57 protein-coding genes and 2 pseudogenes (1 of these 59 only partly in view) are annotated in these 57,671 nt (G+C 25.2%); 47 read left to right on the top strand and 12 right to left on the bottom strand.

What is annotated here, in order from left to right:
- The 4 genes from ACYUET_RS09865 to ACYUET_RS09880 form a co-directional block, all read left to right on the top strand.
- Positions 1 to 1,106, top strand: the 3' portion of a protein-coding gene (locus ACYUET_RS09865) for a sensor histidine kinase (RefSeq protein ID WP_460279197.1). Its footprint begins 814 nt before the window's first position; only the last 1,106 of its 1,920 coding nucleotides appear in the window; its start codon lies off the left edge, out of view; it ends in the stop codon at positions 1,104 to 1,106.
- Complete coding sequence (locus ACYUET_RS09870) at positions 1,099 to 3,135, top strand: sensor histidine kinase (protein WP_460279198.1); 2,037 nt, start codon at positions 1,099 to 1,101, stop codon at positions 3,133 to 3,135. Before ACYUET_RS09865 ends, ACYUET_RS09870 begins: the two co-directional genes overlap by 8 nt.
- Before the next feature lie 371 nt (positions 3,136 to 3,506).
- Positions 3,507 to 4,007 carry a TspO/MBR family protein gene (locus ACYUET_RS09875; RefSeq protein WP_460279200.1) on the top strand — a complete coding sequence of 167 codons (501 nt, stop codon included), beginning with the start codon at positions 3,507 to 3,509 and terminating at the stop codon, positions 4,005 to 4,007.
- Between the two features lie 371 nt (positions 4,008 to 4,378).
- On the top strand, positions 4,379 to 6,535 hold the full coding sequence (locus tag ACYUET_RS09880; protein ID WP_460279201.1) for a type IA DNA topoisomerase: 2,157 nt from the start codon (positions 4,379 to 4,381) through the stop codon (positions 6,533 to 6,535).
- 326 nt (positions 6,536 to 6,861) lie between these two features.
- Here the strand turns inward: ACYUET_RS09880 and ACYUET_RS09885 are convergent, their stop codons facing one another.
- From ACYUET_RS09885 to ACYUET_RS09905, 5 genes are all read right to left on the bottom strand, one after another.
- Positions 6,862 to 7,575, bottom strand: coding sequence for an LrgB family protein (locus ACYUET_RS09885; protein ID WP_460279202.1), 714 nt, complete (start codon positions 7,573 to 7,575; stop codon positions 6,862 to 6,864).
- Positions 7,559 to 7,951: a CidA/LrgA family protein gene (locus ACYUET_RS09890; RefSeq protein ID WP_460279203.1), complete on the bottom strand. Its 393-nt coding sequence runs from the start codon at positions 7,949 to 7,951 to the stop codon at positions 7,559 to 7,561. Before ACYUET_RS09890 ends, ACYUET_RS09885 begins: the two co-directional genes overlap by 17 nt.
- 539 nt (positions 7,952 to 8,490) lie before the next feature.
- Positions 8,491 to 9,291, bottom strand: coding sequence for an ABC transporter permease (locus tag ACYUET_RS09895; protein ID WP_460279204.1), 801 nt, complete (start codon positions 9,289 to 9,291; stop codon positions 8,491 to 8,493).
- Positions 9,284 to 10,051: an ABC transporter ATP-binding protein gene (locus ACYUET_RS09900; RefSeq protein ID WP_460279205.1), complete on the bottom strand. Its 768-nt coding sequence runs from the start codon at positions 10,049 to 10,051 to the stop codon at positions 9,284 to 9,286. Before ACYUET_RS09900 ends, ACYUET_RS09895 begins: the two co-directional genes overlap by 8 nt.
- Before the next feature lie 321 nt (positions 10,052 to 10,372).
- Entirely contained in the window at positions 10,373 to 11,401 is a 1,029-nt protein-coding gene (locus ACYUET_RS09905) for an ABC transporter substrate-binding protein (RefSeq protein ID WP_460279207.1), read from the bottom strand.
- Between the two features lie 632 nt (positions 11,402 to 12,033).
- Here ACYUET_RS09905 and ACYUET_RS09910 point away from each other — a divergent pair.
- The 4 genes and pseudogenes from ACYUET_RS09910 to ACYUET_RS09925 all read left to right on the top strand — a co-directional run bounded on the left by ACYUET_RS09910 (position 12,034) and on the right by ACYUET_RS09925 (position 15,813).
- Positions 12,034 to 13,269 carry an Ig-like domain-containing protein gene (locus ACYUET_RS09910; protein WP_460279209.1) on the top strand — a complete coding sequence of 412 codons (1,236 nt, stop codon included), beginning with the start codon at positions 12,034 to 12,036 and terminating at the stop codon, positions 13,267 to 13,269.
- A gap of 132 nt (positions 13,270 to 13,401) precedes the next feature.
- A pseudogene (locus ACYUET_RS09915) lies at positions 13,402 to 13,767 on the top strand (lysozyme); the annotation flags it as partial.
- Between the two features lie 95 nt (positions 13,768 to 13,862).
- Positions 13,863 to 14,054 carry a hypothetical protein gene (locus tag ACYUET_RS09920; protein WP_460279210.1) on the top strand — a complete coding sequence of 64 codons (192 nt, stop codon included), beginning with the start codon at positions 13,863 to 13,865 and terminating at the stop codon, positions 14,052 to 14,054.
- Positions 14,055 to 14,625: 571 nt separating this feature from the next.
- Positions 14,626 to 15,813: an Ig-like domain-containing protein gene (locus ACYUET_RS09925; protein ID WP_460279212.1), complete on the top strand. Its 1,188-nt coding sequence runs from the start codon at positions 14,626 to 14,628 to the stop codon at positions 15,811 to 15,813.
- Between the two features lie 356 nt (positions 15,814 to 16,169).
- On the opposite strand, the gene ACYUET_RS09930 is transcribed toward ACYUET_RS09925, so the two are convergent.
- The gene (locus ACYUET_RS09930; protein ID WP_460279214.1) at positions 16,170 to 17,330 is read right to left on the bottom strand and encodes an Ig-like domain-containing protein; all 1,161 of its coding nucleotides are present in this window, start codon (positions 17,328 to 17,330) and stop codon (positions 16,170 to 16,172) included.
- A gap of 1,252 nt (positions 17,331 to 18,582) precedes the next feature.
- Between ACYUET_RS09930 and ACYUET_RS09935 the strand changes: the two genes are divergently transcribed.
- The 11 genes from ACYUET_RS09935 to ACYUET_RS09985 all read left to right on the top strand — a co-directional run bounded on the left by ACYUET_RS09935 (position 18,583) and on the right by ACYUET_RS09985 (position 28,054).
- Positions 18,583 to 19,899 (top strand): hemolysin family protein, encoded by a 1,317-nt coding sequence (locus ACYUET_RS09935; protein ID WP_460279216.1) that lies wholly within the window; start codon positions 18,583 to 18,585, stop codon positions 19,897 to 19,899.
- Positions 19,900 to 19,903: 4 nt separating this feature from the next.
- Positions 19,904 to 21,193, top strand: a complete 1,290-nt coding sequence (locus ACYUET_RS09940; protein ID WP_460279218.1) for a hemolysin family protein — start codon at positions 19,904 to 19,906, stop codon at positions 21,191 to 21,193.
- Between the two features lie 278 nt (positions 21,194 to 21,471).
- A complete protein-coding gene (locus ACYUET_RS09945; protein WP_460279219.1) occupies positions 21,472 to 21,693 on the top strand; it encodes a hypothetical protein in 222 nt (73 codons plus the stop codon).
- Between the two features lie 195 nt (positions 21,694 to 21,888).
- Complete coding sequence (locus tag ACYUET_RS09950; RefSeq protein WP_460279221.1) at positions 21,889 to 22,452, top strand: class I SAM-dependent methyltransferase; 564 nt, start codon at positions 21,889 to 21,891, stop codon at positions 22,450 to 22,452.
- A 211-nt stretch (positions 22,453 to 22,663) separates the two neighbouring features.
- A complete protein-coding gene (locus ACYUET_RS09955) occupies positions 22,664 to 23,158 on the top strand; it encodes a hypothetical protein (protein WP_460279223.1) in 495 nt (164 codons plus the stop codon).
- A 52-nt stretch (positions 23,159 to 23,210) separates the two neighbouring features.
- Complete coding sequence (locus ACYUET_RS09960; protein ID WP_460279225.1) at positions 23,211 to 23,747, top strand: GNAT family N-acetyltransferase; 537 nt, start codon at positions 23,211 to 23,213, stop codon at positions 23,745 to 23,747.
- Positions 23,748 to 24,267: 520 nt separating this feature from the next.
- Entirely contained in the window at positions 24,268 to 24,819 is a 552-nt protein-coding gene (locus ACYUET_RS09965) for a GNAT family N-acetyltransferase (protein ID WP_460279226.1), read from the top strand.
- 45 nt (positions 24,820 to 24,864) lie between these two features.
- Positions 24,865 to 25,356 (top strand): NUDIX hydrolase, encoded by a 492-nt coding sequence (locus tag ACYUET_RS09970; protein WP_460279228.1) that lies wholly within the window; start codon positions 24,865 to 24,867, stop codon positions 25,354 to 25,356.
- 160 nt (positions 25,357 to 25,516) lie between these two features.
- A complete protein-coding gene (locus tag ACYUET_RS09975; protein ID WP_460279230.1) occupies positions 25,517 to 26,275 on the top strand; it encodes a peptidase MA family metallohydrolase in 759 nt (252 codons plus the stop codon).
- Positions 26,276 to 26,493: 218 nt separating this feature from the next.
- Positions 26,494 to 26,892: an SRPBCC family protein gene (locus tag ACYUET_RS09980; protein WP_460279232.1), complete on the top strand. Its 399-nt coding sequence runs from the start codon at positions 26,494 to 26,496 to the stop codon at positions 26,890 to 26,892.
- 403 nt (positions 26,893 to 27,295) lie between these two features.
- A complete protein-coding gene (locus ACYUET_RS09985) occupies positions 27,296 to 28,054 on the top strand; it encodes a class I SAM-dependent methyltransferase (RefSeq protein ID WP_460279234.1) in 759 nt (252 codons plus the stop codon).
- Positions 28,055 to 28,463: 409 nt separating this feature from the next.
- On the opposite strand, the gene ACYUET_RS09990 is transcribed toward ACYUET_RS09985, so the two are convergent.
- On the bottom strand, positions 28,464 to 29,024 hold the full coding sequence (locus ACYUET_RS09990) for a GNAT family N-acetyltransferase (RefSeq protein WP_460279480.1): 561 nt from the start codon (positions 29,022 to 29,024) through the stop codon (positions 28,464 to 28,466).
- Positions 29,025 to 29,132: 108 nt separating this feature from the next.
- Positions 29,133 to 30,149: pseudogene (locus tag ACYUET_RS09995) on the bottom strand (IS1595 family transposase); the annotation flags it as partial.
- 343 nt (positions 30,150 to 30,492) lie between these two features.
- On the opposite strand from ACYUET_RS09995, the gene ACYUET_RS10000 reads away from it, so the two are divergent.
- The 13 genes from ACYUET_RS10000 to ACYUET_RS10060 all read left to right on the top strand — a co-directional run bounded on the left by ACYUET_RS10000 (position 30,493) and on the right by ACYUET_RS10060 (position 38,770).
- On the top strand, positions 30,493 to 31,254 hold the full coding sequence (locus tag ACYUET_RS10000) for an EFR1 family ferrodoxin (RefSeq protein WP_460279236.1): 762 nt from the start codon (positions 30,493 to 30,495) through the stop codon (positions 31,252 to 31,254).
- A gap of 61 nt (positions 31,255 to 31,315) precedes the next feature.
- Positions 31,316 to 31,636 (top strand): TfoX/Sxy family protein, encoded by a 321-nt coding sequence (locus tag ACYUET_RS10005; RefSeq protein ID WP_460279238.1) that lies wholly within the window; start codon positions 31,316 to 31,318, stop codon positions 31,634 to 31,636.
- A 133-nt stretch (positions 31,637 to 31,769) separates the two neighbouring features.
- Entirely contained in the window at positions 31,770 to 32,390 is a 621-nt protein-coding gene (locus tag ACYUET_RS10010; protein WP_460279239.1) for an SMI1/KNR4 family protein, read from the top strand.
- A 62-nt stretch (positions 32,391 to 32,452) separates the two neighbouring features.
- Positions 32,453 to 32,713 (top strand): TfoX/Sxy family protein, encoded by a 261-nt coding sequence (locus ACYUET_RS10015; RefSeq protein ID WP_460279240.1) that lies wholly within the window; start codon positions 32,453 to 32,455, stop codon positions 32,711 to 32,713.
- A gap of 186 nt (positions 32,714 to 32,899) precedes the next feature.
- The gene (locus ACYUET_RS10020; protein WP_460279242.1) at positions 32,900 to 33,346 is read left to right on the top strand and encodes a GNAT family N-acetyltransferase; all 447 of its coding nucleotides are present in this window, start codon (positions 32,900 to 32,902) and stop codon (positions 33,344 to 33,346) included.
- Between the two features lie 62 nt (positions 33,347 to 33,408).
- A complete protein-coding gene (locus ACYUET_RS10025; protein WP_460279244.1) occupies positions 33,409 to 33,969 on the top strand; it encodes a hypothetical protein in 561 nt (186 codons plus the stop codon).
- Positions 33,970 to 34,180: 211 nt separating this feature from the next.
- Positions 34,181 to 34,612: an HAD family hydrolase gene (locus ACYUET_RS10030; RefSeq protein ID WP_460279246.1), complete on the top strand. Its 432-nt coding sequence runs from the start codon at positions 34,181 to 34,183 to the stop codon at positions 34,610 to 34,612.
- Positions 34,613 to 34,891: 279 nt separating this feature from the next.
- Entirely contained in the window at positions 34,892 to 35,338 is a 447-nt protein-coding gene (locus ACYUET_RS10035) for a DUF6678 family protein (protein ID WP_460279247.1), read from the top strand.
- A 52-nt stretch (positions 35,339 to 35,390) separates the two neighbouring features.
- Positions 35,391 to 35,990 (top strand): DUF2625 family protein, encoded by a 600-nt coding sequence (locus ACYUET_RS10040; protein WP_460279248.1) that lies wholly within the window; start codon positions 35,391 to 35,393, stop codon positions 35,988 to 35,990.
- Between the two features lie 59 nt (positions 35,991 to 36,049).
- Positions 36,050 to 36,565, top strand: coding sequence for a GNAT family N-acetyltransferase (locus ACYUET_RS10045; RefSeq protein ID WP_460279249.1), 516 nt, complete (start codon positions 36,050 to 36,052; stop codon positions 36,563 to 36,565).
- A gap of 54 nt (positions 36,566 to 36,619) precedes the next feature.
- Positions 36,620 to 37,408, top strand: coding sequence for a YdcF family protein (locus tag ACYUET_RS10050; protein ID WP_460279250.1), 789 nt, complete (start codon positions 36,620 to 36,622; stop codon positions 37,406 to 37,408).
- A gap of 253 nt (positions 37,409 to 37,661) precedes the next feature.
- Entirely contained in the window at positions 37,662 to 38,207 is a 546-nt protein-coding gene (locus ACYUET_RS10055) for a hypothetical protein (protein ID WP_460279252.1), read from the top strand.
- A 68-nt stretch (positions 38,208 to 38,275) separates the two neighbouring features.
- Positions 38,276 to 38,770 (top strand): GNAT family N-acetyltransferase, encoded by a 495-nt coding sequence (locus tag ACYUET_RS10060; RefSeq protein ID WP_460279253.1) that lies wholly within the window; start codon positions 38,276 to 38,278, stop codon positions 38,768 to 38,770.
- 728 nt (positions 38,771 to 39,498) lie between these two features.
- Here ACYUET_RS10060 and ACYUET_RS10065 read toward each other — a convergent pair.
- The gene (locus tag ACYUET_RS10065; RefSeq protein WP_460279254.1) at positions 39,499 to 40,134 is read right to left on the bottom strand and encodes a hypothetical protein; all 636 of its coding nucleotides are present in this window, start codon (positions 40,132 to 40,134) and stop codon (positions 39,499 to 39,501) included.
- 203 nt (positions 40,135 to 40,337) lie between these two features.
- On the opposite strand from ACYUET_RS10065, the gene ACYUET_RS10070 reads away from it, so the two are divergent.
- The 7 genes from ACYUET_RS10070 to ACYUET_RS10100 all read left to right on the top strand — a co-directional run bounded on the left by ACYUET_RS10070 (position 40,338) and on the right by ACYUET_RS10100 (position 46,327).
- Positions 40,338 to 40,958: a DUF2238 domain-containing protein gene (locus ACYUET_RS10070; protein ID WP_460279256.1), complete on the top strand. Its 621-nt coding sequence runs from the start codon at positions 40,338 to 40,340 to the stop codon at positions 40,956 to 40,958.
- A 193-nt stretch (positions 40,959 to 41,151) separates the two neighbouring features.
- Positions 41,152 to 41,691, top strand: a complete 540-nt coding sequence (locus tag ACYUET_RS10075; protein WP_460279258.1) for a transglutaminase domain-containing protein — start codon at positions 41,152 to 41,154, stop codon at positions 41,689 to 41,691.
- Positions 41,692 to 41,859: 168 nt separating this feature from the next.
- Positions 41,860 to 42,243 carry a BlaI/MecI/CopY family transcriptional regulator gene (locus ACYUET_RS10080; RefSeq protein WP_460279259.1) on the top strand — a complete coding sequence of 128 codons (384 nt, stop codon included), beginning with the start codon at positions 41,860 to 41,862 and terminating at the stop codon, positions 42,241 to 42,243.
- A gap of 5 nt (positions 42,244 to 42,248) precedes the next feature.
- Entirely contained in the window at positions 42,249 to 43,994 is a 1,746-nt protein-coding gene (locus tag ACYUET_RS10085) for a M56 family metallopeptidase (protein WP_460279261.1), read from the top strand.
- A 472-nt stretch (positions 43,995 to 44,466) separates the two neighbouring features.
- Complete coding sequence (locus ACYUET_RS10090) at positions 44,467 to 45,012, top strand: RNA polymerase sigma factor (protein ID WP_460279263.1); 546 nt, start codon at positions 44,467 to 44,469, stop codon at positions 45,010 to 45,012.
- Positions 45,005 to 45,226, top strand: coding sequence for a BhlA/UviB family holin-like peptide (locus tag ACYUET_RS10095; RefSeq protein ID WP_460279265.1), 222 nt, complete (start codon positions 45,005 to 45,007; stop codon positions 45,224 to 45,226). The genes ACYUET_RS10090 and ACYUET_RS10095 overlap by 8 nt, the downstream gene beginning before the upstream one ends.
- A 123-nt stretch (positions 45,227 to 45,349) precedes the next feature.
- Positions 45,350 to 46,327: a phage tail tip lysozyme gene (locus ACYUET_RS10100; RefSeq protein ID WP_460279267.1), complete on the top strand. Its 978-nt coding sequence runs from the start codon at positions 45,350 to 45,352 to the stop codon at positions 46,325 to 46,327.
- A gap of 96 nt (positions 46,328 to 46,423) precedes the next feature.
- Here the strand turns inward: ACYUET_RS10100 and ACYUET_RS10105 are convergent, their stop codons facing one another.
- The gene (locus tag ACYUET_RS10105) at positions 46,424 to 47,074 is read right to left on the bottom strand and encodes a hypothetical protein (RefSeq protein WP_460279269.1); all 651 of its coding nucleotides are present in this window, start codon (positions 47,072 to 47,074) and stop codon (positions 46,424 to 46,426) included.
- Between the two features lie 197 nt (positions 47,075 to 47,271).
- Between ACYUET_RS10105 and ACYUET_RS10110 the strand changes: the two genes are divergently transcribed.
- The 6 genes from ACYUET_RS10110 to ACYUET_RS10135 all read left to right on the top strand — a co-directional run bounded on the left by ACYUET_RS10110 (position 47,272) and on the right by ACYUET_RS10135 (position 53,532).
- Complete coding sequence (locus tag ACYUET_RS10110; RefSeq protein WP_460279271.1) at positions 47,272 to 47,427, top strand: hypothetical protein; 156 nt, start codon at positions 47,272 to 47,274, stop codon at positions 47,425 to 47,427.
- A 122-nt stretch (positions 47,428 to 47,549) separates the two neighbouring features.
- Positions 47,550 to 48,599: a galactose ABC transporter substrate-binding protein gene (locus ACYUET_RS10115; protein ID WP_460279273.1), complete on the top strand. Its 1,050-nt coding sequence runs from the start codon at positions 47,550 to 47,552 to the stop codon at positions 48,597 to 48,599.
- A gap of 526 nt (positions 48,600 to 49,125) precedes the next feature.
- Entirely contained in the window at positions 49,126 to 50,196 is a 1,071-nt protein-coding gene (locus tag ACYUET_RS10120) for a CobW family GTP-binding protein (RefSeq protein ID WP_460279275.1), read from the top strand.
- 25 nt (positions 50,197 to 50,221) lie between these two features.
- Positions 50,222 to 51,829 (top strand): permease, encoded by a 1,608-nt coding sequence (locus ACYUET_RS10125; RefSeq protein ID WP_460279277.1) that lies wholly within the window; start codon positions 50,222 to 50,224, stop codon positions 51,827 to 51,829.
- A gap of 86 nt (positions 51,830 to 51,915) precedes the next feature.
- Entirely contained in the window at positions 51,916 to 52,755 is an 840-nt protein-coding gene (locus ACYUET_RS10130; RefSeq protein WP_460279279.1) for a TIGR03943 family putative permease subunit, read from the top strand.
- Between the two features lie 270 nt (positions 52,756 to 53,025).
- Entirely contained in the window at positions 53,026 to 53,532 is a 507-nt protein-coding gene (locus tag ACYUET_RS10135; RefSeq protein ID WP_460279280.1) for a transglycosylase SLT domain-containing protein, read from the top strand.
- A gap of 302 nt (positions 53,533 to 53,834) precedes the next feature.
- Here ACYUET_RS10135 and ACYUET_RS10140 read toward each other — a convergent pair whose 3' ends face one another.
- Both ACYUET_RS10140 and ACYUET_RS10145 read right to left on the bottom strand, forming a co-directional pair.
- Positions 53,835 to 54,443 (bottom strand): hypothetical protein, encoded by a 609-nt coding sequence (locus ACYUET_RS10140; protein ID WP_460279282.1) that lies wholly within the window; start codon positions 54,441 to 54,443, stop codon positions 53,835 to 53,837.
- A 423-nt stretch (positions 54,444 to 54,866) separates the two neighbouring features.
- Positions 54,867 to 55,757, bottom strand: a complete 891-nt coding sequence (locus ACYUET_RS10145; protein ID WP_460279283.1) for a 5'-nucleotidase, lipoprotein e(P4) family — start codon at positions 55,755 to 55,757, stop codon at positions 54,867 to 54,869.
- A gap of 308 nt (positions 55,758 to 56,065) precedes the next feature.
- Between ACYUET_RS10145 and ACYUET_RS10150 the strand changes: the two genes are divergently transcribed.
- Positions 56,066 to 56,575 carry a DUF3267 domain-containing protein gene (locus ACYUET_RS10150; protein ID WP_460279285.1) on the top strand — a complete coding sequence of 170 codons (510 nt, stop codon included), beginning with the start codon at positions 56,066 to 56,068 and terminating at the stop codon, positions 56,573 to 56,575.
- Between the two features lie 307 nt (positions 56,576 to 56,882).
- Positions 56,883 to 57,533, top strand: a complete 651-nt coding sequence (locus tag ACYUET_RS10155; protein WP_460279287.1) for a DedA family protein — start codon at positions 56,883 to 56,885, stop codon at positions 57,531 to 57,533.
- Positions 57,534 to 57,671 lie beyond the last annotated feature (138 nt).

Here is a 57,671-nt window from a genome sequence, read left to right on the forward strand (position 1 = left end):
TAGTTAAAAATAAACAACTTGAAAAATCAATTAATAGTTTAAAAAATAAAGAATACCTATATGAAACATTTTTTAGGTTTATGCCACATCCTCTTATATTAGTTAGTACAAAAAATGATAGAGTACTATTTACTAATAAAGCATTTTTAGAATTAGTAAATGTTTCAAACATAAAAGAAATAATTAATGAAAAGTTAAGCAAATATATTTATTTTGTTAATTCTGATGAAGTAAAGAATACTAATTTTAATGCTGTTTTAAATGCAGGAAGTGAAGATAAATTTATAAATGCTAAATTTTTACCTATATATAAAGATAAAATGGAAGATTTAATACTTATAGAAGATAATACATCTAAAGTATTAACAGAAGAAATAAAAAAAGAAGTGCAAAATAGAATAGTTGAAGAAAAAATAAGAACTGAATTTTTATCTAGCATAAGTCATGATTTAAAAACTCCAATAAATGTTATATATTCAGCAACTCAACTTGAAAAAATATATATGACTAAAAAAGATGTACAAGCTTTAGATAAATATAACTTTATATGTAAAAAGAATTGTATCTCTTTGATAAGATTAACCAATAATCTTATTGATAGTTCAAAAATAAATTCAGATTATTTAATGCCAAGTTTGGAAAACATTAATGTAGTAGATGCTGTGGAAGATGTTGTTACATCACTTGTAGATTATGCTAGAAGTAACAATGTTCAAATGATATTTAATACTAATAAAGAAGAAATTTATTTAAATCTTGATTTTGAATTTATACAAAGAATAATTTTAAATTTAATTTCAAATTCTATAAAATTTACGTCTAAAAATGGAAAGATAAACGTTAATATAGAAGAGATAGGTGATGAAGTTAAAATATCTGTAATAGATAATGGAATTGGGATGAATAAAGACTTTATAAAAGAAGCATTTTGTAAATATGCAATGGATAAAAAAGATCATGTGTCATCTAAAAATGGAACTGGAATAGGTCTGTTTGTAGTTAAAAAGTTAGTAGAATTACAAAATGGTACACTTAATATAGAAACAGAATTTGGATTAGGAACTGATATAACAATGAAATTTAAAAAGGAGAATAACAATGAATAGAAGTAAAGAAAATTCATTACTTAGAAGATTTAGTAATAATGAAAAATTAGAATTTATTTCTATTGAAGGGTTAATAATGTTTATAATATATAATTTATATTTTGTTTTTACTAAAAAATATAAGTTATACAATACAATAAACATCTGCATAAATATATCAATGAATATGGGAATTGCTTATATATGTTTAGTAAAAATAAGCGTTTTGAAAAATCATATTGTACAATATTTAGGAATGGAGAACATTTTTATATGCTTATTTACTATATTGAATTTGTTTCTTCCACATTATATATTTGAACAAGTCTCTGTTGGTTATTATATATTCTTTACTAATATATTATATTGTTTTGAATTTACAATATTATCTCTAGGATTTTATTTTATTAATAAACAAATTAATATAAAAAAGGCTGTATTAGTATATATCTTTGTTGGGATTATGATTTTAATTTTGTTTAATAATATTTATGTATTTAATAATATTTATATATTTAATAGTGCTGAAGATTTAAATTTTATAATTATTTTTAATTTGTTAACAGTTTCTGTAATAACATTTTTTATGATATTTTCATTATTAAATTATGGTAAAATATTAAGCAATTTTTTAATTAAAATAATGTATATATATGTATTCTTAAGATTTTTTGGACATATAAGCAATATAGTAGTGATAAAGGGGTATAATGAATTCCTTGTTATATCAGCATGTCTAAATTTAAGCGGAATATATTTATTATATAGAGGTTTTGTTAGCTGGTTTATAAGTGATTCAGTTAAAAGTATGAGAAAAAACTTAGAATTAGCTAATAAGGTTAATATAGAATTACTTGGTACAATTAAAAAAAGAAATAGAATTTTAAATGATACTAATATTATGATAGAGAAGAGTCATAGTAAATATAATAAGCTTATTGATTCAGTTTATGATGGTGTATTTTTGTTTTCAGAAGATAAACTAGAATATATAAATAGAACCGGTTTAGGGTTATTAAATCATATTAATAAAGAAGAAATTTTGGGAATTGAATTAGACACATTTGTAGAGAATCATTTTGATTTTGATTTAAAAGAATTCAATGATAGAGAAATTCATATTACAGATGCGAAAATGAAATGTAATAATATAGTGGTTGATTTATTTATAGTATATGTTGATGTAAATAGTAAACTTATATATATACATGATGTAACTGAATTAAATAAAACTAAAATAATGAGAAATAAACTAGAAAAATATTTAAGAGAAGAAGAACTGAAAAATCAATTTTTTTCAAATGTTTCACATGAACTTAGAACTCCTATAAATTTAATTTATTCTGCAATTCAACTTAATGAAATATATTTAAAGCAAGAAAATATAGATAGTATTAAAAAAAATAATAAGATAATAAAACAAAATTCTTTAAGATTAATAAGAACTATTAATAATTTTATTGATACCAACAGAATTTCAGAAGGTTATCTTAAGCCAGATTTTAAGAATTATAATATAGTTGAGGTAGTAGAGAATATTTCTATAGCATGTAATAAGTATATAAATAGAGCGGGAATTGATTTAATATTTGATTCTGAATCTGAGGAAATTTATGTTAAATGTGACAAGGACATGATAGAAAGAATTATATTAAATATTATTTCGAATTCAGTTAAGTATGGTAAAAAAGGCGGAGAAATACAAGTAAATATAAGTTTAATAAATAATAATGTTATAATACATGTGCAAAATAATGGATATAGAATTGAAGAAGATACTATTCCATATGTATTTGATAAATTTACCAAAATAAATAAATCTCTTAATAGACTTAAAGAGGGTAGCGGATTAGGTTTGTTTTTAAGTAAGGCACTTATAGAATTGCAAGGCGGTAAAATTGAACTCACTTCAAGTGAAGAAGGTAATTTATTTACTATAAGTTTTCCAATTACAAAGCAAGAATATGATACAGAACTTCAATATTGTATAGAAATGAATAATATTGAGGAAAAAGTTGATGTTGAATTTTCAGATATTTATATGGAATAAAGTGCAAAGAGATTAATTAATATAATAAATAAGTCATCTCAAAGATTTTTTTTTGGATGGCTTTTTTAGATTTTTAAAGTCAGTTATATGTAGGATAATATGTAGTTGGTTTGTAAAAATAAGATTAAAAGAGCGTAGTGTAGAAAATTTTTTATATAAAGATTATATATAGAAAAGTATATAATTTTCAAGAGCTAAAAGAATTATTAAACTCTGTAGAGATATACCTTAAATCTTTATTGTTATCTATCGATTGAAGAGTAGTTAAGGCACCTTTGCTATATGTTAATGTACATAATTAAAAAAATATAACATATATATTAATAGTGAAATTAATATTTAAATAAAATTTTAAGTTATGGAGTGTTAATATGAAAGATGAAAAAAGGAAAGAAAAGAAGATATATTTTATACCACTTATAATTTCTGTAGGTTTACCTCTTGTGGTATCATATCTTATATCAATTATTATGCCATATATGGGGGAATTGTATAGCAAGTTAAATAAACCTTTTTTTTCACCTCCAGAATGGGTATTCCCAATTGTATGGACAGTACTTTATATATTAATAGGAATAGCTTGTTATAGGGTTTATATACTTAAATATAAAGGAATTGATACAAGTTCAGCTGTATTTACTTATTCTATACAGTTACTATTGAATTTTTTATGGTCATTTATATTTTTTGGTTTAAGATTATATGGTATAGCGTTTATTGAACTATTAATATTATTATTCTTTGCTATTTTAGCGTTTATTAAGTTTTATAATAAAGATAAAAAGGCAGGAATACTTTTCATACCATATTTGCTTTGGTTAACTTATGCTGGAGTATTAAATTTTTATATATGGATGTTAAATGAGATGTAGACTTTATTTTATGAAGTTAAAAAATAAGTTTAGTATAAGTATTTAGTTCATATTAAAACCTAATAATGTTAAAAATAAATATTTAGGCACATGAAACAAAATAATAGATCAAAGAGGTATTGTATATTTTAGGTTAGACAAGGAAGTTAAATTTAATTAATAATGAGTTATTAGCTAAATTTGCTGATGCAGTATCACACAAAATAGACGAGCATACTGGTCTATTATTTTTTTTAATGTGCCTTAACTATAAAATTTAAGGCTAGTTGAGGAATGATCATGTTTTAATCAACTAGCCTTATTTTTGTTTTAATGTTAATATATATGTTGGTAAAAGATAATAAGAGGTAGTAATTCTAAGGAGGTAAGGCATGGCAAAGGTAATTATTGCAGAAAAACCTTCTGTTGCAAAAAATATTGCGGATGCGTTAAAAATAAAGACTAGAAAAGATGGATATTTTAAAGGTGAAGATTACTATATCACTTGGGCCTTTGGTCATCTTCTACAGCTATATGATGCAAAAGATTATGATGAGAATATGAAAGGTTGGAGAATGGAAAAATTCCCATTTATACCTGAATCTTTTCAGTATAAAGTAAAGTGTGACAATATTGATAGAACAGTAGAAGATAAAGGGGCAGCCAAACAAATTAATATAATAAAATCTTTAATAAAGCAAGAAGATGTAGATGGAGTAATTTCAGCTACAGACTTTGATAGAGAAGGGCAAGTAATTGCAGATGAATTGTTTAGTTATTTAAATATACAAAAACCAATTTATAGATTGTTATTAAATGAGTGGACTCCAGATGAAGTTAAAAAAGGTATGCAAAGTCTAAAAAACAATAAAGAAATGCAGTTTTTACAAGATGCTGGAATAGGTAGACAATGGACCGATTGGATTATTGGGATAAACTTAACTTCTGTTAGTACATTAAAATATAAATTTGAAGAAAACAAAACTATTAATATAGGAAGAGTATTATTACCAACTTTAAAGATTATATATGATAGAGATAAAGAGATAGAAAATTTTAAAGCTACTACTTATTATAAATTAACATCAATTTTTAAAAATTCAACTAATGAAGAATTTGAAGGTTTGTATTATGAAAATGAATCTGAAAAATTTGAAGATAAAAATGTTTTAGATAAATTAGTAAAATTATTAGATGGAACTAGTGCTACTATAATAGATAAACAGACTGAAAAGAAAAAGGATTATCCACCTTATCTTTTTAACTTATCTAATTTGCAAGGTTATATAACAAGCAAATACAAAGGGTGGACATCAGATAAGGTATTAAAGGTTGCTCAGAGCCTTTATGAAAAGAAGTATACAACTTATCCTAGAACTGCCAGTGTTGTATTAGAAGAGAGCTTAGAGGACAGGGCAAGGAAGGTTTTAAATACATTAAAGGTAGGATTACCTTATGAAAAAGATATTAAATTTATAAAAACTAAAAGAGTATTTGATAATTCAAAGGTTGAAAGCCATAGTGCAATAACACCAACATATATTAAGCCAACAGGACTTAGTAAGGATGAAGAAATTGTTTATAATGCTATTAAAAATAGATTTATAATGCAATTTATGCCTATTGCAGAGTTTGAGGAAACAAAGATAAGATTAAAAGCATCTAATCAAGAAGTAAAAGGAGAATTTGTATCAAAGGGAAAAGTTCAACTTATTGAAGGATGGAGAGTTGTTGAAAAGATAGATACAAAGGATACAATACTTCCAATTGTAAATGTAGATGAAAATGTAGATATAGTTTTAAATAAAATAAATAAAGTTACTAAAAAACCACCAAAACATCATACAGAAAAGACATTACTTAGAGTTATGGAAACCTGCGGAAAAGGGGTAGAAGGAAAAGAAGATTCTGATGAAATGATGCAATCTATATTAAATGGATTTAGCATAGGGACTCCAGCTACTAGAGCAGAAACTATTAAAAAACTTAAAGATATTGGATACATAACACCTAAGGGGAAAAGCCTTATATGTACACAACTAGGCAGAAATATAGTGGAAATATTTCCAGTTAAGGAACTTTTAGACCTTGAATACACAGGAAGACTTGAAAGCACATTATCTGATATAGAAAAAGGGAAGTTTAAAAAATCTGATTTTATGAATTTAATATGTGATTTTACAACTAATGCTGTTGATAAAATAAAGAAAGATACATCCGCTTTATCAAAATTTAAAGTTGAACTTCCAGAAGGTAAAGAGGAGATTGGAAAATGTCCAGTGTGTGGTAATCCAGTGGTTGAAAATGAAAAGAATTTTGGATGTACAAACTGGAAAAATGGTTGTAGATATACAATATGGAAAGAGGATAAATATATATTATCTTTTGGTAAAAAAGTCTCAAAGGAAATGGTAGAACTTTTGCTTAAGAATGGTAAGGTAGGTTTTAGAAATCTTAAAAGTAGAAAAGGAAATACATTTTCAGCATATTTTAGATATGAAAGAGATGAAAAAACAGGATATTATAATTGGAAAATAGAGTTTATATAAGTGACTCTAAATCTGAAATGGGGTTTAACCTCATTTCAGATTTATCGGAAAACGTTATCAAACAACTTACAATCAGTATTAATATATGATTGCTAGCTATTTGATAAAAATAAATGCCATAAATAAGTCTGATTTAAATTAAGCATTTATTTTTATATAATAACTATAAATATATATGTTCTAATTAAGTTAAGATACTATATGAGTTTTTATTTAATTTTTATAAAAATTAAATGTATGTATTATAACTATTATATTAGAATTATATATAGTGAATTTATATATAAGTTCTGTACTATATTTATATAAATAGATAAACTTTAACGTTATTTCATAAAATGATACATAAATATTGCAATATGATAAGATAATGGAGCTATAAATACAGTCATAAGTCCTGCAACACCTATTGAAAGACTACTCATAGCACCTTCAGTATCTCCAAGTTCTAATGCTTTTGTAGTACCTACGGCATGTGCAGCAGTTCCAATAGATATTCCTATTGCCACTTTATCTCTAATTCTAAATAATTTACATATAGCAGGTCCTAATATAGCACCAATAATTCCAGTAATTATAATTGCAAGTACAGTTATAGGAACTAATCCACCTAATTGACTACTTATTTCTATACCAATTGGTGTTGTTACTGATTTAGGTATTAAAGATTTTATTATAGTAGAGTCTAATCCAACAAAATAAGATATTCCCATTACAGAGAACATACCTATAATGCTACCTAAAAATACTCCAGAAAATATTGCTAAGGCATTTTTCTTAAGTAATTCTATTTGTTTATAAAGAGGTACTGCTAGTACAACTGTTGAAGGTCCTAAAAACATATTAATAAATTGTCCACCTTGATTATAAGTATTAAAGTCTATATTAAATGCAAATAGGAAACAAATTATAAGTGCGATTGCTATAAGTAGTGGATTTAAAAAAGGAATTCCTGTTTTTTTATTTATAAATATTCCTATTTCAAAAGCAACTAAAGAAAGAACTAAGCCAAATAAAATATTATTAGTTATTATTTCCAACGATGTCACTTCCCTTTTCAGTTTTTTTACTTTTTAATTGTCTAGATATAAATTGAACTATTAGTCCAGTAGAAGCTATTATTATCATAGTTGTAGATAAGCAAACTATAAGTAATTTTAGCCAATTAGATTTTATTACATTCAGCGAGGTCATAAGCCCTACTCCAGCAGGAATAAAGAAAAAAGCTAAATGATTTAGTAAAAAATTTGATATGTCTGAGATATTATCAACTTTAATTACTTTAGTAGATAGTAATACAAAAAGTATAATCATTCCTAAGATATTACCAGGTACAGGTAATTTAAGCCATGATGATAAAAATTCTCCTACTAAATAAATAATTAGTATAACTAGTGCTTCTCTAAATAATTTCATTTTTTCCTCCTTTTAATTATAAAGTTGTATCTAAGGCATAATCAAAAAATAACAAATATTATATTACGTCAGCAGATTTGCCTAATAGGCTTGTTATCAGACCAATCTACTTCATTGACTAATAAAAAATCAGGACATTTTGGACTCGTTATTTTTGTTGATATACCAAATTATAAAAATTAAAGATACTAGATACAAAATAAAATTTAATTATAAAATCATTCCTAATATTATTTATATGTATTATTAATTTTTACACTATTATAATTTATCACTAGTTTGTCCATAAGTAAAAGGTGTATTTTGTCAAAATAATAAAAGATTCATAGAAATATATCTAAGAATCTTTTATTATTATGGTTATATTAAGAATTGCTAGTTAAAGCTCGTATTTAATTAGTTATTCATATAAAAAAATTATATGACAAAAATATACAAGGAATTTTGTTTGGTAGAATGCTGTAAAATCAGTTGTTCACAGTATTATAACTAAAATTTCCAACTATAATATAAACAAAAAATATATGAAAAAAATTTGATTATTTTTCAAAAGATTTATTTTTAATTAAAAGTTTTTGTGCAAAAGCTACTATCTCATACATTAAGAAAGCAATTACTGAAAGAATAACTATACTCATCATAACCATATCTAATTGAGCAATTTGTCCACCATATACGATTAAAAATCCTAAACCTTTTCTAGCTACTAAGAATTCCCCCATAATTACACCTACCCATGACAATCCAACATTTATTTTTAAGGCAGATATTAAAACAGGAACAGAATATGGAAAGACTAAATGCTTTAATATTTGAAGTTTAGATGCTCTAAAAGTTTTCATTAACATAATTTTATCTTTATCTATTTCATTAAATCCACTTAGAACACTTATAATAGTTGTTACTATTGAAATTAATAATGCTATGACAATTATAGCAGTCATACCATTTCCAACCCAGAAAATAATAATTGGTGCTAAAGCAACCTTTGGAAGCGCATTAAGCACAACTAAATAAGGTTCTAATACTTTAGAAGCAAAAGGACACCACCAGAGTATAACTGCAATTAAAGTCCCTAAAACAGTCCCTAAAGTAAAGCCAAGAATTGTTTCATAGCATGTTACCCATATATGTCCTAATAAAGTGCCATCATTGTAAAATGCTATAAGGGATTTAAACATTCTAGAAGGTGTAGATGTTAAAAATGGATCAATCCATTTTAAATCTCCTGCTATTTCCCATAATGCTATAAAGATAACTAATATGAGAATTCTAGTGATTCTAAGTTTTATCTTATTGTTTTTTAAATTTTTTAAATATTTTTCATGCTCTTTACTCATTACACTGATCCAGCTCCTTCCACAAATCATTAAAGTATTCTTTAAATTCAGGTTCTTTTCTTCTATCAAAAGGAGTTGAATTTTCTTTTGAAAAAGATATATATACTTCTTTTTTTATTTGAGCTGGTCTTTGAGATAGAACTATTATTCTTTTAGAAGTTGATATAGCTTCAGCAATATCATGAGTTACCATTATGGCTGTTTTCTTTTCTTTCTTTATTATTTTAAAAACATCATCACATACTAAAAGTCTTGATTGATAATCTAATGCAGAAAAAGGTTCATCTAAAAAAAGAATTTCAGGATCTAAAGCTAATGTTCTTATAAGAGCAACTCTTTGCCTCATGCCACCAGATAATTCACTTGGATGATGATTTTTAAATTTTGATAATCCATAGGTTTCTAGTAGAGCATCAACTCTTTCTATATTTTCTTTTGTAATCTGTTTTTTTATTTTTAATCCAAGTAATACATTATCCCAGACAGTTAACCATTCAAAAAGATGATCTTTTTGAAACATATATCCTATTTTATTTAAATTATTTTTTATATCTTCATTTTTATATAAAACTGATCCACTTGAAGGAGATAATAATCCACTTATTATATTAAGAAGTGTAGATTTACCACATCCAGATGGACCAAGTATTGAAATGAATTCTTCATCATCAACCTCAAAGTTAATGTTGTTTAATGCTTTAGTTTCTCCTTTGATTGAATGATAATTCATAGACAAATCAGATATTTTTAGTAAGCTCAAAGAAATCACCACCTTAAGTGAAAATCTGAATCTTTTATTTGGTAAATTAAATTTACTAAAGTATATAAGTTTCAATAAAGTTTGTTCATTAATATAAATTTTAGAATATTTATAAATAGTATTGCTTATTAGTAGAGTGAGGAACTTATATAGAAAATTTATTATATATGCTTCTAAGTTGATAGTATATTAATATAGCTTTTTATTCTCTATAAAAATTATAAATGTATTAAATTAATTAGAGCGTTTAATTAGAACATATATATATTGGAAGTAATTTTCTAATCTAGTATTACAAAAAGATTAAATTTTTAAATTATATTATTTAACAGCATTAGTAGCATAAGTGTTATCTACTATTTTATTAAAATCAGGTCTTGTTGGAATTAATGAATTATCATATTCTTGAATTATATCCATTAATCTATTTAAATCTTCTTCTTTAATGGATGGATCATGTGCTAAAGCATCAATTTTATTATAGTTTTTAATAACATTTATAATTATATCTCTATCGGTACCAGGGAAGTATTTAATTATTGAGTCTGTAATTTCTTCAGGTGTGTGACTAAAGTACCATTGTTGACCTTTGTAAATAGCTTTTGTAAAATTTTCTATAACTTTAGGATTTTTGTCTAAATAAGATTTAGTTGAGAAGAAACAAGTATAAGGGATAACTCCAGAGTCTTGTCCTATAGAAGCAAGAATATATCCACTTCCTTCTTTTTCAAGCATTGATGCAGTAGGTTCAAATAATGCGACATAATCACCAGTACCACCTTTAAATGCGCCAGATGTTGCAGCGAAATCTATATTAGTTACCATATTTACATCAGTACCTGGAATAATATTATGATGTTTCATAACATATTCTAAAGCCATTCCGGGAACTCCACCAGGTCTACCACCAATAACATTTTTTCCTTTAATCTTATCCCAAGAAAAATTATCATCATCAGTTCTTCCAACGAAGAAAGAGCCATCCTTTTGAGTAAGTTGACCAAATAGTACAGGATAATCTTCTCTTCCTTGATTATTAATGTAGATTACTTGTTCTGGTCCACAAAAACCAACATCAGCATTATTGCTTAAAACTGCCTGCATAACTTTGTCCGCGCCTTGTCCAGTTTGGAGATCTATAGTTATATTTTCCTCATCAAAAAATCCTTCACTCATTGCAACATACATTGGAGCATAAAAAACAGAACGAGTTACTTCATTTAAACGAACAGTTACTTTAGAATTTGTATCTTCAGTTTTGGAATTTTTATTAGAGCCACAGCTAATTAAAGAAACAGCTAGTGTAGTTATTGCAGCTAAAGAAAATAAAAGTTTTAGACCTTTTTTCATTAAATTACATCTCCTATAAAATAATTCTTAGGTTCAGGTATGACTTATTTAAATTAAGTCATTTTTTTGAGCCTAAAGTCTTTCTGTTGTATATTATGAAATTTTATGAGAAATAGTGTTAAATATCAATAAATTTTGAAAGGATATATATATTGTAAAAAATTATTAGTATATGAGAATATGGGCTTTAGAATCTTAATATATGAACAGAATTTATAGAGTATAAAAAGGTGGAGTTCAGTTTATAGAGGTTGAATATAAAGAAAACAGAAGAGTAATTAGAGTTTATACTGAAATTAATAAAGTAATATTTGAAGAAGGACAAAATCTATTAAACCTAAAAGAGCAAGTTAAAATTGTATTATTAGATATGGGTCTTATAGAGCAACAAGATATAAACTTGTTAATTTATAGTTTAATACTTACATGATTTTAAAAAAATTACAAATCGTGGTTTTGGTAGAGGGTTTTATAAGTAAATTCTATAATTTTAAATTTAAAATTATAGAATTTACTTAATTTATTATATTTGATGGAATTTGTATTATGATTTTAATTGAACTTCACTTAAAATACAATTAAAATAATTAATGAACATGTTCGGTAAAATTCGACAAAGGGAGAAATAATGAATGAAAAACTATTTTAAAAAAATACTTATAATGTTTGTAATGATATTAACTATTATGGGAATTGGGGCAATTAGCAATTCTTATGTTGCTAATGCTGCTACTGTTGGGGAGCAATTATTGCAACCAGAGACTGGGTGGAAGCGAATAAATGTAGGTCCTGAAAATAATAATTTTTCTTATGAAGGTACATGGACAAAATATACTAATAGTACAGGTTATTTTAATAGAGATAGATACGAGTTATCTGGAAAAGGTAAAATAAAAGTAAATTTTACTAGTAATAAGATAAGAATAATATTAGCTTGTTTTTGGTCTAATTCTAGCAAATTTAAAGTATATATAGATGGCAATTTAGAAGAAGAATTTAATTCTAGACAATTTGGGGATAAGGATTGGTTAAATTCACAATTAAGCTTTGAAAAAACAAATATGTCAAATCAAGAACATAGTTTAGAAATTGAAGTATTAGAAGAAGGATATTATTTTCAAATGGATGCAATAGATATTAGTGAAAATGGAATATTAAAACCATATACTAAAATTAGTGCACCTATAGCATTAAATAAATCATCATTAAGTTTAAAAGAATGTACTTCAGAAAAATTAACAACAACTACAACAACAGCTGGAGCAAAAGTAGTTTGGTCATCAAGTGATGAAAAGATAGCTAAAGTAGATGAAAATGGAATTGTAACTGGTGTAAAAGAAGGACAAGTAACAATAACAGCACAAATTAAAGGTTCGGAAACAAAAGCTATATGTACAGTAACTGTAACTAAGACACCTGATACTAATGGTGAGAATACTACTCCAACTAATCCAACAGATAATAGTGACGGAACATCTACAGGAACAGAAGGAACAAGTAATATAGTTAATATTGCTCATGCTAAAGGTGATAATACTAATAATGCTAGTGGTCAAGTATCTATAATATTTAAGGGAATTGCTGAGGCACAATTAAAAGTTGTGAAAACAGCAGATGTAGATTCTGTGTATGTAGGAGATACTTTTACATATACAATAGAAGTTACTAATACAAGTGATAAAGTTGCTAAATCAGTAGTAATCAATGATAATGCTCCTAACCACATTGATTTTATAGTTAATGGTGTAACAGCTACTCAAGGTAAAATTGATCCAAGTTCAACTTCTAAAAATATTGTAGTTAATGTTGGTGACATTCCACCTTCAGGAAAAGTTACAATTAAAATACCTGCAAATGTAGTTCTTTAGATATATACAATGATAAAGTGGAAATAAGAATTTATACAAGGCACTTACAGAAATGTAAGTGTCTTTTCTTATACAAAAATTAGAAAGGAAAAATTTATGGATGAAATAATGGAAATGGCATTAAGTCAAGGGTTGGGATATGGAATAACTGGTGATGAAATAAAGGGATTATCAAGTGTTACAGAGAACCAAGCTAGTGAAATATTAAAGAATCTAGTAAATAATAAATATGCAAAAGTAATTAAAAAAGATTTGGATTCTAAGGGAGTAAATTTAACTCAAAATCAGTTTGGTGCATTAGTAAGTTTTGCATATAATTGTGGAACAGCAGGATTACTTGGCGCTACTTTATATAAAAATGTGATTGCTGGTGTAAGAGACACAAATACTATTATTTCTAACTTTCAAGCTTGGTCTAATGGTGGAGGAAGAAGAATTGAAGGTCTTTATAGAAGAAGAACTAAAGAAGCAGCTATGTTTTTAAATGTAGATAAGTAATAATTAAAATAGTTAATATTACTGAGATTACATGAATTATAAATGTAATAAGACAAAGTGATTTATACAATTCTTATTTTAGGAGTGCGTATTATATGACAAATTTTATAATAAATAATTTGAGTAACATTATATGTACAATTATTTCAAGCGTTATAGGTGGAGGAATTGCTATATCTATACATACTAAAGGTGCAGAAGAATCTGAAATAGTAAATTGTGCTATGAATAATTTACTTGATGAATTTAATAAGAATAAAAAAATTCTTATTAAGCTAAAATTATAATTTAACAATATTAAGGCAGTATGTAGATTAATTTCTATGTACTACCCTTATTTTTGTATAAAAACAATTGTTAGGATTATAAATATAATTGAAAATTTAAATAAAAAGCAGTTGGTAAAAATTAACCTTACTTACTGCTTTTTTATTTATTAAGTTATTTTAGTACATTAATTATTTTATTTAAATTAGTTTTTTATGAAGAAAACAAAAGACCAATTAGAGTTTATACTAAATTTAATAAAGTAATATTTGAAGAAGGGATCTAATCGGTTAAACCTAAAAGGCAAATTAAAATTGTATTATTAAATATGGGGCTTATAGAGCAACAAGGTATAAACTTGTTAATTTATAGTTTAATACTTACATGATTCTAAAATATTTACAAATGATGGTTTCGGCAGAGGATTTTATAAGTAAATTCTATAATTTTAAATTTAAAATTATAGAATTTACTTAATTTATTATATTTGATAGAATTTGTAGTATGATTTTAATTGAATTTCACCTAAAATACAATTAAAATAATCAATGAACATGTTCCGTAAAAATTCGACAAAGGGAGAAATAATGAATGAAAAACTATTTTAAAAAGATACTTATAATGTTTGTAATGGTATTAACTCTTATAGGAGTTGGAGTAATTCAAAATGGAACTATAGCTAATGCAGCAACTGTTGGACAAGAATTAAAGGAACCAGAGGAAAATTGGCAACGATATAATTGCGATGATAAATCAATTACTTATGAAGGTGGAGAATGGTCTTATGGAACTGCATGGAGAGAAAGTTATCACTCATCTTATGGAATTAGAGACTCTAAAATAAAGTTTAATTTTACCGGAACAAAATTAAGAGTAATTGATGGATATTGGACAACAAATTCCAAAGATTGTGATTTAATAATAGATGGAAAAATTATAGATAAATATGTAACTTATAATGGAGAATGCACTGGAGAAAATATTTTAGTTTATGAAAAACTTGGACTTAGTGAAGGTGAACATAGTGTTGAGATAATAAATAATACTACTGAATATCTTTCAATAAATTCAATAGATGTAGATGGAAAAATATTATCATATAATAAAGAGATTAAGAATGAATCTATATCATTAGATAAATCATCAATGAATATAAGAAAAGATCAAGCAAAACAATTAATAGCAACTACAACACCAGCTGGAGCAAAAGTAGTTTGGTCATCAAGTAATGAAAATATAGCTAAAGTAGATGAAAATGGAAATGTAACTGGTGTAAAAGAAGGACAAGTAACGATAACAGCACAAATTAAAGGTTCTGAAACAAAAGCTATATGTGCAGTAACTGTAAGTAACACAATTGATCCTAATGATGGGAATACTAATCCAACGGATAATAATGATGGAACATCTAATATAGTTAATATTGCTCATGCTAAAGGGGAAAATACTAATAATGCTGGTGGTCAAGTATCTATAATATTTAAGGGAGTTGCTGAGGCACAATTAAAAGTTATAAAAACAGCAGATGTAGATTCAGTGTATGTAGGTGATACTTTTACATATACAATAGAAGTTACGAACATAAGTGATAAAGTTGCTAAGTCAGTAGTAATAAATGATAATGCTCCTAATCATATTGATTTTATAGTTAATGGTATAACAACTACTCAAGGTAAAGTTGATTCAAGTTCAACTTCTAAAAATATTGTAGTTAATGTTGGTGATATTCAACCTTCAGGAAAAGTTACAATTAAAATACCTGCAAATGTAGTTGTTTAGATATATAAAACGATAAACTTGAAATAAGAATTTGTACAAGGCACTTACAGAAATGTAGGTGTTTTTTTGTTGATAAAAATAAACATTAAAAAAATATTATATTTAGCCATTATTATTTCACCTCATTTTATATAAATAATTTTAATATTTTTACTTATTATACCATTAGAAGAGTGATCATTCTAATACATAAATAAGGATCATTAGAAGTAATAACTCTTAATGATCCTTATTACCTAAAATATAAAATTACTACAATGCTCTAATAAAACAAATAAAACTTAAGGACAAGCTTAAAGGCATTATTTTAGCTACCACATATATGTTTTTATAGAATTTTATTATTTATAAAAAATCTATATAATATCCTTAGGTTTATTTTTTCTTTTAATCCAAACAGGCACTCCTACACAGGTAGATGTTAAACCTGTAAATAAACACAGAAATATCATTTGGTGCTTTTTCTTACTATAAATTTTTACTGTTATAGTTTTGGATATACCATTTGATGTTGTAACTGTAACATTTGTTATTCCTTCATTAACAGGTTGAATTATTCCATCAGTAGTTACAGTAAGTATGTTTGTATCATCTGATTTGAATTCTAAATTTGTACTATTTGAATTTACAGGTAATACTGTACATTGAATTTTATATGTATCATTTATATCTAATTTAATTTCTTCTGAATCAAGTTTTATATCATCAGGAAGTACTTCATATATTTTTACATTAGCAGAAGCAGTTAAATTATTATGTGATGTTGCTGATATTTTAGTTTCACCAACCGAAACTCCTTTAACTTCACCATATTTATCTACTGTAGCTATACTATTATCCTCTGATGTCCAGACTAAATCTTTAAAACTGGAATTATTAGGTGATATATCAGCCTTAATTTTAGTTGTATGTCCTAATTGTAATTTTAAATCTTCAGTTGCTTTAATTTTAGTTGTATGTCCTAACTCTGACTTTGAATCTTCACTTAATAAAGTTATTGAATTAACTTCTATTGGAGATACATGTACATCAAATGATTTCGATGTATTGTTTGTACTAAGAGTTATAGTAGCTTGTCCTTCTTTGTTAGCACATAAAGTACCATTAGATTTTATAGATATTATATTATCATCACTTGTCTTCCATTGAGCATTAGCAATGCCTTTTGATGCTGAGATATTATAATCTATTTTAGAAGTATCACCTATTTTCATTTCAGCTGGAGCATTAGATATAGTTATATCTTCTGTTACAGTATTCATATCTTTTGCAAGAGTATTATTATTATTATTATTTTGAGTACTTGCATTAGAGTTATATGGACAAACTCCGTTTGTATGTAAGTGTGCAGGATGTCCACCGCAATGATAATGATAACTTCCTAAGCCACTTACATTTTTATTATCCTTATGTCCACCATTTGAATCAGTTCTTCCTGAATGAGCGTAAGAAATATTAATAGTAAAGCACAATAAAATAATACTTAATGCACTTATAAATTTAAATAATGATTTCATTTTCCCCCCCTAATTTTGTATTATGTAATGTTTAAATTATTAGATTTAAAACAAATGCCAATAAATTATATCATATATAGAATATTTTACAATAAAATATATATTATTGAATTTCTATTAAAAATAATAATATATTATAATTTTATCTGTACCTATAACATTACAATTTAAGACAATAGATAAGGGTAGAAGTATTTATAAAAAATTTAATAAAAGCTACATTTATCTACTATGTAATCATGATAACAAGATATAGCAATATCAATACCGTAAATTTTTATCTCTTAATTAATCTTAAAAAATATATGATTTAGCTTTTAAAAATTTAAAAAAAGAAAAGAATAAAATAATTTTAGAAGTTTAGAACTTAAGAACTTAAGAACTTAAGAAGTTTAGAATTTAAGAATTTGCTTGTATAATGCGCTTTGACGGGATTTTTAATTTATAACTTTAGTATTCTTTATGCAATTTTAAAAATAAAGAGATATATAATATTTAACAATTGAAAATAAAATTGTTAAATATATATACTAATTTTTTATTAATAGCAGTAGAGTAGAACATATCTTTTAAATCAGAGTAAAGTTTAATATTATTATTTTTAAAGAAAACAAAATCTATAAGTTTTTATAATGTTTGAAATAATAAATTACTGATATCACTATTAGTATAGAAATAATTATATTGGAGGATAAAAATGCACCAATGTATGGATATTCCTAAAATTTAAACTAGGATAAAAATTTGAAGGGCAACTTATAGCAATTTAAAAAATGATAGATAAAGATGTACCATATTAAGATATTCTAATACAAATTAATGCAACTAAAAGTACACTGCATAAAGTTGTTTAAATAGTGTTGGAAGAATATTTGCAACACTTTGTTATTAATGCAGTTGAGACAAACGATAAAGAGATACTTGAAGATCTGAATAATGCAATTAATAAAACAATACTGTGATATATTAGAATCCACAAGTTGAATGAAAATTAAGCCAATAGACAATATGTTAGGCATATGAATAAAAATAACGAGTCCAAAATACCCTAAGTATTTTTCATTAGACAAGAAAGTAGATTTGCTTCATAGCTAGTCTATTAGGCAAATCTACTGACGCAGTCTAATGAAAAATAGGCTTGGTAGATGGACTTGTTATTTTTTTGATTATGCCTTATTATCAACTTTACTGTTTGTATTCTTTATGATATTATTATATTAAAAATTTTTTATTACATGAAGGAGAAATATTTATGGATTTAGACCCGGAACAGACGAGTATAATGTTTCAATTAATTTTAATAGTTATTTTAACGTTGATTAATGCATTTTTTGCATCGGCAGAAATGGCTATAGTATCATTAAACAAAAATAAGATAAAACTTCTTGAAGAAGAAGGAAATAAAAAGGCAAAACTTTTATCAAATCTTATAGAAGAACCTACCAATTTCTTATCTACTATACAAGTAGGAATAACACTTGCAGGATTTTTTAGTAGTGCTTCGGCAGCAACTGGAATATCAAAAGAGTTTGCTGTTTATCTAAAAGGATTTAACATTCCTCATAGTGAACAAGTCTCTTTAATACTAGTAACAGTTATATTGTCATATTTTACATTAGTATTTGGAGAACTTTTTCCAAAGAGAATAGCACTAAAAAAATCAGAAGATATTGCAATGTTTTTAGTCACACCAATAATATATATATCTAAGATAGCAATTCCATTTGTAAAACTGCTTTCAGCATCAACTAATATATTGGTTAGATTAGTTGGACTAGCTAACGATGATTTAGCTGAAAAAGTATCAAAAGAAGAAATTAAGTCTTTTGTAGAAGCTGGACAAGAACATGGAGTTATAAATGAAACTGAAAAGAAAATGATAAACAATATATTTGAGTTCGATGATAAATTAGCTCATGAAGTAATGACACCAAGAACTGAAGTATATATGATAAATATAAAAGATTCATCAAATGAATATTTAGATCAACTAATAGAAGAAAAATATTCAAGAATTCCTGTGTATGAAGATGATACTGATAATATAATTGGTATACTTTATATTAAGGATTTATTTAGTGAAGCGCGAAAATGTGGATTTGAAAATGTGGACATTAGAAGCATACTACATCTACCATATTTTGTTCCAGAAACTAAAAAAATCGATGAACTATTTAAAGAATTACAGGCATCTAAAAAACATATGGCTATATTAATAGATGAATATGGAGGATTTTCAGGGATAGTTTCTATAGAAGATTTAATCGAAGAAGTTATGGGTAACATAGATGATGAATATGATGAAGATGAACCCGCTATAGAGGAAATAGATGGTAATAATTTTATAATATCAGGTATGCTTTCGATTAATGATTTCAACGATTATTTTAATGTAGAAATTAAAAGTGAAAATTATGATACAATGAGTGGATTTATTATTGAAACTATAGGGTATATTCCAGAGCGTGCTGAAGAAAATTATATAGAATATGATAATTTAGTTTTTAAAATAAATGAAGTAAAAGAAAAAAGAATTGAAAAAATAAAATTTTCTCTTGGAGGGATATAAATAAATGAGCATTTTAATAAACATAGGTATTGTAATTTTACTTGTATTTATGAACGGATTTTTTGTTGCAGCTGAATTTGCTTCGGTAAAAGTAAGAAAGTCTAGAATAGAAACATTAGTGAGTGAAGGAAATAAGAGTGCTAAACATACTTTAAAAGTTGTAAATGACTTGAATTCATATTTATCCGGATGTCAATTAGGAATAACTTTAGCATCTTTAGGTTTAGGATGGATTGGAGAACCAGCAGTGTCAGATATGTTAATGCCACTATTTAAGCTGTTCAATCTTTCAGAAGGTACTGCTCACTCGATTTCATTTGTTTTAGGTTTCTCAATAATAACTGCTATTCATATTGTACTTGGAGAGTTAGTCCCTAAATCTTTAGCAATTATAACTGCAGAAAAGATAGCAATGTATACATCTTTACCTTTGATTATGTTTTATAACGTAACTTATCCAATAATGTGGATTTTTAACCATACTACTAATTTAGTTTTAAAGATATTTGGACTTTCTCAAGTTGATGAACATGAGCTGGCTCATACTGATGAAGAAATAAAGCTATTGGTTGAAGAAAGTTATAAGCATGGTTTAATAGATCAAACAGAATTAACATTTGTGGATAATATATTTGACTTTTCTGAGAAGACTGTAAAAGAAATAATGATACCGCGTACTGATATGGCATGTATTTTCCTTGAAGATTCGTTTGATGAAATAATAGAATATGCCTTAACAGAACAATTAACTAGATATCCAGTATGCAAGGATAGTAAAGATAATATTAGTGGATTTATACATATTAAAGACCTATATAGGCTTAAAATTGAAGGAAATATTAAAGATGTAGAAGGCATTATTAGAGATATTAAATTCGTTCCAGAATCTATGTTAATAAGTGAATTACTAAAGATATTTAAGAAAGAAAAAATACAAATTGCCATAGTTATTGATGAATATGGTGGAACATTTGGATTGGTAACTATTGAAGATATTTTAGAAGAAATAGTTGGTGAAATTCAAGACGAGTTTGATGAAGAGGCAGAAGAAATTAAGAAAATTAGAGATGGAAATTATATAGTAGATGGTAAAGTCCATATTGAAGATATAAATGAATTATTAGAGATAGAAATAGAAACGGAAAATATTGATACTATAGGAGGATGGGTTTATTCACAGTTAAAATCATATCCACAGGTTAATGATAAAATCAGTTATAAGGGATACGAGTTTATTATATTGAATTGTGATAGAAAAAGAGTAAGTAAAGTATCAATTGAAAAAAATATCTAAAAAGTTATGTAATTCCTTTGGTTATTATAATTATGATAACCAAAGGAATTATTTTTATATGAATAGAGATTTATAAATTCAGAAGTCTAATATTAAAAACTATGAATAAATAATAGACTTTAGAAACTAAACTTCATTTAAGATGATACGGAGAAATATATAAGAAATAAGAAACGGTAATAATCAGAAAAATTATATTATTTAATTAGACATATATAAATGTATATAATAAAATAACCATATATTTGTAAATATAGTATTGGTTAGAGGTGAAGTTTATGAAAAAAAATATTTATATATTGAGTTTTATAAGTATTATTGGGATATTATTTTGTAATTTTAAAATTAACAAAATTATAAAAAATCCAGAAGATATGCATTTATTGATAGATGGAATGGGTAAGTATTACTGGGATGCCCGCTATTTGTTTGTTTTACTTCAAATTTTTGTTGGAATTTACTTTTTATATACTGTTTTAAAAGACTATTTTAAAAAGTAATAAACTTTCAATATTCATAGTTACAGATGCTAGCTATCGGATAAAACTCATGGACAGGGGAATTTACTCTTTAAAAAGATATAAGTCTTGTGATTCTATCTAATCAGGAATGTGATGTTTGGACTATGAGAAAAGAGATTCAGTTGGAATGATACAAAAAATATTATATTATTAATGAAAGAGGTGATTTAAAGAATGAAATATATGGGTGATAATAACTGGTGGAATGAACGATTTAAAGTTAGAGAGTTAAATGTAATGAAGCATGAAAAAAGTTTAGAAGAAGATATGATATATTTTCCTAAAGAAGGTAAAATATTAGATCTTGCTTGTGGCGATGGAAGAAATGCTATTTATTTAGCCAGATTAGGATATGAGGTATTTGCTATAGATTTTTGTGAAGAAGCATTAAGTAGGTTGAACTATTTTATAAAAAATGAATGTCTTAAAATTCAAAGTAAATTAATAGATTTATCAAAGGATGATGTATTGGTAGATCTAGGTAAATTTGATGGAATTATAATTAATCATTATAGATTAAATCCACAGTTATATAGTAATTTAATGAATCATATTAATAAAGGCGGTATATTATGGGTTAATGGATTTAATGAAATTCCTAATGATAACCCTAATATTACCTCATCAGACATATTAAAAGAAAATGACCTTATATCTTTAGAGAGTTATAAATTGGAGAATAAAAAATTATATAAAATAGGTGAAAGAAAATTTATTAGATATGTATGGAGAAAATAAATACTAACATTTTTGAGTGGGAAAGCTAAAATGGTACAAAAAGTATAAGAATATCTAGATAATGTAGAACTTGAAAATATGTATAAAGATAAAGAGTATAAATTAAAAAAGAAACTTAAGATTTTATACTTCATTATACTGAATTTGATAAAATATGTATAGATAAAGTTTTAGATATTATTGAGAATATTAATTTGCTGAGGTGATAGATATGTTAATGAAAGAAGTAACCCCAGAAATGGTTGAGAGGTGGAAAAAGGTCTGGAATAAATACAAAGACAAATTACGCCCAAATAAGAAGTCTGGAAAAGAAGTTGTGGAATATTTAAAAAATAAATATCATCTAGAGGAATTACATGATGATAATGCAAAGCAGGTAGTAATTAATAATGTACTATATAATAAATTGTATGCAGATAAATTGCCTATGGGAGCAAAACCATCAGCTGTTACCTTTGTAGTTGAAAACAAAGATAATGGAAAATTTCTTTATGAAAATCAAGATGAGATTTTTAAGGGAAACAATGTCTTTGTTGGGGTTGATATAGAATCAGGATTTTTCTGTGTTGAAGGCAGTAGTTTACTTTGGGATGAACTATATGTATTTCAAGGATTGGATGAAAAGGACATTCAAAATTATTTTTGTGTTGCTGAGTATATTTCCTGTTTGAAAAAATTTGGACTTTTCGAAAAGGCCTTATGCTAAATTCAATTTTAAGTTAAGTAATTAAATTTGAAATTTTTAAGGAGATAATAACATGTTGATAGAAACAAAAAGATTAATTATTCGCGATTTTAAACGAGCAGATGAAGAATGTTTAATGAAAATTATTTGGCAAAAAAATGTGATACGTTTTATGAAAGACTGGTCTGAAAATAGTACTGTTCCTGGAAGGCTATCAGGGTATATTAATTGGCTTGAATCACAAAAGGAATCAAAAGATATTTATGAGAATAAACGATATGCTATTGAATTAAAAGAAACAAATAAATTGATTGGCATGGTGGGAATGGGATTAGAAGATACGATAAATGAAGTAGAAATGGCATATTTTATAGATGAAGATTTTAGTGGGAATGGTTATGCTACTGAAGCATTAACAGCATTATTTGAATGGTGTATAAATGTATCAGATATTCCATATATGATTCTTACAATTGATTGTGCTAATGCTGCTTCATGCAAAGTAGCAGAGAAATCAGGATTTGAATTGTTTGAAAAAAGAATACCTATCAGCCATAAGCAGCCTAATATGGAAAGTGATAGCTATTTTTATTATCGTAAGTACAGATAAATTTGAATTTATATATTACATAAGATAGATGTTTTAAAATATAACGTTTATTTTGTTTTAGGGCTATTGAATGAATTTAATTAAGTGAATTTTCTAGAAAGAAGTGCTAATCTTGCGAGGATGGAGCACTTTTTTCTTTACTTTTAACTTCTATGTCAAGACCAAAAAATTTAATCTTAATTTTTAAATAATGTATAAAAAGATAACCTTATCTGCATCAACATCTTATTTTACATTCCCAAAAGTCTTTTTTTGTAAATACTGAATCACTATTCTTATCAACATCTTTTTCAACTTTTATACTCATCATAGTATCTACACTGATTTAACTCACTTTAAATTGATTTCATATAGCATATATGTTTTAGAATTAAGAATTACAAGATTATAACAAAATTAATTTGTATATAAATATTTTTGTATATATAATTAGCAACTATTAAAAATTAATACGAATATATTTACAAAATATGATACAATTAACAAATAAATAGTAATTTACAGAGAGGTAGATATAAACATGAAGCATTGCGGAACACAAACTATAGAAACAGATAGATTGATTTTGAGAAAATTTATCCCAAAGGATTCTGATGCAATGTACAAAAATTGGGCTTCAGATGTAGAAGTTACAAAATATCTTACATGGCCAGCACATAAGAATCAGGAGATTAGTCTATCAGTTACAAATGAGTGGATTCATTCTTATAGTAGAAATGATTTTTATCAATGGGCAATTGTGCTCAAAGAAGAAAGTGGTAAACCAATAGGATGCATAGGTGTGAATTATATAGATGAAGATGTATCTATGGCTCATATTGGGTATTGTATAGGTCGTAAATGGTGGCATAGAGGAATCACTTCAGAAGCATTAAAAGCAGTCATAGATTTCTTATTTAAAAATGTGGATGTGAATCGTATTGAATCAAGGCATGACCCAAAAAATCCAAATTCAGGAGCAGTTATGAAAAAATGTGGAATGGTATATGAAGGAACACTAAGAAGCTCTGATCGAAATAATCAAGGAATATGCGATGCATGCTATTATTCAATATTGAAATCAGAATGGTAAATTTAATACTGAATAATATAAATAGTAATTTAAACGGGAGTAGTTATGAAAAAAGATATTTTATTTAAAACAGATGATTTTATATTTTCATACCGTGTAGCTGGAGTTTTAATACATGACAATAAAATATTATTGCAAAAACCAGTGAATGATGATGGCTATTCATTAATCGGAGGTCATGTAAAAATAAAAGAGACAACAGAACAAACTTTAATAAGAGAATTCAAAGAAGAAATACATGCTGAAATAAATATTGTTAGTCTATTTGCAATAGGAGAAATATTTTTTCCATGGAATAAAAGACCATGTCATCAAATTAGTTTATACTATAAAATTCAGTTAAGTGAATTAAATTCTATACCGTCTGATGGAATTTTCAGAGGATATGATGAAATAGGAAATGAAAGAATAGATATAGATTTTTGTTGGATTCCATTAGAAAAATTGAAAGAAATAAAGGTATATCCACAAGAACTAATTCCATATATCTTGGAAGATAAAAATGAAGTGATTCATTTTATAAGTAATGATTTATAGATTCTAATAATTAGAGTATATTTACAAATAGTAAATTTGAAGGAAATGTAAGTATGAATACAAGAACTATTATGATTTTCCTCAAGTTATGCGTAATTCTATAAAATACTGCATTTTTAACAATTCAATTAAAGTAACATCTTGGAAGGGGAAAACTAAAATGACAGAAAAAATAGAAGAAGATTATTCAGATAATGTAGAATTTAAAAATATGTATAAAGATAAAGAGTATAAACTAAATTTAAGAAAAGAAACTCAACATTTTATAATTCATTATACTGAATTTGACAAAAAGTGTATAGATAAAGTTTCGGATATTATTGAAAATAGTTATAATAGAATTACCAATAATTTCAATCAACAACTTCAAGAAAAATTAATTGTAGAGATTCATCCAGATCGCAATCAACTTCATATAGCTTTAGGATTTCCAAATGCACCTGATTGGGTAAGAGGAGGGCTTGGAATAGGTAAAATTGTAATAGCATCACCTTTAAATCCACCACCAAGTTCAGATTTTTATAATGTATTAAATACAGCGGTTCATGAATTCGTACATATTATAGTAAATAAAATAAATGAGAATACACCAAGATGGCTTAATGAAGGAATTGCATGTTATGAAGCAAAAGACAATAATGAAAACTGGATAATAAAAACTGTTGAAAATGGATTGGTAAATAATATTATACCTACATTTAAAGATTTAGATACAGGTGAGGATTTTGAAACGTTTTTCAAACGTAATGGGTATCAATATTCATATACTATAGTAGAATCAATAATTAAATTATTTGGATATGATAAGTTGTGTAATTTAATAAAAGCACCAAATAGTTTTGTAGAGATTTTTGGAATAACCGAAAATGAACTTCAAGATAAATGGATTCATTATATAAAAGTGAACTACTTGCATTGATGAAATATAAACTCTCCAGCCTGAGTGCTTTTTCTCTTTACCATTAATTTTTATATAGAGACCAATAAATTTAATCTTGATAATTAACTTAGAAATAAAAAGATCATATTTTAAAGCTAATCTAATAATAGGTGGATTAAATAGAAAAATTGCATTTATATATGATAGAGATAACTATATTATATATAAATTAATAATTTATGAGGGAAATGTGTATTATGAAGAAATCAACCATTACAGCAACATTTAAAGCGGATATTAGAAAAGTATGGGAAGTAGTTACAAATAACAATAAATATGAGTGGCGGAGCGATTTAAGTAGAATTGATATATCAGTAGATGTAAATTCTTTTACAGAGTATACAAAAGATAATTTTCCTACTAAATTTACCATTACTTTAAAAAAGCCTTATCAGCGATATGAATTTGATATGATTAATAAAAATATGAAAGGCCATTGGACTGGAGTTTTTACTCCTATTGATAATGGAACTAAGATTGAATTTACAGAAGAAGTATTAGTAAATAATATTATAATGAATTTATTTGTTGGTTTATATCTAAAGAAACAGCAATCACTTTATATCGCAGACTTAAAAAAGGAATTAAGAGAATAAATTCTAACTTAATGTTAAGTAATATAAATATCAATTTATTTAGCTTTTTATAAATTCTAATTAAAAACATTATATTATTTAAATTTGAAAGCAGGTGAAGTCTCAAAATGGGAAAAAAACGAATTAATTACTTGGTGCAGTTATAATAACTGATAGTAGATTGTACCAAGATTATTTTTAGCTATATGGAAGAAAACAACAAATTAAAGATGTGATATATATTTTGCGTTAGACAAGGAAAAATAATGATTTAATAGCAAGCTATTAGGACATTATGTTGAAGCAGCATGACACAAAATAGATTATCATATTGACTTGCTATTTTGAAGAATGTGCCTTAATATACTATCAGAAAACTGCACTCATTTTCTAATAAACAAAAATTACAGGAAAAGGAGCAGTTATGGATTATATTAAATTAAAGGAATTATTGAAAAAAGAAGAAGAAAATACATTTAAGGGATGGGATTTTTCTTATTTAGAAAATAGATGGGAAGATGAAAAGTTACCTTGGAACTATAAAAATATATTAAAAAAATATTTAAATCCAGAGCATAAATTACTCGATATGGGTACTGGTGGAGGAGAATTCTTATTATCATTGAATCATCCTTACAATAATACATCAGTTACGGAAATATGGGAGCCTAATGTAAAATTGTGCAAAGAAAAGTTAGAACCACTTGGAATTGAAGTAAAACAGGTATTTAATGATTCTGAGTTACCTTTTGAAGATAATACATTTCATATGATTATTAATAGACATGCATCTTTTGATATTAAAGAAGTAAGAAGGATATTAAAACCAAATGGGATATTTATTACACAACAAGTAGGTGGAAAAAATAATGAAAAATTATCTAATGCATTAATTAAAGATTTTAAGCCATTATTTTCGGAGAACACTTTGGATAATAATCTAAAAGAACTAAGAAAAAATTTTTTTGAGATTTTATATGCAAAAGAGTTTTTTCCATATTTACGTTTTAAGGATATTGGAGCAGTAGTTTATTTTACTAAAATTATCAAATGGGAATTTCCAAACTTCTCTGTAGAGAATTGTTTTGAAGAACTATGTAAGTTGAATGAAGAGTTAAATATTAAAGGATATATAGAAAGTATTGAACATAGATTTATTATAGTTTCTAGAAAGAAATTTTAGATTATATTCTTAAATTCAAATTTAGAAAAATGACAAAGCTTAAAATTCTAATTAGAAAAATTTGTTTTATTTAAATTTGAAAGTAAGAGATTAAATCTTTATATAACGTTAAGAAAGATGAAGGTATAGCAATGAATAATAAACATCGCTATACCTTTTTCTTGTTGTCTAATAAATACTTTATTAATGGTGTTTTATGTATAAAAAAATTGCTAAGCGCCCGTGGAGTATCTATTTTTTAGCCTTTCACTATTTCCAAACATAGTGAAGGAATAATGATGCAACAGAAAATAATCACCATCTATAAACTTAATTTTTAATTAGGCTCTATTAGATATAATTGTTGATTTATAGTAATAATAATAGGTAGTTAAATTTAAACTACCTATTGCTTGTCTATTTAATAACTTTAGATATATAAATCCATTAATATTTCATCATAATAATCACCATTAATATTAAAGAAATTTTTATGAACGCCTACTTCTACAAATCCATGCCTTTTATACAGTTTAATGGCATTATGATTATCCTCTTTAACACCAAGACTAATATTCTTTATAGATTTATTATCTTTTGCAAATTTTATTAACTGCTCTATAGCAAAACTACCAACTCTGTTTCCCCAATATTCTTTTATTACTGAAATTGCGAGTTCACTATTATGACCTATTCTTTGTCTGTTCTGACTACTTATTTGAGAAACACTCACAATTCTATTATCAATTACACCTAACAACATAAGAGAGTTTTTATCTTTATTAATATTTTCGATATATGCTCTCTCTTGTTCAATTGTAAGTTTAAATTCACCTTCTCCAAAAAGTAAATTATTACTTTCTCCACCAACAGTATTCAAATATTCAATAATATCGTTAGCATCGTCTACTGTTGCCTTTCTCAAGATTAATTGTGCTCCATTCTTCAATTCAACTTTATCAATAATATTGTCAATATGTTTTATGCTCATAAACTCAACCCCTTTGAAAATTATTATAACTATAACACCAGCATAAATATATAATATTATATACAAATTTAGGAATATTAACAATTTTTTTGTTGCGTAAACAAGAGTTCTGTTTTTATACTCTTGGATTCGGGTATCTACAAATTGTATTACATTATGTATAAGCATGTTTTTTGTTCTTATTATTTCTTTATCATCATTAAAACTTTCAAGCCATTTATACCAAGCCATATAATTTGATAAAAACTTACTTGATACACCTTTAAATCTATACATCCAAATCTTTAGTTTACTATGCAAAGAGTTGATGTGATTTATATTATATATACCATTCTTATAATGTCCTCTCATTATTCTTTTATGGTCTAATGCAAGGTTCTTAGCAAATTGAATATACGATTTATGACTATCTGTACAGATGATTGAATTATCGTCTATATGACCTTTGTATAGACTTTCAAGTTCATAATGACTTATTCTCCCTGTACATATTGGTTCTAATATAATATTACCATTTTTATCTATAGCAGTTGCTATGCAAACTTGCTCATTACTAATACCACGCTTTTTAATTTGCTTACCTCTTTTACGAGAAGGTCTTGGCATTACAAAGCCACTTTTCTTATGGTTGCCTTTATAAGATAATGGAATAAAAGTTTCGTCCATTTCAACTACACCGTCTACATCACCAATTCCCATAAACTCTCTTATACAATCAAGTATTTTATGCCTCATATAAAAAGATGTTTTAACACATACATCAATATTTTTAGCATTTTTTCTTATGGAAAGTCCAAGTATCATACCTTTTACATACTCAATCCATTTTTCTAAAGGTAGTTTAGTGCAAGACAAAGCAGATTTAGTTAAATCGTTGAATGACTTATTACAAGTCTTGCATAAATACCTTTGTTTATCTTTCAATTTACCATTTTTAACAATTGAGGTTGACTGACAGTGAGGGCAGACCTCCCCCTTACTAAATCTCGACTCTTTAAAATCATTATTAAGGTAGACTTTTAAAGAACCAAGCGTAAGCATTTATCCTATATAATTAAATAATTCTTGTAATTCATAATCACCAAGGGTAGTAATATCTATTTTAATACTTGAAACACTTGCCATAAATCCACCTCAAATTATATATAGGTAAAATATCCTATAACCAAATAAATTACCTATATAATTACATAAATAGTAACTAATATAGTAACACAATAAGTTACTATAAATTATAAAATATCATTGAATTCACTAGTATATATAGCTTATATATTGGATAAATATTACAAAGAAATATATATTTATACTAAAATTATATATAAAAATATAACCATTTTTTATATATAATAAAATGTAAAAATATGAAGTAAGTTAAAAGTTATTCTTTAAAAATTTAATACTATTATATTTACAATATATGTTATAATTAACCAATATAAAAGTGATAATTTAAAGGGGTATAACTATGGTAGGAATTTATTTTAGTGGTACAGGAAATACAAAATATTGTGTTGAAAAATTTTTAAAGGAATTAGATGCTAATTACGATATGTATTCTATAGAGGATAAGCTAGTAATTCCAGCAATTAAAGAGAATGAAGATATTCTTTTTGCATATCCCATACAGTATAGCAATCTTCCTAAAATTATAAAAGATTTTATTAGCGAAAATTCTCAATTATGGAAAAACAAAAATATTTTTATAATTGCAACTATGGGATTATTCAGTGGAGATGGGTCAGGGCTTTCTGCAAGACTATTTAAAAAATATAAGGCAAATATTATAGGTGGATTACATTTAAAAATGCCTGACTGTATTGGAGACGTAAAATTATTAAAAAAAACATTAGAAGATAATAAATTAATTGTCCATCAGGCAGAAAATAAAATTAAAGATTCTGTATTAAAGCTTAAGGATGGAAAGCCTACCAAAGAGGGACTAAATGTTTTGTATCATCTTGCAGGACTATTTGGACAAAGATTATATTTTTATAATAAAACAAAAGAGTATAGTAATAAGCTAAAAATAGATACTGAAAAATGTATGGGGTGTGGAAAATGTGTTGCTCTCTGCCCTATGGGAAACTTAAAGATAGAAAATAACAAAGCAGTTAATGGCGGAAAATGTACAATGTGTTATCGTTGTATTAACAATTGTCCAAAACAGTCAATTACTCTTATAGGTAAAGAAGTGTTTGAACAATGTAGCATAGATAAATATATATAATCAAATCCCAATTTAGGATCAAATTATATAGATAGTAAATTTGAAAGGATAGGTATATAATATGGCTTCTAATCAAGATTATTTAGATTTTATTATTGAACAATTATATATACTTGATGATATTTCTTACAGAAAAATGATGGGTGAATATATTTTGTATTATCGAGGAAAGATTTTTGGTGGAATATATGATGATCGCTTTTTAGTTAAGATAACTAAGTCAAGTAAACAATTAATGCCAGAAGCAGTTGAGGAGTTACCATATGATGGTGCAAAGCCAATGCTTTTAGTTGATGATGTTGATAATAAAGAATTTCTAAGTGAACTAATTATAAATATGTATGAAGAACTTCCTGCTCCAAAAGTAAAAAAGAAAAAGTGATTTACAAATTCGAATTTATAACTTAATTATGTATCGAATAAAAATGCTTGGAAGTTACATAATCAGTAACAAATTTAAATTTGAATAATTGAAATATAAATCTTACAATTTGTTAGTGAAAGCGAGGAAAAAAATGAACTTAGGAGAAATAGAACTTAAAGAAGAAATCAAATTTCCAAAACTATTTAGAGATATTTATAGCACAGGAGCTATGAAATGGATGACATCTTATGAATGGTTAAATGAACATAGAGAAGATTTATTAAATATGCCAGAAGCTTTTATGTATGGTATAGAATCAGATTGTGAACCACTATTATTTGAAGATATACAAGATCGTAAAGAGTTCATTGATGAAATGAATGAAATTTCAGGATATAAAATAAAAGAAGAATATGTATTTATCCCTTTTGCAATGACAGGCGGTGGAGATATATACTGTTTCGTTTATAAAAATAAAATTGAATTGACTAATATTATTTTATACGAACATGATACAGATAATATTATAAGTTATGGATTAGATTTTGAAGAATTTTTAATTTGGCAAATGTATACTGCTATTACAGAGTGGAATCAGGACATAGATGAATGCATATTAGCACATGCTAACTATTTAAAAGATGAATATAAAATATTATTTGAAGATGAGGATATGGACGCTATTTTAAAAACTGCAAAAGAAATAGAAGTTAAAATGGATAAGTTAGGACAAGAAAACCTCCAAAATAAATTTTATAATGTTATAGATTAAAAATTAATAAAAAGCAAAAAAGTATTGTTTTAATAAATAGTAATTTGAAAGGAAAGTTTATTATGGGAGAATTATCAAAACTACCTAATATCGGAAAAGAAGTTGAAAGCCAATTAAATAAAGTAGGTATATTTACTTGTGATGAATTAAAAGATATTGGAGCAGAACAAGCGTGGCTAAAAATACAAGAAATTGATGTTTCAGCGTGTATCCATAGATTGTTAGCACTAGAAGGTGCAATTCAAGGCATTAAGAAAACAGCCTTACCTGATAAACGAAAAGCACAACTAAAAGATTTTTATAATTGGCATAAATCTAAGTAATAATCTGAAGATGAGAAATTAAATTTTCAGAATATCAAAATAGATAATATTAAAAATGATGAAATAGATGAAATCATATGGATAACTATGAACATATTATATTTCACAAATATGCTATAATTAACCAATATAAAAGATTGTAATATATTATTTTTATTAAAATGGTAATTTGATAGGGGAATTGATATGAAAATAAGAGAATATCAATCGAGTGATTGTAATACAATTGCTGATTTGTTTTATGATACTGTTCATTGCATTAATGCAAAGGATTATACAAAGGATCAATTAAATGTATGGGCTACAGGAAATGTTGATATTGATGAGTGGAATAAATCTTTTTTAAATAACTATACATTAGTTGCAGAAGAAAATGGTATAATAATAGGATTTGCTGATATTAGTAATGAAGGATATTTGGAAAGGTTATATGTACATAAGGATCATCAAAATATGGGGGTAGTAACAGCACTTTGTGATAGATTAGAGAAAACATATTCTGTAGAATATATTATAACTCATGCTTCCATAACAGCCAAATCATTTTTTGAGAAGCGAGGATATAAAATGATAAAAAAACAATTTATAGAAAGAAATGGTGTAGTCTTAATAAATTATATCATGAAAAAATAGGTAAATTCTAATTTGAATTTTATAAATGTGGTTATAATTTGAACATATATAAGGTGGTAAATATGGAGAAAAGTAAAGAAATTATGTATGGCAAAATTCAAGGCTTTCTTGATTCTATTGCTCTAACAAACTCAATTTTTAATTATTATGTAGGTTATACATTTGAATTTTATAAAATTGAGTATAATCAAAATTTAATTAGCAGTGTGAGAAATCATATTTTTGATGCTTATAAAACTTATCTTAAAATAAATTGCCAAAGTAAAGATAATGAAATTATATTTAACTTTGATAATAATTTTAATTTAGAAAAAATAGATAATTGGGAAGAAAGACTTAAATTAGAGTTACCACAATGGTTTATGATTAACTCTTTAAAGCAATATGAGAATTCTGAAAAAACAATCTTTAATAATAATATTTTTAAAAATATTTCTATTATAGCAGAAACTTTTATTGATTATTTAAAAGAATTTTTTGACACTAATAAATTAGAAGTATGGGAATTCAACAGCTATTTCAAAAATAATTTAATATATTTTTGGGGTGGACTCTCATATTCAGACTATATATTTAGCTTTCAAGAAGATATATATATTTTGCATTTGGATTTTGTAGATTAACGTAAAAAATATTAGCTTACCAATTTAACCTTGGGGCTACTATTTTTTACGATTTTTTCTATATTGTTTTAACTTAATTTCACAGACATTATACACTTAAACAATGATAAACTGGTAATTTGTTATTGGTTTAATAGTAAAAGTAAAAAGATAAATAGTAATTTATAGAATAAATTATGTGCTAAATTTTTTTAGAGGGAGTATTAACATAATGAATAAAAAAGGAATTATTTTTGATTTAGATGGTACTTTATGGGATGCTTCAACACAGGTTGTACCAGTTTGGAATATTGCTTTAAAAAGGCATAGTCAACTTGATAAACAGATAACACTTGATGATATGAGAGGTTTTATGGGAAAAACGATTGATGTTATAGCAAAAATCATATTTCCTAAAATGGATGTGAATAAGAGTGTGAAAATACTTAATGAATGTTGTAACGAAGAGCAAATATATTTACGTAAAAATGGTGGAATTTTATATCCTAAGCTTGAAGATACATTAAAATTATTAGTTCAAAATTACTCTCTTTATATCGTAAGTAATTGTCAAGATGGATATGTACAATCCTTTCTTGATTATCATAAATTGTGTAGTTACTTTAATGATATTGAGATGTCAGGAAGAACGGGAAAAAGTTAAGGAGAAAATATAAAAATTATTATTGAAAGAAATGAACTTAATAAATCTGTATATGTTGGAGATACAAATGGTGATTTAGAAGGAGCTAACTATGCAGGTATACCATTTATTTATGCTGAATATGGATTTGGTGAAGTATATAATGTAAAATATTTAATAAATAGCATATCAGATATAAGTAGAATTATAGGTAATATTCTTTAAAATAAAAAAGTATACAAATTCAAATTTAAAGTCGAGTAATATAAATATCAATTTATATAATGAAGGAAATAAAGAATGACAAATATAGAAAATGCACGTATTCAAAAATCAAAAAAGAAAGCAAGAGAATATATTAAAAAGGAACAGCTTGTTTCTTTTATGAATAATACAAAGTGGGAAGAATTTAGGAAAGCTATGATTGAGGAAATGCCATTCCCACCACCATATATAATTAAAACAATATATGAAGTTGAAGATGATAGCACATATTATACTCACTTTACTTCGGATGTAAATTATTTTGGTGGATATGATGAAGAAAGTTTTGTCTATCTAAAGTATTATTTAATAGAATGGATTAAGGTCAGACCACGATATTATGAAACAAAAGGAGGAAGATTGTGTCCTAAAAAGATTATACATGATGCTGAAAAAGAGTTTCTAATAATACTTAATAAATATAATATTAATTATGAAAAAGATAATGATACATACGTAATTTATGGATATAAAAGAGATTAATAAATTACAATTTAAAGTTGAGTAATATAATAGTAATTTGTAGGAGAGATAAATGGACAGATATGAAAGTGTTTTAGAAAGTATTTTAGAAAGTATTAAGAATTCTAAAAAAGATATAAAAATTTTTCCTGTTAATATTGAAGTATTGAATTGTATTAAGAAAAGATATGAAATAAATGAAGAAAGTTTATTAGGAACTATTCTTTTTAAAACTGGTGGAATTATAGTTGAAGGTTGGCTTAGAATTTATGGCTCTGGAAAATTAAACTTTTATGAAAGAAATCAGTTGTTTCCATATTCCAATATTATTGTTGCAGAAGATATTTTAGGAGGTCTATTTGCAATTCTTGATGATGGTAACATTAGTTATTTCGCACCTGATTGTTTGGAATGGGAGGCTATGGAGATTTCTTTTTCGGAGTTTCTTTATTGGACATTTCATGGTGATACTGATACTTATTACAAGGATTATAGATGGGATACTTGGAAAAATGATTTGAAAAGAATAAGCAATGATAACGGAATAGTTTTTTATCCATTTTTATGGGCGGAAGCTGATTCATTAGAAAACCGATATCGTAAAGAAGTTTCTATGAGTGAGATAATTAAATTGGAATTTGATTTTTTAAAAAAACTAAAGGAAAAGAAATAACCATCCAGATTGCAATTTAAGAATGAATAGTATAAATAGTAATTTGGAGGTGAATTTATATGGATTTAAGATTGGCTAATATTAACGACTTATCGAAACTCAAAGCTGTGTATGGAAACATAATTGATAATATGAACAGAAACAACATACCAATTTGGGACGAAATCTATCCGTGCGAGTTTTTTAGAGATGATATTGAAAATAATCGACTTTATTTATTGGTCGAGGAGCATGATGATATAGTTGCAGCGTTTGCATTATGTGAATCAAATACTGGAGAAAGTTATGTAAAATGGGAAAATGCCAATGACAAGGCATTATATCTTGACCGTTTTGGAGTCAATGTTGATTATTCAAGACGAGGAATTGGTAGTATAATGCTTAAACATGCTATTACAGTCACTAAGCAGAAGAAGGCTAAATATTTGAGGCTTTTTGTTGTGGATATCAATAAACCAGCCATAAATGTATATTTAAAAAATGGATTTAGGCAGGTAGATGGAATCTATGAAGAAAGAATAGATGATGACATTATATTGCATGAATATGGATTTGAAATAGAAGTATTAAGGTAACGCAAATTTCAATTTGATGTACAACAGTTAAAATAGTAATTTACGGAGGAGCATATGAAAGAAAAAATAGCAGAAAATATTAATATATTGGGTAAATTTTGTGGGAAAAGAGACATCTCAATGTTGGCATCAAGTGAATTAAAACTAAAATATGGTTTGGAACAAGTTGATGTTATGGTTCTTTTTGGTGGAAGTATTTTGACAGGTGGAGATGTTTTAGCAGAAGCAATGAAAAATAGAATTGCCAAGAAATATGTCATTGTTGGTGGACAAGGACATACAACAGAAACTTTGAGAGTAAAAATGCATAGTGAATTTCCTGAAATTAAAACTAATGGATTACTAGAAGCAAAGGTGTTTGCAGCATATTTGAAATACAAATATAATCTTGAACCAGATTTGTTGGAATGTGAATCCACAAATTGTGGCAACAATATAACATATTTATTAGACTTGTTGAAAGAAAATAATGTATCTTTTAAAAGCATCATTCTTTCTCAGGATGCAACTATGCAAAATCGTATGGAGGCAGGACTTCGAAAATATATTTCCAAAGATAATATAATAATTAATTATGCGGTTTATGATGCAGAGGTGCTTGTACGAGATGATGAATTAGAGTTCAAACAGGATATTTGGGGCATGTGGAACATGGAAAGATATATTACACTATTGATGGGTGAGATTCCAAGACTTTCAGATGATTCCGAAGGATATGGACCAAATGGTAAAAATTATATTGAACATGTAGACGTACCAATTGAGGTTAAGAATGCATTTATAGAATTAAAGAAAGAGTATGGCTCTTTTATTCGTGAAGCGAATCCACTTTATTCATCATAACGATAAATTTATAATTTAAAGTATAGCAATTAAAATAGCAATTTGAAGAGAAATTAAAAATATAAGAGAATTAGGAAAAGCACGTTGTAGACTTGTTTGTTGTCTGTAGCCAGAGAATATTTTATATTAGATAGTTACTTCTATTATAGAAAATATAGAGGTTCTACATAAGTTTAATAGTGCTTGATATGTATTCTAAAATTCTATAATTTAGATAAATGTCCTAATTTGTTAGTGAGAGTGAGGCAAAGAAATGAGCTTAGAAGAAATAGAAAAATTAGATAAGATTTCAATCAATGATGATAAAATTGATTGGAACAAACATTATGAAGTAGTAGAGAAAATAGGGGTAAGAGGTTATTTACAAAAATATTTCGAAGAGTGTAAGTCTATATGGAAAACTATGGTCCCTAAATCAGGGCAAGCTAATACCCTTCAAGGGGAAATGCTTAGAATGGCAGTAAAATTAAGAAATGAAGCGATGAATAATGGAAATATAAATTGGGACGATAATTTTGAATGGTTCTGCTTGTTTTTAAAAGAAAACTTAGCAGACTGTGGTTTATTTGCTGAAGAAAAGAATATGAAAATAAAAATGATTTTAGATTATATAAATGATAATGGAAATTATGCTCGTAAATATGCTAATGGCGAAATTTCTAATGATCAAGTTGATATATTCAAATTAGCATATACAGATGATGATATTTATAATTATTTAGAAGATAGTATTGCAGAATATTATTTAGTGAATAAGGCTCCTATATTATATGAAATTAAAGATTTTATTTATAGATAAACTATTAATATTAAATTCCATTTTAATGTATAACAATTAAAATGGTAGTTTGAAGGGAAGGTAAAAAAATGACAATACAAACTGAACGCTTGGAGATTATCCCGCTAACTCTTAATCAATTAAAACTATGGATCGAAGATATTCCTGCACTTGAAAGAGAATTAGATTGTTCCTATAAGGCAGAACCGATGGAAGGATTTTTTCTTGAAATAGTAAAGAATCAGTATGAAATAACCCTAAAAGACCCTAATAATTATTTATGGCATAGCTTTTTCTTCTTGATTCGCAAATATGATAGGGTTGTAGTAGGTTCAGCAGATTTTAAAGATATTCCTAATGAAAATGGAGAAGTTGAGATTGGCTACGGTTTAGGTAAAGAGTTTGAGCATAATGGTTATATGACAGAAGCTGCAAAAGCAATGTGTAACTGGGCATTAAAACAAAACGGTGTTACAAATGTAATTGCTGAAACTGATTTAGAAGGCTTAGCTTCTCAAAAGATTTTAGAACGTTGTGGATTCGAAAACTATAAACAGGGAGAAACTCTTTGGTGGAGATTGTAAAGTAAAAATATTATAATTCAATAATAGTATTATAAAATAAAATATAGGTGGACATCTCCACCTATATTTTTTTATATGAATAGCTGAATTACTACATCATCATAAGAATATATGATTTTATAAATACATATTCTTATAATTATATATTTTTATAAAGATTTAAATCTTAAGTTATATTCCACATTAAAAGCTATAGCAAATCTATATAAATAAAAATATTTTAAAGTATTGATTCTATTAAAAAACAATCATATATAATCTTAAATTTTAATTATATGCAAGTAACATACATTATTAAAAAATAAGTTACATATAAAGTTACTACAAAAGTAGTAACTGTATATGTAACAAAATAATTAACAAAAATAATCCTAAAATCCTTTTAATTACTAGAATTTAAGGCTTATATAAGTATAAAAATTTATAAAAAACTAATATTTTATTTTAAGAAGAAAGTTATTTATACAATAAAAGATAAGAATTTTATTATACTTAATGATAATTTTTTTTAAATACAATTAAGCTTAAGTTTATTAAATTCTATACTTATATCAATAGTAATTTATGCTTCTGACAAATATAATCTTAGCTTTTGTTTATTATTATTTATTTTAATTTATTGGGGAATCAATTATTTAATAAAATTCAGTGCAATACTATTAAAATATGCTGAAATAAGAAAGTAGAAAAAGAATATCCTAAGGATGTTAAATATCTTTAAAGCTAAATTAATTACTACTTTTCTTAATCCTTAAATAGAATTTATGAAATCCTATTATTGTAGGTGTGAAGATATAAGATAATAACAATAATGCTATAGCTGGTATAAACACATTTGACTCTGTTGTTTTTGCAATTATTATACCTAAAGCTGCACACAAAGAAGTAAATGATGATATTAATCCTTTATTTAGTTTAGTTTTTCTAAATCCATTTCTCATTTTATTTTTAATATTTTTTGTTATGGCAATAACTAAACATATATATATCATTATACTTATACCAATCACTATCAAAGCTTCTAATATATCTAATTCATGCACAAAAATCATCATAGACAGACTGAAATATAAAATCGAGCTACCAATAAAAGATATAGCTGTATAAAGATTTATTAAAAATTCTAATCTTTCTGAGAAAATATATAGAATTAAAGAAATTAAATTGTAAACGCTCATAATGATAATAAAATTAATTATCCCAGAATAAGAAATTGATTTATTATATATAGCTAGATTATAAATATCTACAGAAAGAAAATTCATTATATTGCAAATAAACACCACTAAACGTATCAATGATCTCATTTTTTCTTTTTCTTTTGTAGCTGAATAAATTTCCATAAATTCTTTATTTCGTTTCATCTTTATTCTCCATTCTCTACTCTTAATCTAACAAATAGACATCCCATTTTTTTATAAGAATCTTTATATTTTTAATCCATGTCATAACATATTACCTAATATATTATTTTTAAATTAAACACTGTATAATTTACATTATAAATACATAGCTATTTTTATAACAGTAATAATATTTTTATATTTAAATACTAGAGGAGAAAAACATGATAAATGATAAGAAATTCCACTTACTATTACTAATTAGTTTAATTTATATATTAATATGGTCAGCCATTAATCCTAAGGACTTATTTACTTGGTTTTTAGAAGTTTTTCCAGCACTTATAGGAATTTCACTATTAACATACTTATATCCTAAATATAGGCTCTCAAACTTAGCATATATACTAATATGGGTACATGCAATAATTCTAATTATCGGTGGACATTATACTTATGCTGAAATGCCTGCTTTTAACTTTATTAGAGATACTTTTGGTTTAAGTAGAAATTACTACGATAGATTAGGTCACTTTGCACAAGGGTTTATTCCTGCAATTATAGTAAGAGAAATACTTATAAAAAATAAAGTTATAAATAAAAACAAATATTTATTCTTTATAGTTATTTGTATCTGTCTTGCCATTAGTGCTTCGTATGAATTACTTGAATTTTTAGTTGCAAAACTTACTGGTGATACTGCTGAAGCATTTTTAGGAACACAGGGGGATATATGGGATACACAATGGGATATGTTGATGGCATTAATAGGTTCTATTACCTCTTTAAGTTTATTAAGTACCTACCATGATAAAAAACTTAGAAGTAGTAATATCAATAGCTAATATTGCTTATATTTTTATATTTATTAAATAATCTCATATTTACAATATACCATACAATCAGTTTATAAAATCTATGTTTATATGTTGAAATATTCTATGCATAAGAAGATTTATATATAATGGATTAAATATGAAGATGTTTTTTAATTTTAAATTATAAACAATAATTTTAAGGGGAGAGAGGGGATTATACATGGATATTAATGAAATAAAATTTCCTAAAGATATATTTCAATATATGAATGACAATATAGAGTATGGGTGGATTGATATAAATGGTGATAAACATATTAAAACAATGAAAGATTTTAGAAAAATCTATAGAATATCTTCTATAGAAGAAACGATTGATAGTGGATTAGGGACATGTATTGAACAAGTTGCTTTAATGCATTATTTACTCGACAAGTTAAAGGTAAAAAATAAAATGTTCTGTTGTAGAATTTATGAACCAGATGATTATGGTAATTTAGAAGAGGAAGAACATATGCATTGTTTTGTACTTTACTATTTAAACAATAAGGTTTATCATATGGAACATCCTAATTTTGAGAAAAAAGGCATATATGAATATGATAGTGAAGAATCAGCAATTAATACTATTGTTAATTACTATATAGAATTAAGGGGCGGAAAAGATAGTCCACTAGCAGAATTTTATAAAATCGAAAAGGGGTTATCGTTTAAAGAATTTAATAGGTACATTAATCATGTTAACTTTGTGATTAAATGATATATATTTTCAAAACACAATTTATTTAGTGCTTTTTCGAATCATTTATAAATATTATGTCTAAAAATAATATACAAAATATTCCAAAAACATATTGAACTTTCTTGATTACAAGTGTAAACTAAAAATAGAAATTACATTTGTAATCAGAAAGGAGCTTAAATAATAATGGACAAGATACCTAAAATATCAAATGCTGAATGGGAAGTGATGAAAGTAATATGGAACTGTTCTGAAATTACATCAGTCAATATTATACGTGAACTAAAAGATAAAGTAGAATGGAAACCATCTACAATAAAGAGTCTAATAAATAGACTATTAAATAAAAACGTAATTGGATTTAAAAAATTAAGTAATGAATATTTATATTTTCCATTGATATCAGAACATGAGTGTATAAAAAAAGAAAGTAGATCTTTTGTTGATAAAGTATTCAATGGATCTGTTAAATCTATGCTTTTAAACTTTGTTGAATCCAAAGAAATATCCGAAACAGACATAGAAGAATTAAAAGACATACTCAAACAATCAAATAAAAAGAAAGGTTGATGTGTATGGATTTTTTGCATATTTTCAAAATTGTTATATTATCTTCTTTGATTGGAAGTATAATTATACTAATTATATTAACTATTAATAGGATATTTAGATATAAACTAAATCCCACATTTCGCTATTATATATGGCTAATATTAATTATAAAATTAATCTTTCCTTTTGGACCAGAAAACTCTTTGAAATTTTCTGAGATATACCAAAGAGTATATATAGAGAATTATACAAATGAAACTTCACTAAAAGTACAAGAGAATTCTAAAAAACAATCTCAAAATACAAATCTAGATGACTTAAAATCAATAAATTCTTTTCAAAATTCAAATGATAATAAATTTACCCACAAAATTTATATACCGTTCAAAAATAAACTTCATATTGAAAAAATATTCTTTTTCTTATGGATATTAGGCATCATATTCTTAAATTGTATGTTTATTTCAGCACATAAAAAACTTAAACAAATAGTTAAAACTTCTGTTAAAGATGTAACAGATGCTCATAAAGAAATTTTATATAATTGTATAAATATTATGCATATGAAAACTAAGGTAAAAGTATTATATTCTTCAAAAATAAGCAGTCCTTGTTTATGTGGATTAATTAAGCCAAAGATATTAATTCCAATAACTTTAGTAAATAATATTAATGAAGAAGATTTTAAATATATTTTAATGCATGAGTTGACCCATTTAAAAAGGAAAGATGTATTAATAAATTGGATTATTATTTTATTGTCAATTATTTACTGGTTTAATCCAATAGTTGTTTATGGTCTTAAGAAAATTAGAAAAGACTGTGAATTTTCATGTGATAATAATGTAATGTCTTATTTGAATGAAGATGAAAATATACAATATGGTAATGTGTTAATAAAAGTATTGGAATTATGTAGATGTAACAATAGAGTTATAGGGGCCACTTCAATGGTTAGGGATAATTTAGAGATCAAAAGGAGGATTATTATGATTTCAAAATATAAGAAAATAAATTTTAAAGGTATATTATTAGGTACTATTATTGTTGTTATTATAGGATTGGTAGCAGTCAAAGTAAATGCTTCAAAGCTAAATATTGATAATATTATAAAAGCACAAGTTTCAGCTCCTGATAATATAGTTAATAATAATGAATCTAACCCTAAATCATTAACCACTACAAATAATAATATATCAAGTGATAACGCAAAGCCTGTAGGAGAATTGTCATCTGATATTATTGTTTATAATAGTCATGCTGATGAAGTTTACCAATCTGGTATAAGTGTAACTGATGTAGGTGCTTTAATTAATGATAAACTTTTAAAAGAAGGCATAAAAAGTGAGTTTATCAAGTGCACAGTTCCTAAAGAATATAATGAATCATATCAAAATTCACGTGATTTAATAACATCAAATATTAAAGATTATTCAAATAATATTTTGTTAGACATGCATCGAGATGCAGCAAATGATTCTAAATCTGATACAAGAAAAATAACAGTTGTTCTTGCTAAAAATAATCCTTATTATGAGAAAAATAAAGAATTTGCTGAAGGTTTATTACAAAATATAAATAATTCAAATGAAATTAAAACAGGAATAATTTCGTATAATCATGGAAAATTGTGTTTTAATCAGGATCTATCTAAAAATTCAATACTTATTAATTTGGGTAATGACATGTCTAATGATAGTGATATAGAAGCTTGTGTAAATGCACTTGTTTCAGCTTTAAAGAACAATCAGAATTATTTAAAAAATTAATAGAGCATTTAGTCATGAGGTATTTTTGATTTTCTTGTTCATGCAAAAGTGAAAATCTATATTGGGAAAGATTGTAAGAAAAATCTTTTGACAATAAATTAATTCTAATTTATTAAAGTCATATAATATTATCTTTAAATTATAGTCTAAAGTAGAAATTTTAAGTTTCTACTTTAGACTTTTTTTATTAGTTCATTTTTAAAAATATACACTTTTTGATTTTCTTAATATTAAGTTACGTTTGCTTAATTCTATTCTACCTTCTGTTTATATTTCAAGAAACAAATCTTTTTTAGTAAATTTATCTAATTTTTTATCGAAAAATATAATATAATATTTTTTTGCGCAAAATTTTGTTTGAATAAAAATACAAAAGTTCCTAAAATAGGTTTACATAAACCTTATATTTCTACTTTTAGTAGGTATAAAAACCACTTGCTATAAATTTTAAGCAACTTAAGGGAGTGATTATATGCCTACAGATTTAATTGAAAAAATTCAACTATTTAAAGAGGACTCTAATAATTTTATAGAAATACTTTATTATTTTAGTTCCAAAATCGATTATTTAAGTTATAAACTAAGATATCCAGAAGCATCTACTGATCTGGTTATATACTTATACGAACTTATGTTAGATTTAAATATAAAAAAATTTAATAATGATGAAGAAGTATTAAAGTATATTAGAACATGTCTTAAAAATAAATCTATAAAATTACATTACAAAATAAATTCTTATAGGAATTTTCTAACCTATAGCTCAGATGAAGACATTTTAAATGTATTAGATAAAAATAATTATAGTAATGAATATTCAAATGTAATTTTTAATGATTTAATTTCTTTATTAAAGCCTAAACAAAGAAAAATAATATTCTATAAATTTTATCTACAATTATCAGATATAGAAATTGGTCAAAGATTAAAAATATCAAGACAAGCTGTTAATAAATTTAAAAGACAAGCTTTAAAATTTTTAAAAAATAAGTTACACAAGGAGGATGATTATGTTTGATGAATTAATGAAAACAGCTACAACTCAAGGTATTTGGGCAATTTTAAGTTGTGTACTTATAGTATACATACTAAAAGAACAGGAAACTAGAGATTTAAAGCAAGAAGAAAGAGAAAAAAACTATCAAGAGATAATAAAAAAGCTTACTGAAAAATTAAATACGTTAGATTCAATAAATTTAACTGTAAATGAAATAAAAAATAAAATTAATTAAATATTAGGTTTACAAAACATAATAAATTCCCCTTTTAGTAAGTGTAAATTAAAAATCAAGCTTGATTAAATAACTTTTAATTTATACTAAAAAAATTAATTTAGAATTCGGAGGTATTATAAAATGGCAGAAAACATGACAGGAAATGCAAAATATGTATATTCATTTTTTAGGAACAAAGGTTGGACAAGCAACTCTATTTGTGCAATGCTAGGTAATATGCAAGGAGAGTCTGGAATTATCGCAGACATTAATGAAAGAGGCGGTGGAGGAGGATATGGTTTAGTACAATGGACACCAAAATCTAATCTTACTAACTGGGCAAATGGAAATGGGTTAAATTATAGAACTGTTGATACACAATGTAGAAGAATACAATGGGAACTTGAAAATAGTCAACAATTTTATGCAACAAGAGCATATCCAATGAATTTTAGAAGCTTTACTCAAAGTACAGCTAGCCCTACTTATTTGGCAAAGGTATTTATAAATAATTATGAAAGACCTGCTAATCCTAACCAACCACAAAGAGGTGTTTGGGCTGAACAATGGTATAAACTTCTTGTTAATGGAGATACTTCAACAACACCTTCCACACCATCAACTCCATCTACTGGAGGTAGCACATATACAGTTAAATCTGGTGATACTTTAAGTGGAATTGCTGCAAAATTTGGTGTTACTGTGGGTCAACTTCAATCATGGAATGGAATTAGTAATCCTAATAAAATTTATGTAGGGCAAGTTCTTAAAGTAAAGGGAAATACTCCATCAACGCCATCTACTGGAGGTAGCACATATACAGTTAAATCTGGTGATACATTAAGTGGAATTGCTGCAAAGGTTGGTGTTACTGTAGGTCAACTTCAATCATGGAATGGAATTAGTAATCCTAATAAAATTTACGTAGGACAAGTTCTTAAAATAAAAGGATCTTCTGGTGGAAATACTGGAAATATCACATATACAGTTAAATCTGGTGATACTTTAAGTGGAATTGCTGTAAAATTTGGTGTTACTGTAGGTCAACTTCAATCATGGAATGGAATCAGTAATCCTAATAAAATTTATGTAGGACAAGTTCTTAAAATAAAGAAGTAATTTGTAAATTTCTTTATAAAGACCAATCATATATTAGATAAAAAACTTAATGGGCAGTAATAGCATCAGCTACTATTGCCCACATTTTTATACTAACTATCCATGAAAATAACCAGTTCTTGATGAAACTACAACATAGGGGACTTCCTTACCATCTTTTTTTACATATGCTTGATATAAATCATCTTGTAAATGTTCTAATCTAACTACCTTTTCTCCATATTTATCATATAAATCTTGTTCAAATAATTTTTCCCAATTATTAGGAATGGGAGCATTTAAAGTGATATATTCTGCAAATTTTTCTAAATTCTCAATATTACCACCTTTTTTTATATATTGTTTATATAAATTTTCAATATTAACTTGATTTAAAAAACTTTTACTCCACTTTATTTTTTGTGCTTCAGGTTTATTTTCTTGACCATTAATAATATAATTTATAACTTTTTCTTTAATATTTTCATCTGTTATGCTATTTTCTGAAGGAGAAGATTTTTCATTAGAAGTGTCAATAGATATTTTTTCCTTAGAGGAAGTATTATAACTTTCTTTTGTGTTTTTTGATTTATCAGTATCATTAGAATTTTCTTTTATATTTTTTGATTCGTAATTATCATTATTGTTTTCTATACTAACTTTGTTTGAATTGTTATCCACTAAATTATTTGTACTTTTAGATTCATTTGATGAACATGATGTTAGAAAAATTGTAAAAAACAATAAACAAGCGATTAACTTTTTCATTACAATAGCTCCCTTTTATTTGTTAATTTTATATTATAATTGTAATATATATAATAAAATAGTGCAAAAATTCTTTGAAAATATAACTTTAAAAATCTGTATTATTTTAAACATTAATATATTATTATTCCAAAAATAATTACTTAAAGTAAAATTATTAAATATATATATGGATATATAATTAGGGAGGAAACATTATGGAATTTATACTAATAATAATATTATTATTATTTTTATATCTTATAATACAATTTGCTATTGACAGGTCTATAAATACAAAAATATTAAAAGAAAATCTTAAAGTTTTAAGAGAAATAAGAGAATTGCTTAAAAAGCAAGATAAAAATCTTTAACTAACGCAATTAAATTAGAGTATAGTGTCATGTTATTTAAGTTATATAGTAAATATGGTAGAATATTTTTTCATAAAAAACATATTCTAAAATTAGTTAAATAAATAATATGGAGGATTATAATGAGATGTTTAAAGAATTTATTAATATTTATTATGGTTCTAATTATGATAATGATTTTACCAATAGAAATTACTAAAAATAATACATATGCTAATTCAAATTTTATTAAAAAAGGGCCTATTAAAATAGGTGTATTTTTACACAGTTTTAATGAATATCTCACTCTTGTAAAACAAAATTTAGAAGATATTCAAAAAGAAAACCCAGATAAAGTTGAATTTACTTTTTTTGATGCAAAAGAGAATCAAAATATACAAAATGAAAGTATTGACAAAGCTCTTGTAGAAAATTATGATCTTTTAATTGTGAATTTACATACTATAAAATTAGATGAAGTAGGAGACACTTTAAATAAAATAATTAAAAAAAATATTCCATTAATTTTATTTAATGAACCAGACAAAGATTTAATAAAGTTTGTTGGACATTATGGTGTTTTTATAGCAACTTCTGGTGAAGAATCGGGTATTCTAGAAGGAAAAATCCTAGCTAATGAATGGAATACTAATAAAGAAACTATAGATAAAAATAATGATAACATATTACAATATATTATTTTAAAAGGTAGAATTGGTAGTCCATTAGTCAATCAAAGAACGGAGTATACCCTTTCAACACTTAATGAAGCTGGAATAAAAACAGAAGAACTTGTATCAGTTAATGGTGAGTGGAGTAAAGATTTAGCTAGAGAGGCTATTGAATCTCTATTTTTAAAATATGGCAGTAAAATTGAAGCTATAATTTCTAATAATGATGCTATGGCAATAGGTGCTATTGAAGCATTACAAAAATATGGATATAACAAAGGTAATAAATCAATGACTATTCCAGTTGTCGGAATTGATGGAATACCAGAAGCTATAGAATTAGTTAATAAAGGATATATGACAGGGACTGTTATCCAAGATCCTCGTGCTAATGCAGAAGCTCTTTATAAGGTTGGAATGAATCTAGCTTATAAAAAACCTCCTCTTGAGAATACAAATTACAAATTTGATGATACAGGAAATGTAATTAGATTACCTTACAAAGAATATAAAAAGCAATAACATATAACTAAAACACCGTATTATTTAGTACATAAATTTTACGGTGTTTTTATATGTTAATTGAAAAAAATAATAAATGTGAATGGTTTTCAATATTGCATAAAATTCAGATTAAAAAATAAAATTTACTTAGTCAATAATGTAGTTCAAATAAAATGTTTAATCTAAACGGGCATAAAATATTCAGTTTGGATAGCAGACCAAGTACCTTCAATATAACATGAAGCATTAGGCTGAAAAGAAAAAGGAGCTGAACCAATAATTTGATTAATGTATTCAATATAAGTTCCATTTAAAATATGGTCAAGTCCGTTTACTTCTTTCATAATTTTGTATCAAACTATAATATTCGTTAAAAGAGAATATGTTAAAGTTACAACACAATTTACAAAACAGCTAAATATAAGAATAATTAAAAATTTACTACAAGGATAGTATATGTAATATTATTCTTGTAATTTTATATATTAGCTAATATAATTTATTTAAATGCAAATGCAAATCTATTGCAAGTAAAGGAGCTTATATGGAAACTAAAATAGATATAATATCTGGATTTTTAGGTGCAGGTAAAACTACTTTAATAAAAAAGTTGATTGATGAGAAGTTTAAAGAAGAGAAAATTGCAATTATAGAAAACGAATTTGGAGAAGTTTCAATTGACACAGATATCTTAAAAGAACTTAATCTTAATATAAAAGAAATAAAATCAGGCTGCATATGTTGCAGTCTTACAGGTGATTTTAAAGATTCTATTAAGAGCATAATAAAGTTCTATTCACCAGAAAGAATATTAATTGAGCCTTCTGGAGTAGCAAAGCTAAGTGATGTTATAAAAGTATGTGAAAGTTTACAGGATAATTGTAATGTTAAACTTAATATGTTAATTACAGTTTTAGATGTTTCTAATATGAAAATGTATATAAAAAATTTTGGAGAATTTTATAAAGATCAAATTAAAAATGCAAAAACAATCATTTTAACTAGAACAGAAAATATTTTTGAAGAAGAACTTAAAGAAATAATAAATATAATAGAAAAAGTAAATCCACAGGCGGAAATAATTAAAGAAACTTTAAACAAAATAGATTTTGATGAAATAATAAATTTTAATAAAAACATAAAAACAGATGAAGAAAAAGAAGAATTATTAGATAAAAAATATGAACATAATAATTTAATCAGTGTAAAGCCTGTACATAACATAACTAAAAAGTTATTTAATTTAGAAGGAGAAAAGCAACTTAAAAATTATAAGTTACTTCTTAAAAATAAGCTAAGAAAAGCTAGCTATATAAAGAATAATAATATAAAAAATACGTTTATTGCTTGGGGATTAGAAACAAAAGAAGAATTTAGTGAGTATAGCTTAAAACAATCATTTGAAGAGATAACAAAAGATAAGGAATATGGTTTTATATTAAGAGGTAAAGGTATAGTAAAATTACATACAGGAAAGTGGATTGAATTTCACTATGTACCTGGACAATTTACAATAAGTGATATAAATGAACAACAAATAGGTAAAATATGCATTATTGGAAGAAATATAAATAAGAGCAAGTTAAATTTTCTATTTAAAAAAATTTATAAATAATCTAATGATAATTTAGAGGTAAAATATGAAGATAAAAGTTGAAATAGTTATGGGGTTTCTTGGATCAGGAAAAACTAGTTTTATAAATTCTATGTTGCAACAGGAAGGATTACAAAATGAAAGTATTGTAGTTATCCAAGATGAATTTGGAAAATATGAATTAGAACCTAATTTAAATAATCAGAAAGCAAGTAAAATTATTGTAATAAAAAATGATGAAGGTAAAGAAATTGATGTAGATTATGTTAAAAAAATTAGAAGTGAATATAATCCTAATAGAATTTTTATTGAAGTAAATGGAGTGAAGAATTCTAATAATATTATTGATATATTTAATGAGAAAAGTATAACAAAAATATGTAGAATTGATGAGATAATAAGTATAATTGATGTAATAAAATTTCCTATGTATTTTAGAAATATGAAAAGTATAGTTGGAACTCATATTTTCAATAGTGAAACTATAATTTTAAATAATATAAGTGAGTTAGAAAAGAATGATTTTTTAGGTATACTAAAAGAAATTAAAAATATTAATGAAACAGCTAATATTCTTAAACATGTTTCTAGAATAAATGAAAATCAAGAAAGAGAAGAAGATTATTTAGAAATAGAAAAGCATTCTTTTATTTTTAATATTTTAGTATATTTAATTCCGTTAATATTTATATTAACTTACTTTTTTATAATTACAACATTAAATATCAACATATCTAGTGAATACTTAGATAAATTTAGAAAGTTTAATACTGCGTTTATAAGTATATTGATTCAAGGATTACCTTTCATTCTAATTGGAAGTTTTGTATCAGCAGTAATTCAAAGTTGTATATCAAAAGACAAGTTGATGAAATTATTTCCTAAAAATATTTTTTTATCATGCATAGTTGCAGCTTTTGCAGGAATATTATTTCCTATATGTGATTGTGGAACTATCCCAATTGTTAGAGGTCTTATGAAAAAGAAAGTACCTATAGCAGCAGGGGTTACTTTTATGTTAGCATCACCAATAGTAAATCCAATAGCCATTATTTCAACTATATATGCTTTTCAAGGAATGAAATCTGTAGTAATTTATAGAGTATTTACAGGCATAATAATTTCAATTTCAGTAGGTCCTATTATGCAGTTTTTTACAAAGAAAGATGAGGATATCTTAAAAAGCAGTGAAGATATAATTGAATGTAATTGTGGATTTTGTAATGAAGAGTATGATTATAATAAAAGCAAATTAAGAAAGGTAAAATCTATATTTATTCATGCGGCAGATGAATTTTTTAATGTAGGAAAATTTATGATTATAGGAACTTTTTTATCTAGTATTTTCCAAAGTATATTATCATTAAATAATAGTAGCTATATTCCAAATGATAATAGAAGTTCACTTTTGTTTATGATAGGACTAGCTTTTTTACTTTCAGTATGTTCAACTTCAGACGCCTTTATTGCCAAAGGATTTTTAAAGCAATTTTCAATAAACTCTGTAATGGGATTTTTAGTAGTTGGTCCTATGTTAGATGTTAAGAACACAATTATGCTTTTTGGAAGCTTTAAAAAGAAATTTGTATTAAAGTTAATATTTGTTATTATTATAGTGTCATTTGGAGTTTTAATTAATTGTAAATTAGCTTAGCATATTTAAAAATAACAGAATAATATGTTTTGCATACTATTGAGTTATTTTTTTATATTTTAAGATTGATTGAAAGAAGGTGGGGTATGAAAAAATTAAATTTAGATATTATTATAAAGATATCAATATTACTGGGTTTTTCATTATTTTATTTTAAAATTATTATAAATAATGACTTAACAATGTATGTACATCCAAGAATTGTTCCTTTTGTAGTTTTGGGAATGATATCTATGTTTATAATTGCATTATTTTTAGTTAAAGATATTTTTCAAAATAAAAAGAAAAAAATTAAGTTTAAGGATTATATAATTTTTGTGATTCCACTAATTATGATATTTTTCATGGAAAGTAATAGTGTGAGTTCTACTACAATTAAAAGTAGTGATATCAATGTAAATACAAGCGCTAATGTAATATCAGATACTAATTTAAATAATCTTTCAAGAGATAACATTAATCAAGATAATAATTTTAAAAATGATTCAAGATCTGATGTGTATAAAGAAAAATATGAAAATAATATACAAGTTACAAGTGATAAAAAAGAATTAGATATTAAAGATAATGTTATAAACATAAATTCTAAAAACTTTGTATTTTCACTTGATGAAATTTTAGCGAATCCAGAAAAATATGTAGGACAGGACATAGAAATAACAGGATTTGTGTATAAAGATAAAAATATTAAAGAAAATGAATTTATAATAGGAAGATTTATGATGGTATGCTGTGCAGCAGATATGCAAATTGCAGGAATCAAGTGTGACATTAATAATTTAGAATCCTATGATAATGATACATGGTTAAAAGTAAAGGGAAAAATAAAAACTGACATTTATGAAGGTGCTATAGAGCCAGTTATAGTAGTTGAAAAGATAGAAAAAGATCTTAGTCCAGATACTTCATATGTATATCCATTTTAAAACATAGCGTAAAATTTATATGTAAAAGAACAAATTTTAATTAACAAAGGAATTAAAAAATTAGAACTATATATTTTATAAATATAATACTATTTTAGAATATAAATTAAGCTATAAGAAAAAATAAAAATATAAATTAACATTACAAAATTGAAAGAGTATCGTAATTTAAATCGATACTAAAATAAAAATATTTAGTTTAAAATTAACCCATAGCTTAGATAAATGAAGAACAATTATTTAAGATTGATATAAATGGAGGGATTAATTTTGAAAAAAATATTTATAACATTAGGAATAATAGGAACATTAATAATTGGAGCAGGTATAGGTACTAGAAGTTTAGTATATCCATTAACCAATAAAGACACTATAAAAAAGTATTCTAAAGAATATAATGTAAAGCCAGAAGTAATTGCTGCAGTAATACATTTTGAAACTAACTTTAATCCAACACCGTATAAAGAAGGACATAGAGTTGGTTTAATGAACATAAATGATACTCAAGGTCTTAATATGGCTAAAGAAATGGGATTGAATATTACAAAACCCGAAGATATAGCATCAGATGATGTAAATATAGCACTTGGAACATGGTATATTTCTAACAATGGTGGTGATTCAAATTTAGATGATATGATGGGGCAATGGATTTTACGTAATAATGATGAAGATGATAAAGAAAAAATGGTTGAATATGCAAAAAAATATTATGGAGAAAAAGTAGAACATAGAGCTAAAGTTTATAATATGTTATATCCAGAACTTCAAATTTAAATATGTATTTCTCTTCATATTACTTCTATAAGATAATGTGAAGAGGAAAAAATTATATCCTAAAGTAGAAAGGCAAGAATTTCTATTTTAGGATTTTTATTAGGCATATGAATAAAAGTAATAAGTCCAAAATGCTCTGATTATTTTTCGTTAGGCAAGGAAGCAGATTTCTCTGATAGCAAGCCTATTAGGCAAATCTGCTGACGTGGTATAATGGAGAATAGGCTTGGCAGATGGACTTGTTATTTTTTGATTATACCTTATCTTAAATTTTTCGCTTTAAGTAAAATTAACAAAAGTATTTATACTTCTTTATATATTAATTTGATAAAGATATTTTCTTCATTTTCATTTAATACATCATTTAGTTCATCTTGGTTAATATGAGTTCCTAATTGAAGAAAATTTCTAGTAGAACTACTTGAAGTTGCATGAAATAAATATACTTCAGTGCCTAGACTTAAATCAATATTATTAGTTAAATATTTAAATGAATATTTAAAAAGATTTTCATCTATAGAACACTCTCCACTAGAATAACTATTATTTTTATCATTGCCTAAAAGAGATTTTATTTTATTTTCTTGAAGATTCATAACTATAATTTCATTATCATTTTCTACTTTTTCACATGTGCTGTCTTTAAGCATACCTGTAATTATTTGTTCCTTTATTTTTTCAGTATTTTTATAAACTTCATACATAAACGTTATCTCATAATTTTTATCTTTAGGAAGATTTTTTAGATCATACATTAATACTTTATTGCCAGTTACATTTAATAAATAGGTATCATTTTTAGATAATTCTTTATATACAAGTTCTGTTTTAGTATTTCTAGTAAGATAACAACTTATTAATAATAGTGCTGAGACTAAAATTAATATTATTAATTTAAAATTTTTGTGCATAATATTTACATTCCCCCTTTTTTTAAAGTTTAATAAATGTACAAAAAGCAATTACTATATTTAAAAATATTTAAATGTTAATATAGGCTGATAATATAATAAATATAAATGTTTATTATATAAAATGCATTGAACTTTAAATATGTTCATATGATTTTGCTGTTATAATAAAATCCAATTATTTAAGATATGTTAGAATAGCTGACAATTCAAATGGAAAATAAAATGGAAATACAATTTTAGGGTATTACTTGAAAATATATAAGAGTTTAATAAAATATATAGTTCTTAATATATAGCTGTCTAATATTAATTGCTATAAATAGTATGACAACAGAGTTGATAAAAGGAAAGATTTTAGAAGAAGCATTAAATAAAAGAGCCTAAAATAGAAATTTAAGGTTTCTACTTTAGGCTTTTTATTTATTTTTGAGTTTCACTAGGCGTCCAAGTTCTTAAATGTGATTTTCTAACTTTATCTTTGCCAGCTGAATCTAATTTCCAATAATCGCTTGATAGAGCACCTTCCCAATGTCCATATACTGGATTTGGTAATATAATAAAGTGAGTTCCAAAATTATCCTTGTTTTTATCAACTAATTCATTTCTTTCTGCTACCCCTTTACCATAAGAACCAACAGGAAAATCACCTTCATCATCACCCATATAAATTATTACATTATAATCTTTAGTTATCTCATCCATTCTAGGTTGTTTATCACTAGAAGTAGTTTTTAAACGCATATGTTGTTTATCTACACATGGATAACCTAATTTTTGAAGATTTTTCATTGTTGCATCAAGTCCAGTTTTTTCATCTCTTCCTGTTACATAGAATATTTCTACACCTTTACTTGAAGCGTAATTTAAGAATTCTTTTGCACCTGGCATAGCTTTAGCATCAGCATGGTCTACCCATTCTCCCCATGTTTTATCACTAAAAGATTTATCTTGACCAATTAATCCTGCCTCATATTCATTATTATCAATTACAGCTTCATCGCAATCAGTAATTATAGCTAAAGGTTTATCTCCAGTTTTAAATTTTGAATGTTCTTGATCTACAATCATTTTTGCAGTGTTATAAGCTTGATAGCATAAAGCTCTATATTCACCAGAGGTTTGCATCCAAGCAACTCCCATTACTAATTGTTCATTTAAATCTTTTAAACTTTTATTAGATTCCGTAGTAATTTTTTGTTGAACGTCCTTATCTTGCCCAATAGTTGTAGTTGCTAAAGCAGCAGTAGATGAAGACATTAAGACTAAACTTAATGCCATTGACATTAAAAATTTCTTTTTACCTTTTAACATATAAACCCCTCCAATTTGTAAAAGATTACATAATAATTATATTCTATATATGTATAAATTTTCCTTTGAATTTTTAATAATTATTTTGAAATGTTAATTATAAATAATCAAATGATTTATTAAATCAACATTTTACTTTATTAAGATAAGATTATTAAGTGAAATTTAAAAATTCATTTAATAAAGTATAACTAAAATTGATGAATGATTATGTGCAAACTATAGAATTTATTGTTATAATTTATATAAATATAATATTTATTACATAATTGTTAGTCATTTGAAAAAAGGAGATAAAAATAAAATTTATGCTAAAGTATAATATTAATATTACTAAATTTGAAATTGTTGATAAAGCTTTTTCATATAAAAAAGCTAATATAGTAGGAACTTTAATTATGATTCCTGTATTTATTATATCTTTTATAATATATTCAAGTATATATTCAGGCAATGCTTGGAATTATAATAGCAAATTTATTTTTTTAATCTTTATGTTAGGAATAATAATACATGAATTTATACATGCTTTTACCTGGAATTTGTTCAGTAAACATAAATGGAAACATATTAAATTTGGTATAGATAAAAAGAGTTGTTGCCCTTATACGCACTGTAATGAAATATTACCTATTAATTGTTATAGAATAGGGGTTATAGCGCCCTTTTTATTAACAGGCGTATTACCATTTATATTAGGTTTAAAATTACAGAATACTACAATTATATATACAAGCATTTTATTAATGTGTTGTTCCTCCGGAGATTTCATGATTTTATATACTATTTATAAAGAAAAAAATCTTCATTTGTTATAGATCATCCAACTTTATGTGGATGCACTGTTTATAGAAGAAAGAGAGTAGTGAGAAAAAGGATTAGTAATTTAAAATAATATACATAGTTTTATAGAAAAATAAGCAATAAATTTTATATGATTGTATAATTGGTGAATTAGATATAAATTATAAAAAGTATTATATAAGGGTTAAATATGTTATATAAGTGTTAAATATAGATAAAATAACAGATAAATTTTAAATATAAAATTAAAATTTATCTGTTATTTATGCTATAATTTAATATGTAAAATCGTAATTTATAACTATAGTATAGGAGGACAAAATGAGTAATTTTACGTTAATAGTAGATATTTTCTTACATCTTGATAAATATTTAGGAACAGTAATAAATAATTATGGAATGGAAACATATTTAATTTTGTTTTTTATAATATTTTGTGAAACAGGTTTAGTAGTAACTCCATTTTTACCAGGAGATTCACTTATTTTTGCAGCAGCTACATTTGCAGCACTTGGAGCTATTAATATTTACATATTAATACCAATTTTAATAGTATCAGCAGTTTTAGGGGATACAGTAAATTATGAGATAGGAAGATTATTAGGGAAAAAGGCCTTTAAGATTTGCAATGGTAAACTTATAAAGAAAGAGCATATAGATAAAACTAATGAGTTTTATGAAAAATATGGTGGTAAAACAATAATTTTTGCAAGATTTATTCCTATAGTTCGTACTTTTGCACCTTTTGTAGCAGGAATAGGTAAAATGAATTATAAAAACTTTTTCTTATTTAATGCAATTGGTGGAAGTTTATGGGTACTGATTGTAGCATTATGTGGATACTTTTTTGGACAGGTAGAATTTATAAAAAATAATTTTTCAATAGTTGTTATTATGATTATATTTATTTCTATTTTACCTGCAATAATTGAGTTTGCAAAACATAAGTTAAAAAAATCTATAATTGATTAATAAGCTACATTGTTGTTGTGACTAAAGTGCATATCTCAAATTAGAGATGTGCACTTTATTAAGTTAAATATATAAGTTCTAATAAAACTTGTTCACTAATGCTGAAAAAAGTGAAAGATTAGAATTGCTTTTATTTTA

The sequence above is a fragment of the Clostridium sp. CTA-5 genome (genome assembly GCF_054768135.1).

What these genes read in the sequence shown, in the direction of transcription:
- ACYUET_RS09870 (WP_460279198.1), top strand. Translation starts at nt 1,099, where the DNA reads ATGAATAGAAGTAAAGAAAATTCATTACTTAGAAGATTTAGTAATAAT.
- ACYUET_RS09875 (WP_460279200.1), top strand. Translation starts at nt 3,507, where the DNA reads ATGAAAGATGAAAAAAGGAAAGAAAAGAAGATATATTTTATACCACTT.
- ACYUET_RS09880 (WP_460279201.1), top strand. Translation starts at nt 4,379, where the DNA reads ATGGCAAAGGTAATTATTGCAGAAAAACCTTCTGTTGCAAAAAATATT.
- ACYUET_RS09890 (WP_460279203.1), bottom strand. Translation starts at nt 7,951, where the DNA reads ATGAAATTATTTAGAGAAGCACTAGTTATACTAATTATTTATTTAGTA.
- ACYUET_RS09895 (WP_460279204.1), bottom strand. Translation starts at nt 9,291, where the DNA reads ATGAGTAAAGAGCATGAAAAATATTTAAAAAATTTAAAAAACAATAAG.
- ACYUET_RS09905 (WP_460279207.1), bottom strand. Translation starts at nt 11,401, where the DNA reads ATGAAAAAAGGTCTAAAACTTTTATTTTCTTTAGCTGCAATAACTACA.
- ACYUET_RS09910 (WP_460279209.1), top strand. Translation starts at nt 12,034, where the DNA reads ATGAAAAACTATTTTAAAAAAATACTTATAATGTTTGTAATGATATTA.
- ACYUET_RS09920 (WP_460279210.1), top strand. Translation starts at nt 13,863, where the DNA reads ATGACAAATTTTATAATAAATAATTTGAGTAACATTATATGTACAATT.
- ACYUET_RS09925 (WP_460279212.1), top strand. Translation starts at nt 14,626, where the DNA reads ATGAAAAACTATTTTAAAAAGATACTTATAATGTTTGTAATGGTATTA.
- ACYUET_RS09930 (WP_460279214.1), bottom strand. Translation starts at nt 17,330, where the DNA reads ATGAAATCATTATTTAAATTTATAAGTGCATTAAGTATTATTTTATTG.
- ACYUET_RS09935 (WP_460279216.1), top strand. Translation starts at nt 18,583, where the DNA reads ATGGATTTAGACCCGGAACAGACGAGTATAATGTTTCAATTAATTTTA.
- ACYUET_RS09940 (WP_460279218.1), top strand. Translation starts at nt 19,904, where the DNA reads ATGAGCATTTTAATAAACATAGGTATTGTAATTTTACTTGTATTTATG.
- ACYUET_RS09945 (WP_460279219.1), top strand. Translation starts at nt 21,472, where the DNA reads ATGAAAAAAAATATTTATATATTGAGTTTTATAAGTATTATTGGGATA.
- ACYUET_RS09950 (WP_460279221.1), top strand. Translation starts at nt 21,889, where the DNA reads ATGAAATATATGGGTGATAATAACTGGTGGAATGAACGATTTAAAGTT.
- ACYUET_RS09955 (WP_460279223.1), top strand. Translation starts at nt 22,664, where the DNA reads ATGTTAATGAAAGAAGTAACCCCAGAAATGGTTGAGAGGTGGAAAAAG.
- ACYUET_RS09960 (WP_460279225.1), top strand. Translation starts at nt 23,211, where the DNA reads ATGTTGATAGAAACAAAAAGATTAATTATTCGCGATTTTAAACGAGCA.
- ACYUET_RS09965 (WP_460279226.1), top strand. Translation starts at nt 24,268, where the DNA reads ATGAAGCATTGCGGAACACAAACTATAGAAACAGATAGATTGATTTTG.
- ACYUET_RS09970 (WP_460279228.1), top strand. Translation starts at nt 24,865, where the DNA reads ATGAAAAAAGATATTTTATTTAAAACAGATGATTTTATATTTTCATAC.
- ACYUET_RS09975 (WP_460279230.1), top strand. Translation starts at nt 25,517, where the DNA reads ATGACAGAAAAAATAGAAGAAGATTATTCAGATAATGTAGAATTTAAA.
- ACYUET_RS09980 (WP_460279232.1), top strand. Translation starts at nt 26,494, where the DNA reads ATGAAGAAATCAACCATTACAGCAACATTTAAAGCGGATATTAGAAAA.
- ACYUET_RS09985 (WP_460279234.1), top strand. Translation starts at nt 27,296, where the DNA reads ATGGATTATATTAAATTAAAGGAATTATTGAAAAAAGAAGAAGAAAAT.
- ACYUET_RS09990 (WP_460279480.1), bottom strand. Translation starts at nt 29,024, where the DNA reads ATGAGCATAAAACATATTGACAATATTATTGATAAAGTTGAATTGAAG.
- ACYUET_RS10000 (WP_460279236.1), top strand. Translation starts at nt 30,493, where the DNA reads ATGGTAGGAATTTATTTTAGTGGTACAGGAAATACAAAATATTGTGTT.
- ACYUET_RS10005 (WP_460279238.1), top strand. Translation starts at nt 31,316, where the DNA reads ATGGCTTCTAATCAAGATTATTTAGATTTTATTATTGAACAATTATAT.
- ACYUET_RS10010 (WP_460279239.1), top strand. Translation starts at nt 31,770, where the DNA reads ATGAACTTAGGAGAAATAGAACTTAAAGAAGAAATCAAATTTCCAAAA.
- ACYUET_RS10015 (WP_460279240.1), top strand. Translation starts at nt 32,453, where the DNA reads ATGGGAGAATTATCAAAACTACCTAATATCGGAAAAGAAGTTGAAAGC.
- ACYUET_RS10020 (WP_460279242.1), top strand. Translation starts at nt 32,900, where the DNA reads ATGAAAATAAGAGAATATCAATCGAGTGATTGTAATACAATTGCTGAT.
- ACYUET_RS10025 (WP_460279244.1), top strand. Translation starts at nt 33,409, where the DNA reads ATGGAGAAAAGTAAAGAAATTATGTATGGCAAAATTCAAGGCTTTCTT.
- ACYUET_RS10030 (WP_460279246.1), top strand. Translation starts at nt 34,181, where the DNA reads ATGAATAAAAAAGGAATTATTTTTGATTTAGATGGTACTTTATGGGAT.
- ACYUET_RS10035 (WP_460279247.1), top strand. Translation starts at nt 34,892, where the DNA reads ATGACAAATATAGAAAATGCACGTATTCAAAAATCAAAAAAGAAAGCA.
- ACYUET_RS10040 (WP_460279248.1), top strand. Translation starts at nt 35,391, where the DNA reads ATGGACAGATATGAAAGTGTTTTAGAAAGTATTTTAGAAAGTATTAAG.
- ACYUET_RS10045 (WP_460279249.1), top strand. Translation starts at nt 36,050, where the DNA reads ATGGATTTAAGATTGGCTAATATTAACGACTTATCGAAACTCAAAGCT.
- ACYUET_RS10050 (WP_460279250.1), top strand. Translation starts at nt 36,620, where the DNA reads ATGAAAGAAAAAATAGCAGAAAATATTAATATATTGGGTAAATTTTGT.
- ACYUET_RS10055 (WP_460279252.1), top strand. Translation starts at nt 37,662, where the DNA reads ATGAGCTTAGAAGAAATAGAAAAATTAGATAAGATTTCAATCAATGAT.
- ACYUET_RS10060 (WP_460279253.1), top strand. Translation starts at nt 38,276, where the DNA reads ATGACAATACAAACTGAACGCTTGGAGATTATCCCGCTAACTCTTAAT.
- ACYUET_RS10065 (WP_460279254.1), bottom strand. Translation starts at nt 40,134, where the DNA reads ATGAAACGAAATAAAGAATTTATGGAAATTTATTCAGCTACAAAAGAA.
- ACYUET_RS10070 (WP_460279256.1), top strand. Translation starts at nt 40,338, where the DNA reads ATGATAAATGATAAGAAATTCCACTTACTATTACTAATTAGTTTAATT.
- ACYUET_RS10075 (WP_460279258.1), top strand. Translation starts at nt 41,152, where the DNA reads ATGGATATTAATGAAATAAAATTTCCTAAAGATATATTTCAATATATG.
- ACYUET_RS10080 (WP_460279259.1), top strand. Translation starts at nt 41,860, where the DNA reads ATGGACAAGATACCTAAAATATCAAATGCTGAATGGGAAGTGATGAAA.
- ACYUET_RS10085 (WP_460279261.1), top strand. Translation starts at nt 42,249, where the DNA reads ATGGATTTTTTGCATATTTTCAAAATTGTTATATTATCTTCTTTGATT.
- ACYUET_RS10090 (WP_460279263.1), top strand. Translation starts at nt 44,467, where the DNA reads ATGCCTACAGATTTAATTGAAAAAATTCAACTATTTAAAGAGGACTCT.
- ACYUET_RS10095 (WP_460279265.1), top strand. Translation starts at nt 45,005, where the DNA reads ATGTTTGATGAATTAATGAAAACAGCTACAACTCAAGGTATTTGGGCA.
- ACYUET_RS10100 (WP_460279267.1), top strand. Translation starts at nt 45,350, where the DNA reads ATGGCAGAAAACATGACAGGAAATGCAAAATATGTATATTCATTTTTT.
- ACYUET_RS10105 (WP_460279269.1), bottom strand. Translation starts at nt 47,074, where the DNA reads ATGAAAAAGTTAATCGCTTGTTTATTGTTTTTTACAATTTTTCTAACA.
- ACYUET_RS10110 (WP_460279271.1), top strand. Translation starts at nt 47,272, where the DNA reads ATGGAATTTATACTAATAATAATATTATTATTATTTTTATATCTTATA.
- ACYUET_RS10115 (WP_460279273.1), top strand. Translation starts at nt 47,550, where the DNA reads ATGAGATGTTTAAAGAATTTATTAATATTTATTATGGTTCTAATTATG.
- ACYUET_RS10120 (WP_460279275.1), top strand. Translation starts at nt 49,126, where the DNA reads ATGGAAACTAAAATAGATATAATATCTGGATTTTTAGGTGCAGGTAAA.
- ACYUET_RS10125 (WP_460279277.1), top strand. Translation starts at nt 50,222, where the DNA reads ATGAAGATAAAAGTTGAAATAGTTATGGGGTTTCTTGGATCAGGAAAA.
- ACYUET_RS10130 (WP_460279279.1), top strand. Translation starts at nt 51,916, where the DNA reads ATGAAAAAATTAAATTTAGATATTATTATAAAGATATCAATATTACTG.
- ACYUET_RS10140 (WP_460279282.1), bottom strand. Translation starts at nt 54,443, where the DNA reads ATGCACAAAAATTTTAAATTAATAATATTAATTTTAGTCTCAGCACTA.
- ACYUET_RS10145 (WP_460279283.1), bottom strand. Translation starts at nt 55,757, where the DNA reads ATGTTAAAAGGTAAAAAGAAATTTTTAATGTCAATGGCATTAAGTTTA.
- ACYUET_RS10150 (WP_460279285.1), top strand. Translation starts at nt 56,066, where the DNA reads ATGCTAAAGTATAATATTAATATTACTAAATTTGAAATTGTTGATAAA.
- ACYUET_RS10155 (WP_460279287.1), top strand. Translation starts at nt 56,883, where the DNA reads ATGAGTAATTTTACGTTAATAGTAGATATTTTCTTACATCTTGATAAA.